The sequence below is a fragment of the Pseudomonas sp. 300 genome (genome assembly GCF_055803035.1).
The window spans coordinates 871,379-922,254 of the sequence record NZ_JAVLRV010000002.1 but is presented as its reverse complement, the minus strand read 5'-3'; the positions used below and the strand labels follow the sequence as shown (position 1 = coordinate 922,254).

The 50,876-nt window shown below is 59.9% G+C and carries 47 protein-coding genes and 1 pseudogene (1 of these 48 cut by a window edge); 21 read left to right on the top strand and 27 right to left on the bottom strand.

Going from position 1 to position 50,876, the window contains the following annotated elements:
• Positions 1–55 precede the first annotated feature (55 nt).
• From argE to Q7W83_RS10510, 4 genes are all read right to left on the bottom strand, one after another.
• Positions 56–1,207 (bottom strand): acetylornithine deacetylase, encoded by a 1,152-nt coding sequence (gene argE / locus Q7W83_RS10525; protein WP_458377308.1) that lies wholly within the window; start codon positions 1,205–1,207, stop codon positions 56–58.
• Positions 1,204–1,881, bottom strand: coding sequence for a DUF1028 domain-containing protein (locus Q7W83_RS10520; protein ID WP_150632986.1), 678 nt, complete (start codon positions 1,879–1,881; stop codon positions 1,204–1,206). Before Q7W83_RS10520 ends, argE begins: the two co-directional genes overlap by 4 nt.
• Positions 1,882–2,041: 160 nt before the next feature.
• Positions 2,042–2,458 carry a RidA family protein gene (locus Q7W83_RS10515; protein WP_150632987.1) on the bottom strand — a complete coding sequence of 139 codons (417 nt, stop codon included), beginning with the start codon at positions 2,456–2,458 and terminating at the stop codon, positions 2,042–2,044.
• 21 nt (positions 2,459–2,479) lie between these two features.
• Positions 2,480–3,835, bottom strand: coding sequence for a flavin-containing monooxygenase (locus Q7W83_RS10510; RefSeq protein WP_412072587.1), 1,356 nt, complete (start codon positions 3,833–3,835; stop codon positions 2,480–2,482).
• 137 nt (positions 3,836–3,972) lie between these two features.
• Between Q7W83_RS10510 and Q7W83_RS10505 the strand changes: the two genes are divergently transcribed.
• Positions 3,973–4,353 carry a RidA family protein gene (locus tag Q7W83_RS10505; protein WP_150632989.1) on the top strand — a complete coding sequence of 127 codons (381 nt, stop codon included), beginning with the start codon at positions 3,973–3,975 and terminating at the stop codon, positions 4,351–4,353.
• A gap of 94 nt (positions 4,354–4,447) precedes the next feature.
• Here Q7W83_RS10505 and Q7W83_RS10500 read toward each other — a convergent pair whose 3' ends face one another.
• Positions 4,448–5,332, bottom strand: coding sequence for a LysR substrate-binding domain-containing protein (locus Q7W83_RS10500; protein ID WP_150639803.1), 885 nt, complete (start codon positions 5,330–5,332; stop codon positions 4,448–4,450).
• A 158-nt stretch (positions 5,333–5,490) separates the two neighbouring features.
• On the opposite strand from Q7W83_RS10500, the gene ydiJ reads away from it, so the two are divergent.
• Both ydiJ and Q7W83_RS10490 read left to right on the top strand, forming a co-directional pair.
• The gene (gene ydiJ / locus Q7W83_RS10495) at positions 5,491–8,514 is read left to right on the top strand and encodes a D-2-hydroxyglutarate dehydrogenase YdiJ (RefSeq protein ID WP_473655982.1); all 3,024 of its coding nucleotides are present in this window, start codon (positions 5,491–5,493) and stop codon (positions 8,512–8,514) included.
• Between the two features lie 332 nt (positions 8,515–8,846).
• Complete coding sequence (locus Q7W83_RS10490) at positions 8,847–9,308, top strand: HvfA family oxazolone/thioamide-modified RiPP metallophore (protein ID WP_150632992.1); 462 nt, start codon at positions 8,847–8,849, stop codon at positions 9,306–9,308.
• A gap of 107 nt (positions 9,309–9,415) precedes the next feature.
• Here Q7W83_RS10490 and arsH read toward each other — a convergent pair whose 3' ends face one another.
• The 13 genes from arsH to Q7W83_RS10425 form a co-directional block, all read right to left on the bottom strand.
• Positions 9,416–10,108: an arsenical resistance protein ArsH gene (gene arsH / locus Q7W83_RS10485; RefSeq protein ID WP_150632993.1), complete on the bottom strand. Its 693-nt coding sequence runs from the start codon at positions 10,106–10,108 to the stop codon at positions 9,416–9,418.
• An 11-nt stretch (positions 10,109–10,119) separates the two neighbouring features.
• Positions 10,120–10,590 carry an arsenate reductase ArsC gene (locus Q7W83_RS10480; protein WP_150632994.1) on the bottom strand — a complete coding sequence of 157 codons (471 nt, stop codon included), beginning with the start codon at positions 10,588–10,590 and terminating at the stop codon, positions 10,120–10,122.
• Positions 10,591–10,785: 195 nt separating this feature from the next.
• A complete protein-coding gene (locus tag Q7W83_RS10475) occupies positions 10,786–11,085 on the bottom strand; it encodes a DUF4189 domain-containing protein (RefSeq protein ID WP_150632995.1) in 300 nt (99 codons plus the stop codon).
• A 169-nt stretch (positions 11,086–11,254) separates the two neighbouring features.
• Positions 11,255–11,674, bottom strand: coding sequence for a hypothetical protein (locus Q7W83_RS10470; RefSeq protein WP_150632996.1), 420 nt, complete (start codon positions 11,672–11,674; stop codon positions 11,255–11,257).
• Positions 11,675–11,900: 226 nt separating this feature from the next.
• Positions 11,901–12,302 carry a GFA family protein gene (locus Q7W83_RS10465; protein WP_150653556.1) on the bottom strand — a complete coding sequence of 134 codons (402 nt, stop codon included), beginning with the start codon at positions 12,300–12,302 and terminating at the stop codon, positions 11,901–11,903.
• A 144-nt stretch (positions 12,303–12,446) separates the two neighbouring features.
• Positions 12,447–13,226, bottom strand: a complete 780-nt coding sequence (locus Q7W83_RS10460; protein WP_412072586.1) for an alpha-amylase family protein — start codon at positions 13,224–13,226, stop codon at positions 12,447–12,449.
• A 77-nt stretch (positions 13,227–13,303) separates the two neighbouring features.
• Complete coding sequence (locus Q7W83_RS10455) at positions 13,304–14,293, bottom strand: alginate O-acetyltransferase AlgX-related protein (protein WP_150632999.1); 990 nt, start codon at positions 14,291–14,293, stop codon at positions 13,304–13,306.
• Positions 14,290–14,943, bottom strand: a complete 654-nt coding sequence (locus tag Q7W83_RS10450; protein WP_150633000.1) for an alginate O-acetyltransferase AlgF — start codon at positions 14,941–14,943, stop codon at positions 14,290–14,292. Before Q7W83_RS10450 ends, Q7W83_RS10455 begins: the two co-directional genes overlap by 4 nt.
• 8 nt (positions 14,944–14,951) lie before the next feature.
• A complete protein-coding gene (locus tag Q7W83_RS10445) occupies positions 14,952–17,495 on the bottom strand; it encodes a bacteriophage N4 adsorption protein A (RefSeq protein WP_150639799.1) in 2,544 nt (847 codons plus the stop codon).
• The gene (locus Q7W83_RS10440; RefSeq protein WP_150639798.1) at positions 17,492–19,606 is read right to left on the bottom strand and encodes a glycosyl transferase family protein; all 2,115 of its coding nucleotides are present in this window, start codon (positions 19,604–19,606) and stop codon (positions 17,492–17,494) included. The genes Q7W83_RS10445 and Q7W83_RS10440 overlap by 4 nt, the downstream gene beginning before the upstream one ends.
• A 12-nt stretch (positions 19,607–19,618) precedes the next feature.
• Positions 19,619–21,832, bottom strand: coding sequence for a hypothetical protein (locus tag Q7W83_RS10435; protein WP_458377313.1), 2,214 nt, complete (start codon positions 21,830–21,832; stop codon positions 19,619–19,621).
• 42 nt (positions 21,833–21,874) lie between these two features.
• Positions 21,875–23,053, bottom strand: a complete 1,179-nt coding sequence (gene wecB, locus Q7W83_RS10430; RefSeq protein WP_473655981.1) for a non-hydrolyzing UDP-N-acetylglucosamine 2-epimerase — start codon at positions 23,051–23,053, stop codon at positions 21,875–21,877.
• A 642-nt stretch (positions 23,054–23,695) separates the two neighbouring features.
• A complete protein-coding gene (locus tag Q7W83_RS10425; protein ID WP_458377315.1) occupies positions 23,696–24,121 on the bottom strand; it encodes a hypothetical protein in 426 nt (141 codons plus the stop codon).
• Between the two features lie 235 nt (positions 24,122–24,356).
• On the opposite strand from Q7W83_RS10425, the gene Q7W83_RS10420 reads away from it, so the two are divergent.
• Both Q7W83_RS10420 and Q7W83_RS10415 read left to right on the top strand, forming a co-directional pair.
• Entirely contained in the window at positions 24,357–25,370 is a 1,014-nt protein-coding gene (locus tag Q7W83_RS10420; RefSeq protein ID WP_191623725.1) for a GlxA family transcriptional regulator, read from the top strand.
• A gap of 527 nt (positions 25,371–25,897) precedes the next feature.
• Positions 25,898–27,295 (top strand): MFS transporter, encoded by a 1,398-nt coding sequence (locus Q7W83_RS10415; protein WP_473655980.1) that lies wholly within the window; start codon positions 25,898–25,900, stop codon positions 27,293–27,295.
• 119 nt (positions 27,296–27,414) lie between these two features.
• Here Q7W83_RS10415 and Q7W83_RS10410 read toward each other — a convergent pair whose 3' ends face one another.
• Positions 27,415–28,332: a LysR substrate-binding domain-containing protein gene (locus Q7W83_RS10410; RefSeq protein WP_473655979.1), complete on the bottom strand. Its 918-nt coding sequence runs from the start codon at positions 28,330–28,332 to the stop codon at positions 27,415–27,417.
• A 377-nt stretch (positions 28,333–28,709) separates the two neighbouring features.
• Here Q7W83_RS10410 and Q7W83_RS10405 point away from each other — a divergent pair, with 377 nt between their 5' ends.
• The 3 genes from Q7W83_RS10405 (at position 28,710) to Q7W83_RS10395 (ending at position 30,755) form a co-directional block, all read left to right on the top strand.
• Positions 28,710–29,162, top strand: a complete 453-nt coding sequence (locus Q7W83_RS10405; RefSeq protein ID WP_473655978.1) for an Ohr family peroxiredoxin — start codon at positions 28,710–28,712, stop codon at positions 29,160–29,162.
• A 277-nt stretch (positions 29,163–29,439) separates the two neighbouring features.
• Entirely contained in the window at positions 29,440–29,898 is a 459-nt protein-coding gene (locus Q7W83_RS10400) for a MarR family winged helix-turn-helix transcriptional regulator (RefSeq protein WP_150633009.1), read from the top strand.
• Positions 29,899–30,059: 161 nt separating this feature from the next.
• Positions 30,060–30,755: a tRNA (adenine(22)-N(1))-methyltransferase gene (locus Q7W83_RS10395; protein ID WP_473655977.1), complete on the top strand. Its 696-nt coding sequence runs from the start codon at positions 30,060–30,062 to the stop codon at positions 30,753–30,755.
• A gap of 119 nt (positions 30,756–30,874) precedes the next feature.
• On the opposite strand, the pseudogene Q7W83_RS10390 reads toward Q7W83_RS10395, so the two are convergent.
• From Q7W83_RS10390 to Q7W83_RS10380, 3 genes and pseudogenes are all read right to left on the bottom strand, one after another.
• A pseudogene (locus tag Q7W83_RS10390) lies at positions 30,875–31,243 on the bottom strand (LysE family translocator); the annotation flags it as partial.
• Positions 31,244–31,272: 29 nt separating this feature from the next.
• A complete protein-coding gene (locus Q7W83_RS10385; protein WP_150633012.1) occupies positions 31,273–31,767 on the bottom strand; it encodes a PaaI family thioesterase in 495 nt (164 codons plus the stop codon).
• A gap of 86 nt (positions 31,768–31,853) precedes the next feature.
• Positions 31,854–32,258, bottom strand: coding sequence for a RidA family protein (locus Q7W83_RS10380; protein WP_150639791.1), 405 nt, complete (start codon positions 32,256–32,258; stop codon positions 31,854–31,856).
• A gap of 132 nt (positions 32,259–32,390) precedes the next feature.
• Between Q7W83_RS10380 and Q7W83_RS10375 the strand changes: the two genes are divergently transcribed.
• From Q7W83_RS10375 to Q7W83_RS10365, 3 genes are all read left to right on the top strand, one after another.
• Positions 32,391–33,317, top strand: coding sequence for a LysR family transcriptional regulator (locus tag Q7W83_RS10375; protein WP_473655976.1), 927 nt, complete (start codon positions 32,391–32,393; stop codon positions 33,315–33,317).
• Between the two features lie 136 nt (positions 33,318–33,453).
• A complete protein-coding gene (locus Q7W83_RS10370) occupies positions 33,454–34,122 on the top strand; it encodes an ATPase (RefSeq protein ID WP_150653552.1) in 669 nt (222 codons plus the stop codon).
• 114 nt (positions 34,123–34,236) lie between these two features.
• Complete coding sequence (locus tag Q7W83_RS10365; protein WP_150653551.1) at positions 34,237–35,025, top strand: DeoR/GlpR family DNA-binding transcription regulator; 789 nt, start codon at positions 34,237–34,239, stop codon at positions 35,023–35,025.
• A gap of 222 nt (positions 35,026–35,247) precedes the next feature.
• On the opposite strand, the gene Q7W83_RS10360 is transcribed toward Q7W83_RS10365, so the two are convergent.
• On the bottom strand, positions 35,248–36,099 hold the full coding sequence (locus Q7W83_RS10360) for a CAP domain-containing protein (RefSeq protein ID WP_150633017.1): 852 nt from the start codon (positions 36,097–36,099) through the stop codon (positions 35,248–35,250).
• 200 nt (positions 36,100–36,299) lie between these two features.
• Between Q7W83_RS10360 and Q7W83_RS10355 the strand changes: the two genes are divergently transcribed.
• From Q7W83_RS10355 to Q7W83_RS10330, 6 genes are all read left to right on the top strand, one after another.
• A complete protein-coding gene (locus tag Q7W83_RS10355) occupies positions 36,300–36,920 on the top strand; it encodes a cell wall hydrolase (RefSeq protein WP_150633018.1) in 621 nt (206 codons plus the stop codon).
• 108 nt (positions 36,921–37,028) lie between these two features.
• Complete coding sequence (locus Q7W83_RS10350; RefSeq protein ID WP_150639789.1) at positions 37,029–37,964, top strand: Ppx/GppA phosphatase family protein; 936 nt, start codon at positions 37,029–37,031, stop codon at positions 37,962–37,964.
• 101 nt (positions 37,965–38,065) lie between these two features.
• Positions 38,066–39,007 carry a GlxA family transcriptional regulator gene (locus Q7W83_RS10345; RefSeq protein WP_150633020.1) on the top strand — a complete coding sequence of 314 codons (942 nt, stop codon included), beginning with the start codon at positions 38,066–38,068 and terminating at the stop codon, positions 39,005–39,007.
• Between the two features lie 128 nt (positions 39,008–39,135).
• A complete protein-coding gene (locus Q7W83_RS10340) occupies positions 39,136–40,104 on the top strand; it encodes a nitrilase-related carbon-nitrogen hydrolase (RefSeq protein WP_150639788.1) in 969 nt (322 codons plus the stop codon).
• A 189-nt stretch (positions 40,105–40,293) separates the two neighbouring features.
• Complete coding sequence (locus tag Q7W83_RS10335; protein WP_224792487.1) at positions 40,294–41,334, top strand: GGDEF domain-containing protein; 1,041 nt, start codon at positions 40,294–40,296, stop codon at positions 41,332–41,334.
• Between the two features lie 114 nt (positions 41,335–41,448).
• On the top strand, positions 41,449–41,778 hold the full coding sequence (locus tag Q7W83_RS10330) for a hypothetical protein (protein WP_150633022.1): 330 nt from the start codon (positions 41,449–41,451) through the stop codon (positions 41,776–41,778).
• Between the two features lie 9 nt (positions 41,779–41,787).
• On the opposite strand, the gene Q7W83_RS10325 is transcribed toward Q7W83_RS10330, so the two are convergent.
• Positions 41,788–42,576: an alpha/beta hydrolase gene (locus Q7W83_RS10325; protein ID WP_150633023.1), complete on the bottom strand. Its 789-nt coding sequence runs from the start codon at positions 42,574–42,576 to the stop codon at positions 41,788–41,790.
• A 318-nt stretch (positions 42,577–42,894) separates the two neighbouring features.
• Here Q7W83_RS10325 and Q7W83_RS10320 point away from each other — a divergent pair, with 318 nt between their 5' ends.
• The gene (locus Q7W83_RS10320) at positions 42,895–43,839 is read left to right on the top strand and encodes an aldo/keto reductase (RefSeq protein ID WP_473655975.1); all 945 of its coding nucleotides are present in this window, start codon (positions 42,895–42,897) and stop codon (positions 43,837–43,839) included.
• Between the two features lie 12 nt (positions 43,840–43,851).
• Here Q7W83_RS10320 and yghX read toward each other — a convergent pair whose 3' ends face one another.
• A complete protein-coding gene (gene yghX / locus Q7W83_RS10315) occupies positions 43,852–44,739 on the bottom strand; it encodes a YghX family hydrolase (RefSeq protein ID WP_473655974.1) in 888 nt (295 codons plus the stop codon).
• A 177-nt stretch (positions 44,740–44,916) separates the two neighbouring features.
• Between yghX and Q7W83_RS10310 the strand changes: the two genes are divergently transcribed.
• From Q7W83_RS10310 to Q7W83_RS10300, 3 genes are all read left to right on the top strand, one after another.
• Positions 44,917–47,463, top strand: coding sequence for an S-type pyocin domain-containing protein (locus Q7W83_RS10310; protein ID WP_458377321.1), 2,547 nt, complete (start codon positions 44,917–44,919; stop codon positions 47,461–47,463).
• Entirely contained in the window at positions 47,453–47,728 is a 276-nt protein-coding gene (locus tag Q7W83_RS10305; protein ID WP_150633027.1) for a bacteriocin immunity protein, read from the top strand. Before Q7W83_RS10310 ends, Q7W83_RS10305 begins: the two co-directional genes overlap by 11 nt.
• Before the next feature lie 90 nt (positions 47,729–47,818).
• Positions 47,819–49,285: a bacteriocin immunity protein gene (locus Q7W83_RS10300; protein ID WP_473655973.1), complete on the top strand. Its 1,467-nt coding sequence runs from the start codon at positions 47,819–47,821 to the stop codon at positions 49,283–49,285.
• Between the two features lie 72 nt (positions 49,286–49,357).
• Here Q7W83_RS10300 and Q7W83_RS10295 read toward each other — a convergent pair whose 3' ends face one another.
• Complete coding sequence (locus Q7W83_RS10295; protein WP_150653546.1) at positions 49,358–49,759, bottom strand: heme-binding protein; 402 nt, start codon at positions 49,757–49,759, stop codon at positions 49,358–49,360.
• Positions 49,756–50,876: the 3' portion of a glycolate oxidase subunit GlcF gene (gene glcF, locus Q7W83_RS10290; protein WP_150633030.1), read on the bottom strand. It continues 124 nt past the right edge of the window; the window shows 1,121 of its 1,245 coding nt (coding positions 125–1,245); the start codon falls outside the window, past its right edge; it ends in the stop codon at positions 49,756–49,758. The genes Q7W83_RS10295 and glcF overlap by 4 nt, the downstream gene beginning before the upstream one ends.

Genomic DNA, 50,876 nt, shown 5'->3' with positions numbered 1-50,876 from the left:
CGGCATCGCTAGCAGGCTAGCTCCCACAGGGTTTTTGGGGTGTTCAAAATCTTTGTTATTCGCTAATTGATAGCAGCATTCGTTGCAGCATGGCATCGCAGGCATTGAGTTGATCGAGGCTGACGAACTCGTCCGGTTTATGGCCCTGATCCATGCTGCCGGGGCCGCAGACGACGGTGGGGATGCCGGCTGCGTCGAACAGACCGCCCTCGGTGCCGAAGGCCACCGTTCCAAAGGCCCTGGAGCCGCAGAATGCAGCGATCAACTCAGCCGCTTCGCTGTGTGCATCGGTCGCTAATCCGGGATATGCCGAGAGTTCACTGAAGCGAATCTCACTCCGGTCACTGACAGCCCGCATTCGCGGCAGCACGTGTTGCTCGGCGTAGGTTTTCAGGTCCCGGGCGACGTCGTTCGGATCATGGGAGGGAAGGGCGCGGATCTCGAAATCGAAACGGCAATCGGCGGGGACGATGTTCAAGGCTTTGCCGCCGCCAATTACGCCGGTTTGCACGGTGGAAAATGGCGGATCAAACCGCGCGTCGTGATGCTCGGGTGCTTTGAGCCTGGTGCCGATCCGCCCCAGCTCACCGATCAGTTCAGCGGCGTACTCAATGGCATTGACCCCAAGCGGCGCATACGCCGAATGGCACGCGTGGCCGTGAATATCACAGCGGATCGCCAGTTTGCCTTTGTGGCCGAGCACCGGTTTCAGCTCGGTCGGTTCGCCGATGATGCATAGCATCGGTTTGACTGGCCGTTGCTCCAGCTCCGCCAGCAACGAACGCACGCCGAGGCAGCCGACTTCTTCGTCATAGGAGAGCGCGATATGCACTGGCAGCCGCAACGAGGTGCTCACCAAGGAAGGCACAAGGGCAAGCACACAGGCAATGTAGCCCTTCATGTCTGCCGTGCCGCGGCCGTACACCTTGCCATCGCGCTCGGTGAGTTCGAACGGCGGCACGGTCCATGGCTGGCCGTCGACGGGCACCACGTCGGTGTGCCCCGACAGCACGATGCCCGGCTTGTCAGTCGGGCCGATCGTGGCAAACAGATTGGCCTTGCTGCGCTGCTGGTTGTAGATCAGTTCGCAAGGCACATCGCAGCTCGCGAGGTAGTCGCGGACAAACTCGATGAGCTGCAGGTTGGATTCGCGACTCGTGGTGTCGAACGCCACCAGCGCCTTCAGCACATCGCGACTGCTGCTCATCGGTCATCTCCGGCGACACCGTAGCCGGGGGATTTATCGGGGGCGAGGGCGCGGTCGATGTAGTCCTGGACTTGCGGGCGGTAGGCGTCCCACAGTTTTTCCAGCTGCCCGATCGGATCGTTGTCCGCCCAGTCGACCCGCAGGTTGATGATCGGCCAGGTCAGTTCGCCGACCACCACCATCGCCGCCGAATGCACCGGCCCGGCTTCGCCACCGGCGGCAATGGCGGCTTTCATCGCCGCGAGCAAGCGGTCGGCCAGTTGGCCTTCACCGTGTTCGAAGGCTTCAACCATGGCTTCGATCACCGCGCTGTCCGCAAGCATGTTGCCGGCGGCCACACATTGTTCGCCGGACACGGCGTTGTGGTTGCCCAGGGTTTGCGCGCCGCTGAAGTGGGCGGTCTGGCCAAGGTGGTCAATCGCAGTGATTTGCCGGTATTGGCTGTAGCCGTTGCGCGTGAGGACTTTGTCCAGTGCATCGAGGGGGGCGAGGCCTTGCTCCATCAGGGCCAGGACGTCCGGGCCGAGGGAGGGCAGGGTAATGTTCTGCGTGGAGACCGCGCCGACGCCCGGCAGCAGCCACGGGCAACGGGCGCCGACGGCGATGCTGGAAGAGCTGATGGCGATGCCGAACTGACCGGTTTCGGGGCAACGGGCGGCGATGGAGAAGGTCATGGATTTTGCTCCTTGGTTTGCCGGGGTGATGTGGTTGTCAGCTGACGCCATCGCGGGCAAGCCCGCTCCCACAGGGGTCTTTGGTGGCCACAAGTTTGTGTACGACGACTAACCTGTGGGAGCCGGCTTGCCGGCGATGGCCGCGATGCGGTCTGTTTCCTTACTCAGGAATCACCGCAATCACATCAATCTCCATCAACCACTGCGGCTGCCCCAGTGCCGACACCACCAGCCCGGTCGAAATCGGAAACACGCCTTTGAGCCACTTGCCGACCTCCTGATACACCGGCTCGCGATACCGCGGATCGATCAGGTAAGTCGTGGTTTTAACGATGTGACTGAGATCGCTGCCAGCCTCTTCCAGTAACTGCTTGACGTTACGCATGGCCTGTTCGGCCTGGGCTCTCGGGTCACCGAGACCCACCAGTCTGCCTTCGAAATCCGTCCCGACCTGGCCACGAACATACACCGTGTTGCCAGCACGGACGGCTTGGCACAGGTCATTGTCCAGGCTCTGATTCGGGTAGGTTTCCTGGGTGTTGAACATACGAATACGGGTATGGGTGGGGGTAGACATATGAAGCTCCTGAACAATGGCTTAAGCGCTGGCAGTTTTTTTAGGGGCGAGCGAAACAGCTTCAGCCTCGCGTTGCGCTGCATCGTGGTAGTCGAGATACGAGCGCTGAATGGCGATGTGATCAGCCACATATTTGGCATCGTGCCAAACGCCCCAGATGAACGAAGACCCGCGACGCGACTGCCATGGCAGGCCGAGGAAATACACCCCCGGTTCGCTCGACACGCCGCGCTGATGCTGCGGTTTGCCCTTGTCGTCGAAGGCGTCAACGTTGAGCCAGCTGTAATCGGTGGCAAAACCGGTGGCCCAGATGATCGAGGTCACGCCGGCCTTGGCCAGGTCGAGTTCGAGAATCGGCTGGGTCACGCATGCCGGATCGGGGAAGGTGATGCGCGCTTCGGGTTCTTCCGGCAACTCCAGGCCATTGCGTTCGATGTAGGCGTCGGCGGCGTTGAGCAACGCCAGATAATTCTCATCGCCACGCGCCAGGTTCTCGGCCAGGTTCGGCTGGAAAGTCGCCACCCCGCCATTGAATGAATGAGTCAGACCAACCAGCGTCATGCCGCGATGGGCGAGGCCTCGAAAGTCCACGGTGCGGCCGCCATGCGCGCCACTCACCGCGATGGTCACGTGTTCGCGACCGGGCTTCATCGCCGCTTGATCCCACTCGCCAAGCACCCCCAGCCACCAGCAGAAATCCCGGTTGCGATAGGCGCGAGGAGGACGGTCGTGGGCGCCGACGGAGAGGTAAACCTGCTTGCCAGAACGTTGCAATTCATCGGCGATCTGCACGCCTGACGAGCCGGCACCGACCACCAAAACAGCGCCTTCGGGCAGTTGCTGCGGGTTGCGGTAATCGGCGGAGTGAATCTGCAGGAACGGCTGATCTTGCGGGGCAATCGGCGGGATGACCGGACGCTGGAACGGCCCGGTGGCGGCGACCACGCGGTTGGCTTCGATCACGCCTTCAGAGGTTTCAATGGTGAATCCCGGACGACCGATGTTGCGTTCAACCTTCAGCACATCCACGCCCGTGCGGATCGGCGCGTTGAATTTCTTCGCATAGGCTTCGAAGTAATCGGCGACACGCTCTTTCGGCGCAAACGCGTCCGGGCTGAGGTCGTCAAAATCAAGACCCGGAAAACGGTCATGCCACGCCGGGCCATTCGCCACCAACGAATCCCAGCGCCCGGTGCGCCAGCGCTCGGCAATACGGTTGCGCTCCAGCACCAGGTGCGGCACGCCCAGTTTGCTCAGGTGTTCACTCATGGCCACGCCAGCCTGACCGGCGCCAACAATCAGCGTATCTGTTTTTATTTTTTCAGTGGTCATCTCAATACCCTCGACGTTGGAGTCAGGTCGCGAACGGCCTGCCATTTCTTGGGCTCAAGACTAGGGATGACCCTGGTATCGGTAAAATATTATTAAGCTGGCATTTGAGTATAAATAACTGAGGCAGAGCCCCGATTCTGTAAACTGGCTGCCCTTTTCACGCCCTCAAACAAGAGAACCCCATGGCTAACCAAGACATCACCTTCACCCCTGATCCCGACGCGGATTCCATCTCCTCCGACGTTGCCGGTTTCAACGGCATCCTGGTCTCCACACAGATCCCGACCCGCGCCGACGGCAGCCTGGAACTGGGCGACATCACCCTGCAGAGCGAGTGCACGTTGCAGGCATTGAAGGTTGCGCTGGAGCGCGCCGGCAGTTCCATGGACCGCGTCATGCACCTGACCATCTACCTCACCGACATGGCCGACCGCGCCGCGTTCAATGAGGTTTACAAGCGTTTCTTCGCCAAGCCGTGGCCGGTACGTGCAGCGGTTGGCGTGGCATCGCTGGCGGTTGACGGCATGCGTGTGGAAGTGACCGCGATGGCGGCCAAGGGCTGAGCACAACCGCAGGAGCGAGGTATGGCCCGGTCCTGCGCACACCGTCGCCTTGCCGGCGATGGCGGCGCCCGGCGGAACACTCAGCCGGCGTCGCTCATATTTGCTCCAGCAGCCAGGTACGGAAGGCGATCAGTGAGGGCAGTCTTTCGTTGCGCGGTGGGTAGGTCAGGTAGTAACTGCGCTGACTGGCGAAGGGCAGGTCCAGGCTGATCAGCTCGGCGCTGGCCAATTCGTCGGTCACCAGGATGCGCGGCACCAGGCCGATGCCGATACCCGCTCTCACGGCCTGGATCAAATGTGAAGTGAGTTCGAAACTGGGCCCCAGGCGCATCATTCGATGGGGCAAGCCGTGGTGGCTGAACCACTCGCCCCAGACGTTGGCATTGTTCGCGACGTTGAGCAGCGTCTGTCCGCCAATGCGTTCCGGGGTCCAGGCGTCATGGGCCGCGGCCGCTTGTGGAGAAATGATCACCATCAGTTCTTCCGTATGCAGTCGATGGCTGATCAGGCCCGGCACGTCGGCAGTGCCGACGACGATCGCGGCATCGATGCCGCTGGTTTCGAAGTCGATGGCTTCGATCCGGGAATTGATGTGCACCAGCATGCCTGGATGGGTTTTGTAGAAATCATGAAGGCGCGGCAGTAACCACTTCGAGCCGAACGTGGGCAGTGTGGCCAGGCGTAAGGTTCCGCTGCCTGATTGATAAGCCAGCGCCTGCAATGTGGCGCTGCGGATGCGTCCGAGCGCGTCACTCATTTCCCGCTGGTAAAGACGACCGACATCGGTCAATTGCACCTGGCGGCCTTCACGGCGAAACAGCGTCAGGCCCAGTTGCTGCTCCAGCGCCTGGACTTGCCGGCTGACGGCGCTTTGAGTCAATGACAGCTCTAGCGCGGCGCGGGTATAGCTTTCATGCCGGGCGGCGGCTTCAAACGCCAGCAGCAACGACATGGAAGGGGTGAGGTGGCGGTAATTCATTCGTAAAAGTCATCAATAGCGGCAGGATTATCCGTTTGTCTGGCGCCAGAACCTGCAGGATCATTGGCTCAGCCGACGACCTGAGGCTGACCTATTAATGCTCAGGCGACAAGTGTTTTGATTTTTCCGTGATTAGACCTACAAGAGACCCTCCAGCGATGATCGCCCAGTTGCTTCCCGCTGCGCCCGCGGCACAGTACCCGGAATTCCTCCAGGCCTTGCGTGCCAATGGCTTGCGCGGTCAGCTCAGTGCCGACTATGCCACCCGCACCGTATTGGCGACGGACAACTCGATTTACCAGCGTCTGCCGCAAGCGGCGGTGTTCCCACTGGATGCGGACGATATCGTACGCATCGCGACGTTGATGGCCGAACCGCGCTTTCGCCAGATCAAGCTGACCCCGCGCGGCGGGGGGACCGGCACCAACGGCCAGTCGTTGACCGATGGCATCGTGGTTGACCTGTCGCGGCACATGAACAAAATCCTCGAAATCAACGTCGCCGAGCGTTGGGTGCGGGTGCAGGCGGGCGTGGTCAAGGACCAGCTCAATGCCGCGCTCAAGCCCCACGGGCTGTTCTTCGCCCCGGAGCTGTCGACGTCCAACCGGGCAACCGTTGGCGGCATGATCAACACGGACGCCAGCGGCCAGGGCAGTTGCACCTACGGCAAGACCCGCGATCATGTGCTGGAACTGCACAGCGTTCTGATCGGTGGTGAACGCCTGCATAGCCATCCGCTTTCCGACTCGCAACTGGAAGCGGCGTGTACTCAGTCCGGCCGCATCGGTGAGGTCTACCGTACCGCGCGGCAGATTCAGGAAACCCAGGCCGACCTGATCGAGTCCGTGTTCCCCAAACTCAACCGGTGCCTGACCGGTTACGACCTGGCGCACCTGCGCGACGAGCAAGGGCGTTTCAACCTCAATAGCGTGCTGTGCGGAGCGGAAGGCTCGCTGGGGTACATCGTCGAGGCCAAGCTCAACGTGCTGCCGATTCCCAAGTATTCGGTGCTGGTGAACGTGCGCTACAGCAGCTTCATGGATGCGCTGCGCGATGCCAACGCGTTGCTGGCGCACACGCCGCTGTCCATCGAAACCGTGGACTCCAAGGTGTTGATGCTGGCGATGAAAGACATCGTCTGGCACAGCGTCGCCGAGTATTTCCCGACGGATGCCGAGCGCCCCACGCTGGGCATCAACCTGGTGGAATTCAGCGGCGAAGACGTGGCGCAAGTGAACGCTCGCGTGGCGTCGTTCGTGACGCATTTACAGGCCGACACGACGATCGAACGGCTGGGCCACACGCTGGCCGAAGGTGCGGAAGCGGTGACCCGTGTCTACACCATGCGTAAACGCTCTGTCGGGCTATTGGGCAACGTCGAAGGCGAAATTCGCCCGCAGCCTTTTGTCGAAGACACCGCCGTGCCGCCGGAGAAACTGGCCGACTACATCACTGAGTTCCGCGCATTGCTCGACGGTCATGGCCTGGCCTATGGCATGTTCGGTCACGTCGATGCCGGTGTGTTGCACGTGCGTCCGGCACTGGACATGAAAGACCCGGCCCAGGCTGCTCTGGTCAAGCCGATTTCCGATGCCGTGGCCGAGCTGACGCGGCGCTATGGCGGGCTGCTGTGGGGCGAGCACGGCAAGGGATTGCGTTCGGAATATGTTCCCGAGTTTTTTGGCGAGCTGTACCCGGCGCTGCAATCGCTCAAGGGGGCGTTTGACCCGCACAATCAGCTCAATCCCGGCAAGATCTGCACCCCGCCGGATGCTGCCCAAGGCCTGCTCAAGGTCAACGAAGTGACGCTGCGCGGTGATCTGGATCGGCAAATCGACGAGCGCGTCTGGCAGAGTTTCGGCAGCGCCGTGCACTGCAACGGTAACGGCGCTTGCTACAACTATGACCCCAACGATGCGATGTGCCCGTCGTGGAAGGCCACGCGCGAACGCCAACATTCGCCGAAGGGCAGGGCATCATTGATTCGCGAATGGTTGCGTCTGCAAGGCGCGGCCAACATTGATGTCTTGCAAGCGGCCCGGGGCAAATTGACGTGGTTGAGCGGATTGCCGACGCGCTTGCGCAATAACCTGGCGCGCTCGCGCGGCGAGACGGATTTCTCCCATGAGGTGTACGACGCGATGGCCGGCTGTCTGGCCTGTAAGTCCTGCGCGGGACAATGCCCGGTCAAGGTCAACGTTCCGGAATTCCGCTCGCGTTTTCTCGAGCTGTATCACGGTCGCTATCAACGCCCGATCCGCGATTATCTGATCGGTTCGCTGGAGTTCACCATTCCCTACATGGCCTACGCACCGGGCCTGTACAACGCGGTGATGGGCTCGAAATGGGTGAGCCGCTTGCTTGAACGGCACGTCGGCATGCTCGACAGTCCACTGATCAACCGCTACGACCTGCAGGCCACGTTGAAGCGCTGCAAAGTTGCTGTCGCCAGTGTGCCAGCCCTGCGCGAATTGACTGCCGCACAACGGGAGCGAAGCGTGGTGTTGGTGCAGGACGCCTTCACCCGATACTTTGAAACACCGTTGCTGGCGAGCTTTATCCAGTTGGCGCATCAGTTGGGCTACCGCGTGTTTCTGGCGCCCTACAGTGCCAACGGCAAGCCTTTGCACGTGCAGGGTTTCCTTGGTGCATTCGCCAAAGCGGCGGTCCGCAACGCCAATCAGCTCAACGCCCTGGCCGACTGTGGCGTGCCGTTGGTTGGACTGGATCCGGCGATGACGCTGGTCTACCGCCAGGAGTATCAGAAAGTGCCGGGGCTCGACGGCTGCCCGAGCGTCCTGCTACCCCAGGAGTGGTTGGTTGACGCGCTGCCTGAGCGGCCTCATGGCGTTGCACAGACGTTTCGTTTGATGGCGCACTGCACCGAGAAGACCAACGTCCCGGCCAGTTCTTCGCAATGGGAAACCGTGTTTGCCCGGCTTGGGCTGAAGCTGGTGACCGAGGCGACTGGCTGTTGCGGCATGTCGGGTACCTACGGCCATGAAGCGCGTAATCAGGAGACCTCGCGGACTGTTTTCGAGCAGTCATGGGCGGGCAAGCTGGAGAAGGCAGGTGAAGCGCTGGCGACTGGGTATTCGTGCCGCAGCCAGGTCAAGCGCCTGGCCAACAGGCAACTGCGTCACCCGCTGGAAGTGGTGTTGGAGCATTCACGCGTTAAGTGAGGGAGGGCGAGTAATCCATTGGAGGGCCAGCGTGCTCCGTGCCATTGCCGAGGCTCGCCAACCTCGGTCGATGTGAGGCGCCCTCACCTGGTTTCAGGGACCTCCAGGCCGCCTGGATAGAAAGAGCGGGTCATGTGTATCGCTGTGTATCCAGACCCGCTCTACAGATGCTGGCGTACAAATGCCCCTTGATCCGGATACATCCGGGATACACGGTTGCAGTCAAATAGCCTGGCCTTGGCGAGAAAGCAAACGCACCTCGCACCACGGCTTATCGCCCTGGTGGCATGACCCTGAGCGGCTCACCGCACACAGTATCTGGAGAAACAACCATGTCCCATATCTCGAACAAATCCCGTATTGGTCTGATCGCTGTTGCGCTGGTTGGCAGCATGAACCTTGCTTCGTCCGCCTTCGCTGCTGACGCGCTGCCCCAAGGCTACCAGCTCGCCGCCGCTGAAAAGACCAGTGAAGGCAAGTGTGGCGAAGGCAAATGTGGCGCCAGCGAAACCGGTGCCAAGGCCACCAAGGCCGGTGAAGGCAAGTGCGGTGAAGGTAAATGCGGCGACGCTTCCTTCGCGCGCACCGACACCGACCACGACGGCCGCGTTTCCCTGAAAGAATTGCTGGCTGTTGCTCCGCAGGGCACTGAAGAGTTCAAGGCGATGGACACCAACAACGATGGTTTCCTCTCCGAGGGCGAGGTCTACAAATTCCGCACCAACCAGTTCACCTCCAACGGCAAGAAAGTACCGACCGAACTGTTCACCAAAATGAGCAAAGCGCAGAACTGATAGCGGGTGCCGTCAACCGCTACGACACCGGTGTGGCGAGATAGGGTTTTCTCTATCTCGCCCGCGCTGGCGTTTATCCGTAGCGATTCATAAAGCGTTGTAGCGCTTCAAATCGACCGCTGATTCACCCGCCGGGTCAGTTCCTCTGCCGACTCCTTGCGTTCCGAGTAACGGTCAACCAGGTCCGGGCGATCGCGCAGCAACAGGGTGAACTTCACCAATTCCTCCATGACGTCCACCACCCGGTCATACAGCGAGGACGGTTTCATGCGGTTGCCTTCGTCGAATTCCAGAAAGGCTTTCGGCACGGAAGACTGGTTGGGGATGGTGAACATCCGCATCCAGCGCCCCAGCACGCGCAATTGATTCACCACGTTAAACGACTGGGAGCCACCACTGACTTGCATGACCGCGAGGGTTTTACCCTGAGTCGGGCGAATGGCACCTATCGCGAGCGGCACCCAGTCTATCTGCGCCTTGAACACGGCAGACATCGAACCGTGACGCTCGGGTGAACACCAGACCTGTCCTTCGGACCATTGCATCAGCTCGAGCAGTTCCTGAACTTTCGGGTGATCGGTCGGTGCATCATCCGGCAGCGGAAGGCCGGATGGATTGAAGATCCGCGTTTCTGCACCGAAGTGTTCGAGCAACCGGGCGGCTTCCTCGACCAGCAGACGACTGAATGAACGCGCTCGGGTCGATCCGTACAACAGGAGGATTCGCGGCTTGGGTCGGGTGTCGTCACCGGTCATGGATGGGATCAGGGAGGCGTCGAGATTGGGCAGTTCGTGGGACATGAGTGCTCCGGTTACAGGGTGCTGATGCGATCGAGTTCACGCTTCAAGGCATCCCGGTCAAGTTCGCCGAAGGGCAGGGCGAGGAAGGCCCGGCAGCGTGTTTCGATGCGTGCCAAGGTCGAGTGGAAGGCAGCGGTGATGACCGCTTCTTCCCCCTTCACCTCGGAGGGATCTTCCAATCCCCAATGGGCCTTCAGCGCCGGCCCGAAGTAAACCGGGCAGGTTTCGCCGGCGGCCTTGTCGCAGACGGTGATGACAATGTCCGGTGGATTGGCTTCGAACGCGTCGTTGCCTTTGCTGCTCAACCCGTCGATCGCGATGCCGGCTTCTTGCAACGTCACAAGACTGCGCGGCAGAACCTGGCCCTTGGGGAAGCTGCCGGCGCTGATCGCCTGAAAACCTTGCGGCGCGAGATGATTGAACATCGCCTCGGACAGGATGCTGCGGCAGCTATTGGCGGTGCACATGAACAGAACGCGCATGGTGATTCCTATTATATATATGGTTATTCGAATATATGGTTGCCCATATGAATAGGTCAAATTCTGTCTGACTGCCAACTCACGACCCGCAGCCGACGTGAAAGGGTCGACGGCTTTCAGAACACAAGCCTGAAGACGCTCAAGTACGCGCCTTTCATGGATGTTTAATGTGCGCGAGCGCCCACGACGGCACGCCTAATTTCTGCACTCGGACAACACCACCTGGCAGGTATCCGGCGTGCCACCGGAGCGGCCGGCATAGCGAATGCAGTTATTCAAGGATTTTTGGCGCGCCATGTTCAAGGTGTCCCCCCAAGCGAGGCCACCTTCGCCGGAAGTGGGCAGCGCTTTGGCATAGCAGCTTGAGCCTGCGTTTGAGGCCGAATAGCGAGCCGTAGCCGCTTTGCCTGAACATCCCGCCATCATCGCCAGATTGATGGCCAGCAGGGAGGGCAGGACCCATGACGAATAGTGGCGTGCTGTTTTTCCGGTCATGGCGTTTTCCTGCAAGAGGCGGCTAGCAGCGTGTGTGTAGTCGTGTACTTATCAGATTAGACGGTTGGCTGAGGGTGAGAAGGGCAGATGGGGCAAGCTGCGCGGCAAACGCTTGCGCGCAGCGCCAATGGTGCATTCGCGGGTTACTTAAGTGCCCCTCACAATTGGCCTAAACCGATACATCAACGTTCCCACGAGCCAACAGCCACTCCTGATAGACCGCAGCGCTGTCAATCGAAAAGTCGCCAGGGTTAGCGTTGATGGTGTTCTCTTCAGGGCTTGCGACCTCGATCAGAGGCTGGAGGTTTTCCAGCACAGGCAAAGCGTCGCTTTTGCTGAAGGACTGCACATTGGGCCGTGCGATGGAGTCGCTTTTCGCGTTGAACGTTGCCAGGTTCTGATCCGATTTATAGCGAGCTTTCAGCTGTTCCAGATCGCGTTCTGCCTCGCGAAAACTTTTATCGATCTGTGCCTGGGTTTGCGCTGTCGCATTGACGACCTGGATCTTGCCGGCGGTCACGTTGCCACTTTCCAAAGACCTTTTGAACGCATCGACGTAATGCAGTGCAGGTAAGTTGCTTCCGATCATGTTGACACTCCTTGGTTGGTGACCGAGTAGCAGAGCAAAAGTCAGGCCATTTGTTGAGTGCCTTGTCCTGCAGGGTGTTGGCGGGTCACAGAGGTGAGTCGGTGGCACGCGCTTGCCGAGAGCGGCAACGCATTGCCCTCGTCATCGACCTGATCGCTTCGGCCAGCAGGATTGCGTGTTCGGTACATCACCCGGCATCTGGCGCAGACAATTGGCATGAGAAGGGTTATCGAGACTGCGGCCAGTGATCCTGAATGTCATGCCATACAGCCTTGGACGCCACCTCGACATGCTTCTGTTTGTCGCAATCAAAGGGCGTGTCCAACGTACCGAGCGCTATGGAGATCCAATCGGAGTATTCGCCCTGGCTATTTGACCAGAAGAGCGATGAACCGCAGCGAGTGCAAAACTGGCGCTCGACAGATGCAGAGGACGGGTAAGAGCGGATGTCAGCGCTACCCTGTACAAGATCAAAGTCGCCACGCAAAACACTGCCGTAGCTCGCAAATGCTGCTCCATGGCTTTTGCGGCATTGACTGCAATGGCAGTGCGAAACGGCTTTGGGGCGTGACCGGAGTTGGTATTGGACTGCGCCGCAAAGGCAACGGCCCTGGAAAGTCTCAGTCATTTTTGATGGCGATCCACTGAAGAGAGGACGGCACTTTAAGCGGTGGGCAGATGCAGTGTCGAGTGAGTGCTTCAGGCTGATAGTTCGCCGATGCGAACGTCAACTTTCGAGCGAAATCACCGGCCTGGATTGTCTCGATCTACGTCATCGGCTCAATTGCTCGACCAATTCAGGCGTGACGTAATGCGGTCCGTCGAACAGGTACAACGGATAGCCGTCATACGCCGCCAATTGCGGTTTGAGTTCGGCGGCGGTGGCGGAGCGGAATCCGCCACCAAAGTTGGGGCGGAAGGCTTCGACGATGATTCGCACACGGTCTTTGCCCAGGCGTTGGCGCAAGGCGTCGGCGTAGGTTCGGGCGACCGGTGCGGTGCGGGCGTAGACGCCGACGCCGTCCTGGAAAAACACGCCAATGTCATTCGGCAGCCACTGCTTGAGCCATTCGGCGGTGGCGGCAGGGCCGATATTGGCGCCGTCATACACGCTGATCCACAGCGGTCGCGGCAGCTTGGCGAGCAGGGCAGGCAACTCTTTGGCGCGGGTCCAGCTCGGATCGACTTCGGCAGGGAAATACCAGCCGGTGACGTGTAGCGGCGTAGGCAGTTTGGCGATGCGTTCGGAGACTTCAGCCAGTTGCTCGATGTTGTCCCGCGAGCGATTCTCGCTGAAGTAACCGGCCAGCCCGAGGATCACATCCTGCGCCCAGGGCGCCTTGGCGATGCGTGCCCAATCGGGCAGTATCGGCACACTCGGTAGCCCGGTACCGGCAATGAAAGCCTGATCGTCGACGACGGTCCATTGCACCAGCAGTTCACGAGCGCCGAGTTTTTCCCATTGACCGGTGATGCCGACCGTCTTGTTGTCCGGCTGCCAGACGATGCCGACAATGCCTGGGCTCAAGGCCTTGTTTGTCATGTAAAGCATGGCGGTTCCTGCACTGAGGGTGATGGCAAACAATAGCGCGGTGACCGTCGCGCGACTCGCGGTGTAGCCAGGAATATTCACGGCAGTGCCTTGTTGATGCGTTGATGCCATTGGCTCAGCGAAGTGACGCCCTTGGCGCTCCAGTTGGCTGTCGCATCGGGGCCAAGGTGAAACTGGCCCTCGTTGAATTGCCAGACGATCACTTGCGGTTTGTGTTGGGCAAAATCCGCCGACTCCAGGTATTGCAGCAGCGTAGCCCATGGGCCGACATCGCCGGGGTTCCAGGTCAGCGCGACGGGGCGGTCCAGCGCATTGGAGAGCTTCTGCGTAAAGCCAAGGTAAGGTTGGACAAAGCTGTTGCCGATGACTTGCACCGGTGCTGGCGCATCATCGATCAGCAAGTCGTTTTCCGCCTGGTGGCGAACGGTATAGATGTCGCGACCAATCGCCTTGCGTTTGACCGCCGGCAAAAAATTGCTCGCCAGGTCGCCGAACGCACGGCGGTCGAACCACTGGCCCAGCGCCGCGCCACCACCGGGTTCGCCTTGCAGCCGGTAGCGTTCGGTAATCAGTTGCGCGGTGGCGTCGGCGGTGTTTTCGGCGCTCCAGGCAGTCCAGTGGTAGTCGGCGCGGTAAAAAGCCGTGTGTTGGCCTTGCTCGGTGTTTTGCAGGATGGGCTTGATGTTCAGCGTGCTCAGCCCTGCGCGAGTCAGGTCACGCTGCAAGTGCTCGTAACGCTGCATCACCGCCGTACTCAGCGGCTGATCGGCCGGCAGACGCTGTGCGTAGAACGGCGCTTTCATCGGCACCACCAACACGACCAGCCCGATGTGCGCGCGTTCGAGTCGCTGCTGGAGTGCTTTGATCAACTCAATGTTGCGGGTCGTGCCGGTGGTGTCGACCTTGTTCAGGCTTTCCCAGGCCGGAAACAACCATCCGCCATTGCCAGTGATCACTGCAGACGCCGCTTGCACGGCGGTGCCTGACAGGCTCGACAGGAGGCCGGCGAGCAGGGCGGGCATCGACCAGCGATGGATAAAACGCGAGGGTTTGCATTGAAGGGTCATGGCGCGCTCTGGTCGACAAGGCCAATCAGCCGTGGCGCCTGGCGGGTGCCAACCAGAAACAGGCTGTAGCGATCGCCCGCCTTGAACGGTGCCAGTTTCATTGGGAGGCTGCGGTGCTGATCGCAGCTGGCAACCAGCGTCGCCTGCACCGGGTTGATGGCGCGCTGGGCCTGCCCATTGAACGGCACCTGACTGAACACCGGGGCGCCGTTGGCCAATTGGACATTGGCCTGTGCGCAACCGTTGCCCAGGTTGTACACGTTCAGTTCGGCGCGCAGGTCTTTGCCGCGCAGCGGCGGGTCGATGACCAGGCGCGGCGCCAATGCCGGGTCGTTGTCGAGAATCAGCGTGACCCACGCACCTTTCGGTGCGCTCAGGTCCTTTATCTCGCGACCATTGACGGTCAGCTGTAGCGGCTGCCGCGAGTCGACCACCTGGAAGGGACTGGCCAGCGTGTTCTGGGCGGAAAGGGCAACACTCGCGCCTTGGCCCACCCGGACCTGCATGGCGGTGTCGTGTGGGTTGACCACCCGGACCCAGGCCGAACCCTCGGGCAATGTTGGCGCGTACAGCTGTGCGATTTCGGGGGCCGCTGGTGCCCACGTCGGGATCAGGCCAAGGCCCAGCCACAAATAGATTCGAGCGTTCATGCACGTCCTCAATAGGAATAAGTCAGGCGAGCGAACACGCCTTCAGCGCGGTCATCGCCCATGACTTTCACGCGGTATTGCAGGGAAAAATCCACGTAGGAGCGGGGCGCGTTGTACGCATCTTCACGGAACCAGTAACGCACGTTATTGCCGACACCAACGCCTCCGGCCTTGCCGGAGGATGACTCGGTGCTGCCATCGGCGTCAGTCCCGCTGTTCATTTTCGAGTCGTAGTCGAACGCGGCCACGACATGGGGGAAACTGACCCAACGCGAACCTGCGCCGCCGATGGCGTAGCTGCGGCCGACCTGCCATTCGCTGTTGAAATAGTCCCGCGAGTCGTTGATGTAATGACCGGCTTCAGCGAACAACTGCGAGGTCCACCAACTGGAGACATCGACCCGCAAATCGGTGCCGATGCTTGAGCCATAACCCAGGCGCACCAGCCAGTCACCGTCGACGTCCGACGATCCCAAGGGGAACGTGCGCTCGACGGCGGCCATCACGTTCAGCGCGGTGAAGGGTTTGATCCGTACGCCCACGGCGCCTTGCAACGCATCGAAACCGGTATCCGAATCACCGTTCTTGCTCCACAGCGTGTCGGTGACGCGCCCGTACAGTTCGACGAATCGTGCATTGCGATAACCCAATGGACGCCAGGACAGTTCGGTGCTGTTTTGCAAACTGTCGATGCTGGTGCTGCCGCTGCTCGGCGCTGAACTCAAGCCACTGCTGGAGCTGTTGCCGCGATAACTGGTGGTGCTGGTCAAACCGATTCTGCGCGAGACATCGCCCACCGTACGGCGGGTGTCGAACAGCTGCTGCGCGGGCATGTCCATTTCACCGGCGTGTTGCGCGTCGATGACGCGCTCGAAGTACCCGACGGCTTGCTCGTCTTCATGGGCGCGCATCGCGGTGTAGGCCGCATCCTGAGTGGCCGTCGGCGTGAGCCGGGTGTCGGCATCGGCCTTGCGGAAGGACGCGTGGGCCGCTTCATCATCGCCGGCCTGGACCGACAAATAGGCGATCTGCAAATCACTCATCGATTCCAGTTCGCCGCTGTCGCGAGCTTGTTGAAGCCGTTCGCGGGCGGTGCGGCGCTGGCCGATGGCGGCGTACAAACTCGCCTCTTCGTAAGCGGGCAGGCTGCCCAGCGCCAACGCCTGGGTAAAGTCTTTGCGCGCTCCGGAGTCGTCTCCGATTTGTTGACGCAGGCGCCCGCGTTGAGACAGCAATCGGGCGTCATCTCCCGTCAGCTTCAGACCTTCGCTGGCCGCCGCGATGGCTTCAGGTACCCGTTTTTGCTCGCTCAGGGCACTGACCAACAAGCGCCGGTAAGCCGGATTTTGCGGTGCGCGGCCAATGGCCTCATTCGCCAGGGCAGCCGCCGTCGCAGCCTCCTTGCGGGCCAACGCTGCATAGGCCTGGGCAGCCAGGTCGGTTCCGCCGTCGCGCTGATTGCCCGGCCAGATATCACAGACGAGGCCGAAGGCGGTTTCCTGACAGTTCAAGGCCGGTGCAGGAAAATGGGCCACGGCTTTCGCACCGTTGTTTTTCTGCCGCAGTGCCAGGCGGGCAGCGGCGCGTCGGCGGGCGACTTCGCCGCTGTCATCGTCGGCCAGTGGCTGCAGATGATCGAGCGCTTGTTGCGGCTCGCCATGGGCCAGTGCGGCGTCGGCGGCGAAGAAACGGATGTCGCGGGTTTCCGTTTCCAGAAGGCCATCGATGGCCAAGGCGCGATTCAGATCAGCCTGGGCCGCTTGGGTTTTACCCTGACGATCCAGGGCGTAGCTGCGCAGAATCCACGGCGCGATCTCCCCGTCGTCCTGAGCCAATGCGCCTGACGCCGCCAGCTCGGCCCCTCGGTAGTCGTTGGCAGCGAGCAGGGCGCTGATCAGCAGTTGCTGATTGGCGGCAATTTCCGGTGCCCAGGCGACGGCCTTTCTGGCCTGATCTATAGCAAACGGCACACGGCCTTGCTCCAGGGCGCGATAACCCTCAACCGCCAACGGCGCCGCCAGTTGTCGACGAATCGCTTCGCGGCGCATCAGTAACGTATCGTCGTCCGCAAACACGGCCAATGCTTGGGTGGTGGCTTGATCCGCCTCTTGCAAATGCTGTTGACGCTGCAAGGACTCGATCAGCAGCAGGCGATAGTCCAGGCGTTTTGGCGCCTGCGCGATGGCTTTGCGTGCCGCCAGTACCGCAGCGCCGAAGTCATCCCGGTCATAGGCCTTGAATGCCTGGGCCGCAGCACCGAAACCCGGGGCCTGGCGCGACGGTGGATAGCGCTTGGGATGATCACGCAATTCCTTGTCGCGCTGAGCCAGTGCAATCAGCGTATTCAGGCGCGTGATGTCGGCGCGCTGGCGCAAGGCTTCGCGGGCCTTGGCGATGGCCAGGTCATAGTCCTTGCGCTCGTAGGCACTATACGCCTCGTTGGCGTTGACATAGGCCGGGCCGGTCAACGGCAGCGGCAGTGTTTCGCCATGCACCAGTGCCGGCAGCAGGCTCAGCCCCGTGGCCATGAAGGTCAGCAAGGGGCGGTTCATGCCGGAAGCTCCGCAGGGTAGTGACTGTGCTGACGGGCGACGGCCTTTTCGATGGTGGCGCGAGGCAACACGCCGCTGTCGACCAGATAGTCGCCGATGCGACCGTGACGCTGCGGGCGGTACTGCAACATGGCGCGGTTGAACTCGCCGCGATCGAGCAGGCCCATTTCGATCAACAGATCACCCAACAGCGGCGCGCGGGCATCCGGCACGGCTTGGCCATCGCGTACGTTCAGTTGACGCAACTGCGCAACGATTTCGCTTTCCCGGGCAATCAGCTGCACCGGTTCGCTACCCAATACCTCGCTGACCTGTTGCAGGCCTGCGGCCGGCAACGGGCTGGCCACGGCAACTTGTGCGCGGCCGTCGGCATTCAAGCCAAGCGGCACCACGCGCCAGCGCAGAGCGAATTCATCGTCCAGTTTCAGGGGCGACGATTGCGCCTTGGCGGCCACATCGAACACCCGTGGCAAGTCGTTTTGAAAGGCGATGGCTTCCGCCAGCGTCTCGTCATCCAGCCAGCCGTTACTGAGCAAAATCCGCCCCAGTGGCATGTGCCGGGTTTTCTGTTCGGTGAGGGCACTTTGCAGATCGGTTTCGTTGATCGCCTGCCAGGACAGCAGCACGCTGCCGAGCTTGCGCGGTGCGGCGGCCACCAGGTCGGTGGACGGGAAGTCGTGCATGGTTTTGTCCCACACCAGCTTGCGGTTGAGCACCTTGCCGACCAGGAACATGCGCCAGGCCCGTGACGCGGCCATGAAGTTGACGAAGTTGCCGACCACCATGCGCGGGATCGACAGCAAGCCATGCTGCCAGCCGTACAGCACAGTGGTGAAATAGCAGCGGTGAGCGATGCGCCAGGCCAGCGCGATACCGTTGGCCAACAGCAGGTATTGGATGACGCCGCTGGTTTCAAACGGCGTCGGGAAACTGACGTCCCACAGGCCGCTCTGGCGCAGGATGATCAGCCCCAGCAGTTGCACCAGAATGACGTAGGCGATGATGCTGACGAACGCCGTCACCAAGCCTTTGCGATCGCGAAACAGCAGGTATCGGTTGGCCAGCGAACCGTTCCAGCCCATTTGCTCCCAGCCTTGCAGGCCAATGCCCAGGGTCCAGCGGGCTTTCTGGCGGAACGCGGTGCGGAAGGTATCGGGAAAGAATTCCCGCACGCACAACGGCATCTCCAGGGTCGATTCGTAAGGCTTGCGAAACCATGATTTACGCAACACCCGGAACTGCACCGGGAAGCGTACGAAGATTGCGTTCATGCCGACCTTGGCCAGGCGTGCGCCAACGTCGTAGTCCTCGGTGAGGCTGTCGGTATTGAACGGCTGGTTCTGGGTTTCCCCGGCCAGCACGCGCAGGGCGCGATGCGAGAAACAGGTGCCGACCCCGGCGGAGGGCACGGTGTCGGTCATGCTTTCACGCACCACCAGATCCTTGCCATGCCACTCGGCGAAATCGTCCATGTAAGTGCCGGCCACCCACTCGTACCAGTTGCGCTCCAGAGACACCACGGGCAACTGGATCATGTCCTTGCGCGGCAGCAAGTAGTTGAAGAGGCGCAATTCCATCGGGTGCAGTACGTCTTCGCTGTCGTGCAATACCACGCCAGCGAAGGTCATGCCGTGGGTTTTTTCGTGCAGGAAAATGGCCTGGATCACCCAGTTCAGGCAGTCGGCCTTGCAGGTCGGCCCGGCATGCGGGACTTCCACGCGATGCAACTGCTTGTAGCGCCGACGCATGCGCTCCACTTCATCGATGGTGCGTTGGTCGTTGATGTAGGTGCCGACGAAGACCACGTAGTTCTGGTAGTCGAGGGTCGACACCATGTTCTCGATCATCGGCGCGATAACGTCGTATTCCAGCCAGGCCGGGACCATGATCGCCAGCGGCTGTTCATCCCGTGCCATCAACTGGTCGGCGGTCAGCGGCCGGTATTTTCGGTCCACGGTGAACTTGCGAAACAGGCGGCGAGACCAGTACCACAGATCAATGAACAGATCGTCCAGGCTGGAGATCAGGATCAGGACCGCGATCACGAGGGTCGAGATCTCCAGGAAACTGTAGTAGTGGGCCAGCCAATAGGGCCAATAAAGCGACGTCATCGAAGGTTACCGTTACTGGCGATTGCGGCGGGCACTACGGCCAGCCAGCAACAGGATGAGGACCAACAGGATGCCGCCCGGTATCAACCACAACAGCGACGGCGTGCGCCAGGCGTCGAGGCCCTTGGGTGCTTCGTTGTCGATCAATTGGCTGCCGCTCGGGTCCTCTGTATCGAAGGTAGTCAGTGCACCGTTGTCACCCAGGATGGCGACGTCGCCGCGGCTCAGCAGAATTGGTTTGGCGAAGCGCGGTGCGTCGGTGCCCAGGGCGCGATAGACCAGACCGTGTTGGCCGCCGGCATCCACCACTTGCAACGAGGCCAGATGGTTGAGGGGCTGCACGTCCAGCAACACTTGATCTTTGTGATTGATGCGCAGACGACCCTGTTCATCGACTTGCACCGATTCCTTGCTGTCCTTGATCGGCAACTCGAAGGCGAGGAAGGTTTTGTCCGCGGTGACCGAAGCCTTGGCATCGGCACTGACCTTCAGCTGTGCGCGCAACGGCGATACGCCCGCGGCAACAGCCACCGAAATCACCTGCGGCAGGCTGCTCGCCGGGTGTTCGAGGTAGGCCTGTGGCACAAGGATTTGCGCGTCCATGGCAAACCGCGCGGCCATGCCGGAGAAGTCATCACCCAGAGCCGTTTTATCCAGCACGATGTGGCTGGTCGGCAGCACCGATACCGGGAAGGCTTGCGGCGTTTCCAGGCAGCGATCACTCACTGGCTGACGCTGGAACGACACGCGCAAGACGTTCGTTGCCCCCACCGCATAACGCGGGATACGCGCTTCGATGCGCTGCATTTCACCGTTGGCCACCAGCTGTTGTGCGCCAATCAGATAATCGTTGAGAAACAGCGAAGCCACTGGCGCGGTGTCCGATGCACCGGGTGCGGCGGACACGTCGATCACTGCCTTCACCGGCAGGCGACCGTCATAGGCCACGCTGCCCAACGGGAACGACGTGCTCCAGTCGGACTTTGCAAGCACGTCGATGGCGCCGGGTTTGCCGCCCAGCCGCGACAACGCCACGCGACCGTCGGCGCTCAACGGCAACTGCGCTTCGCTGACCGTTAATTGGCGGCTGCGTGCCAGGGTGTTCCAGGCCGAGCTGAACAACGCCAGCGCTTTGCCGGTGGCTTGCGGCGCGATCATCAGCACCGGACGTGTGCCGAGCAAGGCCAGGCGCACGTTGTCAGTACCGGTAGCGGCCAGACCTGCGTTGACATGGCGCTCACGCCACTGCATGAAGGCGTTCGTTGCCGTGGCGTCGAGGCCTTGGATCTGGCTCTGTAGCGCGTCGAGTGATTCATTGACGGCCTTGAGCAGTTGCGGGTCGTTGATAGCCAGATCGGCCTGGACGTTCGGCGTCTGGCCAAGCATCAGCAATGCGCCGATTTGCGCCGCGTCCGCCAGAACGTGGGGGCTTTTGCCGTTGAGGCTGGCGAACGCGGGAATGGCCAGCAACTCGGCGGGGATGCGCAGGCCGCCAAGGTCAACGCTGTCTTGAATGGCCGGGAAGGGCAGGATGCGGCTGTGCTTGCCGATCCGCTCCAGCGCTACACCGAGGCGCCACGCCGCGTCGTAGCTTTCGGCAGACAAGGTGCCCGGCGCGACCATGATGCCCGGTTTGCCAGGCAATGCCGTCCAGGCAGCGCCGACGTTCTGCAACAGGTTGGCGTCGTAGCTGTAGGTGAGGCGGGTGTCGGGTTCGATCCGCAACACATTGCCGATGGCGCGTTCGTCTTCACACAGCACACGGGACACGATGGACGACCAGGCAACGCCCAGGCGCAGCGAGCCGCTGTCGCGTGCTTTCTTGTCCACGCCGAGCATGGCGCTGGCGTCACCCTGGGCTTCGCTGAGGCCTTCGGCACGCACCGGATAGCCGTCCAGCGACAGCAGCAACGTGTTGCGGCCGCGTTCGCCATTGAGGTAACTGGCGTTGAAATTGAGGTTGGCGTCTGTCAACGGTACACCCGCCGGCAGCGGCAGATACAGTTCGCGGCGAGCATCGGTGGAGCCGAGGATGATTGGCGCGTCGATTCCCAGATCGCTCAAGCGCACCTCACGCTCCTGGCGAGTGTCGGCGTTGAGTCGGTTGATCGCCTGGGTGAGCGGGCTGTCCGCGGCCAAGGCAAAAGTCGGCATGAGCGCGAGCAGGCTCACGCCACAGGCAAGGGCGCTGAGCGCACCCGTATGGATGGCAACGGAAGACTTCATTCAGGTCGATCTCGAGCAGATAGGGGGAGGAGCAGTTTTGGTTTATTGAGAGGTGAAGGCCGGGAGGTTTTCCCCGGGTTCCTCGCGCACGGCAGCCGCTGTCGGGTGTTGCAGGAACCTGGGCAGCGCGCATGCCACGACGAAGTCATCGACCGCGCGGCCCATCAGGGCGTCGACGATGCGCGTGCTGGCCTTTCCATCGCCATAAGGGTTGGCCGCCTGGGAGCAACGACGCCACAGCAGGTCGTCATCAAACAGCGCGTTGACCCCGGCGATAATCGAGTCCGGTGCAGTGCCAACCAGGCGCACCGTGCCCGCCGCGACCGCTTCCGGACGTTCGGTCACGTCACGCATGACCAGCACCGGCTTGCCCAGGGACGGCGCTTCTTCCTGCACGCCACCGGAGTCGGTGAGGATCACGTGAGCCCGTTGCATCAGGCGCACGAAGGCCAGGTAGTCCAGCGGTTTGATCAGGTGTACGTTGGGCAGATCGCCGAGGCGCTCGGTGACCGGGCCCATGACATTGGGGTTCAAATGCACCGGATAGACAATCTGGATATCCGCGCGCCGGGCGAGATGACTCAGGGCCTTGCAGATATCCAGGAAGCCTTCACCGAAGTTTTCCCGACGATGCCCGGTCACCAGCAGCACCTTGCGGCCGCTCTGCAGAAACGAGAATTGCTGGTCCAGGCTGGCCCGCAAGTCAGCGTCCAGCTCGATGCGCCGTGCGGTCATCTGCAACGCGTCGATCACCGTATTGCCGGTCACGAAGGTGCGGCCCTGCAGGCGTTCGTCGAGCAGGTTCTGGCGCGATTCTTGGGTCGGCGCAAACAGCATGTCGGCGCCCAGGTCGATGCAGCGACGGTTCATCTCTTCCGGCCATGGACTATAGATATCACCGGTGCGCAGCCCGGCTTCCACATGGCCGACCGGGATGCGTCGATGAAACGCCGCCATCGCGGCGACCATGGCCGAGGTGGTGTCGCCATGCACCAGTACCCGGTCCGGGCGGGTCAATTCCAGCACCGGGTCAATCGCTGTGTATAACGCCGCCGTCAGCGAGTTGAGCGACTGCTGTTGCGTCATCACATCAAGGGTGTAATCAGCCTTGAGGTCGAACAGATCCAGCACCTGTTTCAGCATGCTTTGATGCTGGCCAGTGACGCATATCTGCGAATCAATGTTCGGTTCCGCGGCGAGGGCTTTGACTAACGGCGCCATCTTGATGGCTTCTGGACGGGTTCCGAAGATCGAAAGGATTTTAATCTTATGGCGAGCGATGATGCCTTCCTCGCGCAGTTTTAGTGCGCAACACAACAGCGGCTAAGGTTTGTTGAAACTTGAGTAACACGCTAGCGGTTTTGAACTTGATTAAGGTCGGCTCATCGGCACGTGAGGTGAGCTGATGTTCACTTCAGGTGAGGAAGTGTGTTGCCTGGAACCCGGAACCGTCCGGATTATTAGCATCGAAGAACAGTATTTAAAAGTGTTATGTGTATTTTTTTTATTTGGTTGAAAAGTTTGAAACTTTTTATTCTTGGTCGGGTCTTTTATGGTTTTTTGAAATTTCAGCAAGATGGATGCTGGTCGTTTTGTTAGAGTTAACATTATGAATTATATAGATTTTTTCTTATATAACTCATTCGTCGGCGCGCGTGAATTATTCTCGCGGTAGAAGTGTCGGGGGGTGGTGCCTGTAAGGCGGCGGCTGGTTGGAGTATAGCGGGTAACAGTCACTTAAGTGGCGCCTGTATATTGTCGCGACTCGATAATGTTTTTGGCGCGTAGTCACACTTACTTGTAAAGGTCCTGCTGCGAATTAGCAGGGTAAGTGTTCGGGGCGACCCAATTAAACCTGGCTGATCACTTCGCTTTCCAGTGCCCACCGCCTGACTCGCAATCGATCTTCACCTGGTTCAAGTGTTCGGCGTCGTAGTAATACGTGGTCACTTGGGCATTGTCGGGAATGTTAAGCGACTTGGCGTTCTTGTCCTTACTGGTGGAATGAGGATTGGCCAGCGACTCCTGAGTCAAGGTTGCGATGCAAGTGGCCTGATAATGATCGTCGCACTGTTCGACCTTTTTCTTGGTGCTGGTCGTCATCTCCTTGCTTTCATTGCTGCATGACCAATCGATGGAATTTACCGGCATGCCTTCGTACTCATAGCAGCTATGGGATTCGATCACGGGCACGGAAGGACTTTGGGAGCGGGTCAGCACGTCGCAGCCTTCAGCGAAAACCAGGGTTGGGCCGAGGCTGGCGATCAGAAGCAGAACGCTACTGTTCATCTGGGTTCCCTCTGCAATGGCGCCTTTCCGGATCATGGGTCAGCGCTGATAACCTTTCGAAAACATGATGACGCACAGGGTTCAATTCGTTTTTGATCTGCGACAGGGAAGCCGCAAGCGAGGTGCGGATCATGGCGCTGTCTGCAGAGGAACCAGATGGAGGAGCGTGGACCGTTTTGCGATATCCTGAGGGACCAGACGCCCTGTCCGTTAACGCAACCGAGTGCCACACACCTTGATCGAACGACGCCAATTCAGCGGAGGCATGAAGGGGAAGAATCTTCGCTATCTGAACGACAACCCCAACGAGCCTGTTCAAATGACACGGACAGGCTTTTTGCTGCTCGAACATTTCTCGCTGCCTGCTTTTACCCAGGCACTGGATACGATCGTTACCGCGAATCTGCTACGACCCAAACTGTTTTCGTCCCGCACGTTCGGCTTGGACGATGGGGAAGTCGTCAGCGATCTGGGGCTGGTCATCCGGCCGGATGCGCGTATCGATTGTTCCGTGGTTCATGACCTCGATCTGTTAGTCATCTGCGGTGGCTACAGGACTGAACTGAAGGTGACGGATGAGCTGATCAGCTTGCTCAGAGCCGCCTCGGATCATGGCGTGAGCCTGGCCGGTTTGTGGAATGGTGCCTGGTTCCTCGGGAGTGCGGGCTTGCTCGACGGCTATCGTTGCGCGATTCACCCCGAACATCGCCCCGCACTCGCGGAAGTGGCGAAAGCGACGCATGTCACCAGTGAGCCTTTTGTCATTGATCGAGACCGGCTCACGGCGTCCAGTCCTTCGGGCGCGTTCCACATGGCGCTGGACTGGATCAAGAGCTTGCACGACAAGGCGCTAGTCGAAGGGATCGAGGACATCCTCGCGTTCGAAGAGTCGCGCTACCGGCGGATCAAACCGACGGAAAATGTCTGTGTGAGCGCACCCTTGCGCGAGGTGGTGAAGCTGATGGACGCCAACCTCGAAGAGCCTCTGGAGCTGGAGCAGTTGGCGGTCTACGCGGGTCGTTCTCGCCGCCAACTCGAACGCCTGTTCAAGGAGCAGCTTGGCACCACGCCTCAGCGCTATTACATGGAATTGCGGATTACCGAAGCGCGCCGGCTGCTGCAGCACACGGAGCTGTCCCAGGTGGATGTGCTGGTGGCGTGTGGTTTTGTGTCACCGAGTCATTTCAGCAAGTGCTACAGCTCGTATTTCGGGTACAGACCGTCCAAGGAAAAGCGCCTGGTCAAATGAGTCCCGGCAACTGTAGGCGCGAGCTCGCGATGGCCGATAACGCACCTACAGAAGGCTAAACCGTAACGACATGCGTTGTCGTACGACTATCTTATTTTCAAATGCCCACCGCTACATCCGACAGGCTCGCCTCTTCAAGGGCGGCGAAGCCGTTGCCGTTTGGCGCAGTTCACATTTCAGGCGTGTTGTTTTATGAGACGAACGGCAATTTTCCAGATTGACAGCCGGGTAGGGGACTCGATATAAAAGGCGCAGTTGTACGATGACATACGATGTTACGCCTCTAAAAACAAAAATCGGGTCCCATCATGAACTCCATCCGCATTCTCGCTTCTCCGCATGCCGCTTCTTGTGGCCCTGACTGTACCTGCGCTCCGTCATCCCCGTTGTCGGTAGCCGCATCGCCAACCTCCCGATTGCCCTTGCTACTCGTCTGACGCGAGCCACAGAACCGTGTGCTGTGCGTAAGAATTGATCTCGCTTGAAACCGAGAGATCATCACCACAATCCAATAATAAAGTGATGCCATGAATCTGAACGAGCCCATCAATGCGCAACGTGTCGGCCAGGCCGTCGGCAAATATCGCTGGACGATCTGTGCGTTGTTGTTCTTCGCCACGACCGTCAATTACCTCGACCGCCAGGTGCTCAGTCTGTTGGCGCCGGATTTGTCGACGCAATTTGGCTGGAGTAACAGCGACTACGCCAACATCGCTTCCGTATTCCAGTTTGTGTATGCGATTTCCATGCTGTTTGCCGGCCGTTTCGTCGACAAGATCGGCACCAAAAAGGCCTACATCATCGCGATCAGTATCTGGTCGACCGGCGCTGTGATGCATGCGTTTTCAGTGCCGATGGGCGAGGGCATCGCGGCGGTGAGCAGCGCGTTCGGTCTGGCCGTCATCCCGGTCTCGATCGCAGGCTTCATGCTGTCCCGCGCCGTGCTGGCGATAGGCGAGGCGGGTAACTTCCCGATTGCGATCAAGGCCACTGCCGAATACTTCCCGAAGAAGGAACGCTCCTTCGCCACCGGTATCTTCAACTCCGGCGCCAACGTGGGCGCGATCCTGGCGCCGATCTGCGTACCGCTGATTGCCAGCCTGTGGGGTTGGGAAGCGGCGTTCATCGTGATCGGCATGCTGGGCTTCGTCTGGGTGGCCGTGTGGATTGCGCTTTACGAAAAACCTGAAAATCAAAAACGCCTCTCGGCAGAGGAACTGGCCTTCATCCGCAGCGATGCGCAAGTGATCGCCACCCCGGCACCGGGCGTTGCCGAGAAAAAAGTATCGTGGTTCAAATTGCTGACCTACCGCCAGACCTGGGCGTTCGCCTTCGGTAAATTCATGACCGACGGCGTGTGGTGGTTCTTCCTGTTCTGGCTGCCGACCTACCTGTCGGCGCAGTACGGCATGAAGGGCGCGGCCATCGTGTTGCCGTTGGCCGTGTTGTACAGCATGACCATGGTCGGCAGCATCGGCGGCGGCTGGTTCCCGAGCTATTTCATGGCACGTGGCGATGCGCCGTATGACGGTCGGATGAAAGCCATGCTGGTCATCGCGTTCTTCCCGCTGCTGGTGCTACTGGCGCAGCCATTGGGTTACATCAGTTTCTGGGTGCCGGTGATATTGATCGGTATCGGAGCGTCGGCGCATCAGGCGTGGTCGTGCAACATCTTCACCACGGTGTCTGACATGTTCCCGCAAAAATCCATCGCATCGGTGGTCGGCATTGGCGGTTTGGCCGGCGGCATGGGCGGGGTCGTGATGACGAAGATTGGCGGTTGGGTGTTCGACTACTACAAATCGATCAACGATATTCACACCGGCTACATGATCATGTTCGCCATCTGTGCGGTGGCCTACCTGGTGGCGTGGAGCGTGATGAAACTGTTGGTACCGCGCCACAAGGAAATCACCGATCTGTAATCGGCAGGCCTGGAGTTGAACCGGCGGGCGGCGGCGAGCGAAGCCGTCACCGGTTCGGTTTCACCGGCCACCGAACTTCGGTTTTAGCGGGCGGAACCGGTTGAATGCCCAGTCGAACCTTACCCCTTGGCCCGGTGACGCAAGCGCGAGTACGAGATCAGCATGCTGGTCAGTTCTTGGGTGACCGGAGTGAAGGGGGAAACTCGACGACTGATCAAGCACACCTCGCACGACTCCAATGGCTCGCGGATCGCAATGCTGGTCAGCGACGCCGAAAACAGCTTCATGCCGGCAAGCACGCCGGGCTCCATGGTCAGGTAATCCGTCTCGGCGATAATGTGCAGGATTTCCAGCAGCGATTCGGTCGTGATCACGATCTTCGGAGGCGGCAAGCCCTGGTCTCTGAACAGATCGGTCAGCTGGTTCTCCGCGCTACCCGCCATCCCCGCCGGCCGGACGCTGATCCACTGGCAATCGGCGAGGTCGCGCACTGAGCGAGCATCCGCCAGGGGATGGCCCTTGCGCGCGATGACGCTGGCTTGCGAGCGGTAAAGCCGCTCAATCTGCAAGTCGATATCGCAGACATCAGTGCTCAGTGGACACATCACAAAGTCGAGCCGGCCCGCGCGGATCATTTCAATCAGCCTCTTCGTCTGCCCACTGGCGACGTGTAGCCGCACGTTTGGAAATCGGCGGGTAAAACTGTTGAAAACCGGCATCAGGCACGCAGCCAAAGGTTCCGCCGTGATCCCCAATGCGATCTGACCTTCTGGCGCCCCCTGGCTTTGTCGGACGTCTTGAACAGCGCGATCACAATCCAGAATGATCGAGCGTGCCCGGGTCAGGAAAACCTTGCCGGCCAGGGTCAGACTGATGCCTTGATTGGAGCGCACCAACAGGGTGGTCCCCAGTTCTCTTTCCAGGCTTTGAATCGACTCGGTCAACGTGCTTTGGGCCACGTCCAGTGCTCGTGCCGCCGAACGAAAACTGCCCATGTCGACCACTGAACAGAACGCTCGGAGCTGGGTCAGCTTCACGAAGCGGTGATCCAGTTGTTGCCGTTGTGGCCATGGCAAGCATGAGGGATAGAGATTGTGAGGCTGCTGGCGGCGTTCATGGCGGATTCTCCAAACGGCAAGAGTTGCGGCGGATTTTTATCGCTGTCGATTAAGTCGTATGCGATGCAAATATATTCAAGTAAAGACCCAGCGATGTCAAAGCGTGTGCTGCGACTTGGCGACGAGTGGTGACGTGCTTGATCCCAGAGAGGGGCAGCGGGGGGCCGGAAAAACCGAAGGTGATCGGTTTTTCCGGCATTCTCGGTGATTTGATCGTGCTTATAAAATGAGTTGCGTCAGATAGTTACGTGTCTTTAGTGCTATTTGACTTTAATAAAAAACTCAAGGAATCACCGATGAGCAAAATCGAAAAAGTATTGGCTACCGGCAAAACGCACACCACGCTGAGCAGTTCCGGCAACACGTCGCGCGGGCACAACGGCAACCTCGACATCGAACTCTCAACGACGGGAAGCGCCAAACCGGCCCATGTATTCGCCGCCACCCAGCCGCACCCGACGGCCGAGCAGTTGTTTGCCGGCGCATGGTCGGCCTGCTACATCGCAGCGCTTGGCCTGGCGGCCAAAGCGTTGAAGGTGACTATTCCAGCCGACGTGTCCGTCGACATCGAGATCGATCTGGGGCAAACCGGGAATGCTTACTTCCTGCAGGCCGGGTTCAACGTAAACCTGCCAGGCCTGCCTCATGAGGTCGCGTGCGAAATCGCGCATGCGGCGGATCAAATCTGCCCCTACTCGAAGGCCACGCGCGGCAACATTGACGTTTACTTGAATGTTCAGACGTCGTGAGTCCATGTAAAAAACCTGCCGATCCAGGTTTGTAGTGCGGATCGTGTTCAAGTCGCGGAGGTAAGTGACTAGCTCATAGGCATGAAGGCCTGATTCTTGATGTTCAAGGATCAGGCTCGCCGCTGCCGGCGCACGGCTCATCAGGGCGCATCTCTGGTGAGCCGGTCGCCTGCTGCCCGTGGAAATCGATCATCACATTAACGAGCACTTCCGATACCATCGCATGCGATGTATAGTTTGGCCTTGCGATCCATTGTCTTTGGCCCGGAGCATGCTCATGAAACCCACTGAAAAGACATCCGCCCTCGACCTGAAGCTTTCAGACTTCCTGTGTTTTGCGGTCTATTCCTCTAACCTCGCCTTCGGCAAGGCTTACAAGCCCATGCTCGAGCGGCTCGGACTCACCTATACGCAATACATCACCCTCGTGGTGCTGTGGGAGGAAGACAACCAGACCGTTGGCAGCCTCGGCGAAAAACTGTTCCTCGAGTCCAACACCCTCACGCCGATCCTGAAGAAGTTGGAAGCCATGGGTTATGTGCTGCGCCAGCGCGACCCGGAAGACGAACGCCAAGTGCGGATCAGTCTCACAAAAGAGGGGCGAAAACTGCGTGAAGGTCTCTCGGAAGACGGCTTCCCGCAAACCGGTCTCGATGCCGACGAGTTTGTGCAACTGCAGCAGGCCATCGTGAAGTTACGGGGCAATCTCATTCGTACGACAAAAGACAGGGACTAAGGCGATTCAACTGTTCGAGCCTGTCTTGCCGAAGGCACGACGACAGGCAAGCCAGTCACACAACCCGCGCCGGCCCTTTACCCTGCCTCCCTCACCACGCATCATGGCGGCCCGCACTGATGCCACAGGGGCCGGACCTTCGTGGTGAAAAGGAACTGCAGTTGAACGAACAGACATTGTCCATGCGCCTGGAGCGCGTGGCCGCGCATATGCCAGCCGGTGCGCGCCTGGCCGATATTGGCTCGGATCACGCCTACTTGCCGGTGGCATTGATGCGCCGTGGCGCCATCGCGTCGGCGGTGGCGGGCGAGGTGGCATTGACGCCGTTCCACTCGGCCGAACGCACCGTGCGCGAAAACGGGCTGGGCCAGCGGATCACCGTGCGCCTGGCCGATGGCCTGGCGGCGATCGAGCCGGGCGACGGGATCACCGCGATCAGCATCTGCGGCATGGGTGGCGAGACGATCCGCGACATCCTCGACAGCGGCAAGGCGCACCTGAGTGGCCACGAGCGCCTGATCCTGCAGCCCAACGGCGGCGAGCAGCCACTGCGCCAATGGCTGATGGAAAATGGCTACCGCATCCTCTGCGAGGAAGTGCTGCACGAAAACCGTTTCTACTACGAAATCATCGTCGCCGAGCGCGTCGGGCCGGTGACGTACACGGCCGAGGAACTGTACTTCGGCCCGCTACAGATGCAGGCACGCAGCCCGGCGTTCCTGGTCAAGTGGCAGCGCATCCTGCGCCACAAACAGCAGACCCTGACCCAGTTCGCCCGCGCGCGGCAGGCTGTACCTGAGGAAAAGGTGCAAGACATCGCCCGGCAGGCGCGGTGGATCACCGAGTTGCTCGCTTGAGCAGGTTCCGGGGTTTGAACGAAAAGTCGCCGAGCGGCTATTTCTCGAGGCCCCCTCGCAATTCGGGCTATCTCTAGAGCGCCTGCAGCCCTATGGATAAGCAACAGCAGACAAATCCATCACCGCTTAGCAAACGCCAACCGCGCCGCGAACAGGACAAAGATCATGCCCGTCGAGCGGTCCATCCAGGTGATGACTTTTTCCCGTCGCAGAACCGCGGCGAGTGGCTGTGTCACGCGAATCAACGTTAACGACCAGATCAAACCGATCACCACGTGAATGCTGACCAGGCCAAATGTCCAGGCAATCAATGAGTGGCCCTGGGGAATGAACTGCGGGAGAAAAGAGACGTAAAAAACCCCGATTTTCGGGTTGAGCACATTCCCCGTCATGCCCTTCAGAAACCAGTTGGCCGTTGGTTTAGCGTCCGTTTCGAAGGGCGACAGTGAGCGGCGCGGGCGCAGCAGCATGTTCAGTCCCGGCCACGCCGGTTGGCCTCAAGGCCGGGTAGGGCGACCTATCGATTGTGCGCGACGGCGGCCAATTGATCGGTGTCGACGCGAACAAAAATGGAGTCGCCCACCGCCGTGAGCACGTCCCCGGCGTAGATCTCGCAGATAACCCGGGTTTTGCGCCCGACATCACCTTCGACTTTCGCCCGCAAGGTCAGTGGAACGCCCATTGGCGTCGGTTTGATGAACTTGATGCCGAGGTTGCCCGTGACGCAATTGATGCGTGGAAGGCTGGCGGGTTCGCGGTTTTCCATCCGGTAGTGATACGCCATCACGGTCCAGTTGGAATGGCAATCAACCAGCATCGCGATCAAGCCGCCGTACACCAGGTCCGGCCAGCCGCAATACCTGGCGTCGGGCACGTGCTCGGCGATGACGTGCACGCCGTCTTCATGCCAGAAACTCTTGACGTGCAGCCCGTGCGGGTTGCGGCTGCCGCAGCCATAACAAACGCCTTCCGGCGCCGCGGTGTCTTGCAGGGAAGTAGCGGACGTGGACATGCCTGGGTCATCCTCGAAAATGTGAGCGGAACATTCCGATTCTAACGCCGAACGGAAAACGCATTCATCCCTGCGCAGATTTCATTTCATCCCTCGGCGGTGTCTGGAAGTCTGGCGATCACCTTGATCTCGAACTGGAAACCGTACAGCCACGTTACGCCGACCCCGGTCAGCGTGGGGTGCGGCGCGTTACCCCAGAATTCCGGCACGATCTTCCAGATGGTTTCGAAAGTCGATTCGGGGTCGACGATGAACACGGTGACATCAATCACGTCGTCGAACGTGCAGTCGGCCGCTGCGAGGATTGCGTTCAGATTGGAGAAGGCCAGTCGCACCTGTTTCTCCAAATCAGGTTCGGGCGATCCATCCTCAGTGCTGCCGACTTGCCCCGAGACGAACAAAAAGCCGTTGGAGCGAATAGCCGGCGAGTACCGATTGCGCTCATAAAGCGCCTGGCGTTGGGGTGGGAAAACAACATCGCGCTGCGTCATGAAATGCCTCCATCAAGGGCTCTGTATCGTCGATGTAGAGACTGTAGGGACTTGCATCGGGACGATAAACGAGCAACCTTGGCCAGCACTGTTTGTGAAACCCAAACAATCCGATTGATACCTGGGGCCGCAATGGACCGTTTTGATGCAATGCAGGCATTTGCGCGCGTGGTGGAGGCGGGCAGCTTTACCAAGGCGGCCGACACCTTGCACATGAGCAAGACCACCGTGACCCAACTGGTGCAGCAACTGGAGGCACGGTTGCGCGTCAAGTTGCTCAACCGCACCACGCGCAAGGTCAACGTCACAGCCGATGGCGCGGTCTACTACGAGCGGGTGTTACGGCTGCTGGCCGATATGGACGATGCCGAAACCAGCCTGTCCGGTGCGGCGACGTTACCCAGAGGCCGACTTCGTGTGGATGTGCCGAGCCCGCTGGCGAGGATGATTCTGGTGCCAGCATTGCCTGGGTTTTATGCGCGCTACCCGGACATCCAGATCGACATGGGCGTCAGCGATCGCATCGTTGACATGATCGATGAGAACGTCGATTGCGTGGTGCGCGGCGGCGAACTGATGGACCAGTCGTTGATGGCCCGGCGTGTCGCGGACCTGCCACTTGGCGTGTTTGCAGCACCGAGCTATCTGGCGCGCGTCGGCCTGCCGCTGCATCCGCGAGAGCTGGAGGGTTCGGCGCATCGCGTCGTCGGTTTCTTGTGGGCGCGCACCGGCAAACCCGTGCCCTACGCGTTGTACAACGAGCGTGAACGGTTGCAGATCAAAGGACGCTACGTGCTGGCCGTCGATGATGGCAACGCGTTTCTTGCGGCGGGCCTCGCCGGGCTCGGTGTGCTTTGGCTGCCCAGATACATGTCCCGGGACTATGAGGCGAGCGGCGAATTGGTGCCGCTGTTCGAGGGCTGGCGGCTCGATACGATGCCGTTGTATGTGGCCTTTCCGCCGAACCGGCACATCAGCCTGAAGCTGCGCGTGTTTATTGATTGGGTGGTCGAGTTGATGGCGCAACATGCACCGGTTGCGGATCGGCCGGGGGTGTGAGGGCAAAGCGCAACGGTCCCTTTTGCCGCAACCATTCGTTTGATCAATAACCATCATCAAGAATCGCAAGTTCTGTTTTTTCGCCAAGGGAGGAGGATAGCCACATACCGAATTCGCCTCCGAAGGAACCTGCGCGATGAGAATGTCTACCCTGCTGACCCTTGTCGCTGTCCTGACCGGCAGCGTTGCCGCCACCGTGCCGGCGTACGCGGCCGAACAGTCCTGCCACTTCCTGCCGGTCGCCGACAGCGCCGCGAGCTTGCAGCACGCGCAATCGGTGGGCGTGCTCTACAGCGAAAACACCGTCAGCACCCTCGAATACCTTGAGCAGTACCACTCGGTTGCGCTGAACGGCGCGAAGAACCCTGAACTGGACTCGCGCATCAGCAGCGCCTTCGTCAACAGTTCCGATCCGAAACGGGCGATCAACGGGTTGATGGGGTCGTTGCACAAAGAGTTTGCCTCGGTGACGGTTTACGACAACCTCGATGCGCTGGTGCAGGCGCACCCGGATGTGGTGGTGATGCTCGACACCTACAGCCGTCTGGTGTCCAAGCGCAACAATCAGGTTGAAGCGCGGTTCATGGCCAGTTTTTATGACTCGAACCTGCAATACATCGGCAAGGCCGAGGGCTCACGCACACAACAAATGCCTTCGGTCTGGGTGCACGGCAAAGCCGCACCGGAGATCGCCGCGCAGATCAACCAGCAAATCGCGTTGCAAGAGAACGCTCTGAAGCAGTTCGACACGTCGCTGAAAGCGCTGGTGGCCACGGGCCGTGTGGCTCAGGTCGCGATCAACTGACGCTTCACCGCAATCCCAGGAGCCCTGGCTTGTCGGCGATGGGGCTCTTGCATCGATTGTGTTTGCGTGAAGGTTTGGCTAATCTCGCACAAACCCGCAAAATCAGGCGTAAACATGCACGATCAACACTCGGCCGCCGAACTCCCTCATCTGCGCCGGCAGAAAATCCTGCTGATCCTCGAACGTGACGGCAAGGTCATGGCGTCGGAGTTGAGTCAGCATTTCGCCGTCTCGGAAGACACTATCCGCCGTGACCTGTCGGAGTTGGCCACGGCCGGCTTGGTACAGCGCGTGCACGGCGGTGCGCTGCCTCGGCCCAAGGATACGGGCAAGGATTACTTCACGCGGGTCAGCGAAACCGATGAGGTGAAAACCCACCTCGCGCAACTCGCGGCCAGTCGGGTGGAGAATGGCCAGATCGTGATGTTCGATTCCGGCACCACTACGCTGCAGATCGCGCGCTCGTTGCCTTCGGACATTGCCATCACCGCCATCACGACCTCGCCGATGACTGCGATCATCCTGGCCGAGTACACAGGCATCAAGGTGATTCTGGCGGGCGGGCAACTCAACCTCGCCACGATGTCGGTCAGCGGTCACGAGACCGTGCGCTTGCTCCAGGGCATTAAGGCTGATGTGCTGTTCACCGGGGTCTGTGCAATTCATCCGCAAGTTGGCATCAGCTCGTTGCACTTCGATGAGGTGCCGGTGAAACAGGCGCTGCTCGACAGCGCTTCGCAGGTGATCGCCGTCACCACGGCGGACAAACTGGGTGCGGTCGAGCCGTTTGTGGTCGCGCCGTGCAGCCGCATCCATACGCTGATCACCGAGCGTCACGTGGCGACGGGCGATGTCGGGGATTATCGGAAACTGGGGATCGAGGTGGTTCAGGCGAGTGCCTGAACCGGCCTCGACCAGTGTCGAACACTGATCGCCGACCTCGATAAAAATGCTTGTGGAGATGTTGGGTACGTTGCCCTTCGGCATCGGCTCAAGCCAAGGGCCACTGGCGTCCAATCACTCTTGATGACCGGCTGATCGACAGAGTCTATGACGGGTTGACCGATCGCGCAGAAGAACCGGACCCCATCAAGAGCGTCCGGTTTTTCTGCGCGATCCGGGCGTTTACGGCGTACCAAACATCGCCGTCCAGTAAATCCCCGAATCGCTCTTCGGGTCCACCGCATACGCCGCGCCCAACTCTTGGAACTGCGGGTTCATCAGGTTGGCGCAGTGGCCGGGGCTGGCGACCCAGCCATCGACGACCTTGCGCACGCTGTCTTGCCCGGCGGCGATGTTCTCGCCGATCAACTGGGCGCTGTAACCCGCCAGTTCTGCGCGGTCACCCGGGGTACGACCGTCGCGGTCCTTGTGGTCGAAGTAATTGTTGTTGGCCATCGACCGGGAATGCTCTTCGGCCGCTGTCGCCAGGGTGACGTTCCAGGTCAGCGGCGCGGCGGCGGCAAAGGATTGCGTGCCGCACTGACGTGGACGGCTGCGGGCGGTGTTGAGCTCGGCCAGCAACTTCTGGCCCTCCGCCTGCCAGTCGCCCAGGCGTGCGCTCAACAATGGACGGGCCAGCACGATGCGCCATTCACGGTCCTGGCGGCTCACGCCGATGTCGACGAATTGCGGGTCCAGCACGATCTGGCAAAAACTCTCCTGGATCGCTTTCATCGCCGAAGCTGCATCACGCGGTCCGGACAGGCTGATTGCCTGCACATTCTTCATCGGGTAATTCGCCGCGACCATGGCCTGTTGCAGGTTGCCGATGCTGGTGGCCGACAGCGCCAGCCGTGGATCACCCGCCAGCGGCGGCAGCTCCGACGATACTTCACCCGCGCAACGTTGCACCTGGCTGCGGTAGTCGTTGATCGAGTCGATCAGTTGTTTCTCGTCGGCCGCCAGCGCCTTCGCGGCGAACAACAAGCCCAATGACAACGTAGCAAGACGCAAAACGGATGACAGGACACGCATGGAAATCTCCCTTGTTCGGACTGCGCCCATGATGCGCGATTTCACCCCCGTGAGCGCAATGCCTTTTCGCGCCGAAATACCGGTTGTTGGCCGTCTGTCGAAACGAAAACGGGCAACTACAATCAAGCCATGTCGCCCGAAAGACGTGCTGCGCGTCGACATTTTGTTGCTTGAATCCAGTCCACTCAGAAGGGTCGATCATGCGATTAATTTGGATAGCAACCTGCTTTGCAATCACGCTACTCGGCGGCCAGGCATCGGCGACTGAACAGGAACAGAAAAAGGAAGTGGCCGAAAACAAGGCCGAAGTGCTGGAGCAGAAAGCGGCGGAGAAGGGCGCCGATCTACCGGTACCCAAGTCCGAAGCCATCACCACTTCGGAAGTGCAGGCGGTCGACCCGGCAGGCGCGTCGCCGCTGGACGATGCAATCACCTGCCTGGCGCGCTCCATCTATTGGGAAGCCAAGGGCAAATCCTCCGCCGACATGGAAGCGGTGGCGAGTGTGGTGATGAATCGCCTGGGCCACGAAGGTTTTCCAGACACGGTGTGCGCAGTGGTCAAGCAAGGCTCCGAAGCCAAGAACTGCCAGTTTTCCTGGTGGTGTGACGGGCGTTCCGATGAGGTCCAGGAAGAAACCCAATACGCGATCGCCAAGGAAATCGCGCGCAAGGCCCTCAACAAGCAACTCAACGACCGCACCAACGGCGCGATGTATTTTCACGACCGCAACGTAAAACCCGACTGGGCCAGGAAATACATCAAGACCACCGAGACCCGCATGTTTCTCTTTTACAAGCCCAAGGGGGGAGAGGCCCATTAGTGGGTGTCATCTGGATGTCATCGAACCCATGCCAAGATCCTTGCAAACCGTCTTGAGTGTTCAGCAGAGCGGTGTCGGCTGATAGATGAATGTGCAAGGAATACTGCTATGAAAGGAGATGCCTCCCTGTTTGCGGCCATTGACCTGGGCTCCAATGCGTTTCGCTTGATGATCGGCCAGTCCGTCAAGCGCAACCAGCAACTGGTGATCCAGGAAGTGAAGACCCTGCGTGAACCCGTGCGGTTGGCGGAGGGGTTTCAGGGTGGCGCGCTGGACGAGATGGCGCTGGATCGCGGCTGGCAGGCACTCGCGCGATTCGGCAAAAAGTTGCGCGGCTTTGAGCCCGGTCGCGTGCGAGCGGTGGCAACCAGCGCTGTGCGTGAAGCCGACAATGCTCAACTGTTCCTCGCCAGCGCAGAACGGCATCTGGGGTTTAGCATCGATGTGATCTCCGGGCATGAAGAAGCCCGGTTGGTATACGCCGGCGTGGCTCACACGGTTCCCGGCACGCAGCGCAAACGACTGGTGATCGACATCGGTGGCGGCTCCACGGAACTGATTCTGGGGCAGGGCGCGCAACCGCTGTTGACCGAAAGCATCGCCATCGGCAGCGGCACCTTTGGTGCGCGTTATTTTCAAGGCGGCCGCATCACCGCCCCGGCGTTACTGGAAGCCGAGCGTGTCGCCACCCTGCAATTCGAACGCGTGGCGCGCCGTTATCGCACATTGGGCTGGCAGCAGGTCATCGGCTCATCAGGCACCGCACGGATGCTGGCCAAAGTGCTCAAGGCCAACGACTTGAACGACGAAGGCCAGAGCGGCATCACCTACAGCGGCTTGTTGCGCCTGTCACTGCGCCTGCTGGAAGTGGGGCACGTCAATCAGCTCAGGTTGGCGGGTTTGCAAAGCCATCGTCTGAGTATCCTGCCCGGTGGACTGGTGCTGATGCTGGCGGCGTTCAAGGTCTTTGGCGTTTCGCACATGACGCCGTCCGAGCCCGGTTTGCGGTTTGGGGTGCTGCATGGGTTGATGTCGCGGCACTGAGTGCCTTGCGTTAGGGATAGACCTGATTAGCGCGTACAGTGCAAATTAGATGGCCTGAAAAACTATCAAGCCTCCTTTGCAGCCATCAGGATATCGTCGTCATGCACCAGGTCGGCCTCATCGTTTATCCCGAGTTCCAGGTGTTGGGCCTGGCCATGTGTGCGGCGTTCGAAATGGCCAATGGCGCCGTCGACGAACCGGTGTACAGCCTTGCCTTGTTGTCGGAGCACGGCGGGACGGTGCGAACCTCCGCCGGATTCGGTGTGGAAACCACCGCGTTCGATCAGCGCTCGTTCGACACGCTGCTGGTGATGGGTGACAACCTGATCCGTCCGGTTTCATCGGGCATGGTGGCGTTTCTGCGCAGCGCCAGTCAGACCTCCCGCCGTGTCGGCTCGATCTGCACCGGTGCCATCGCGCTGGCCGAAGCCGGACTGCTTGATGGTCGGCGCGCGACTACACACTGGTGCCATGCGCCGGCGTTGCAGCGGGCCTACCCGAAGGTGAAGGTGGAGGAGGATCGGATCTTCATCAACGACGGCAACGTCTGGACCGCTGCAGGCATGAGTGCCTGTGTCGATCTCGCATTGGCCCTGGTGGAAAGTGACCTCGGTGCGCAAGTGGCGCGTCGTGTGGCCCGGCAATTGGTGGTGTACCACCGGCGCGCAGGCGGGCAGTCGCAGTTTTCGGTGATGCTCGAACTCGAACCCAAGACTGACCGCATCCAGTCAGCGTTGACCTACGCCAAGCAGAACCTGAAGTCCGAGCTGTCGGTGGACGCGCTGGCTAGCGCGGCAAACCTCAGCCCGCGGCAGTTCAGTCGCGTATTCCATGCCGAAACCGGTCAATCACCCGCCAAGGCCATCGAAAATCTGCGGGTGGAGGCCGCACGTCTGATGATGGAAACCGGCCGGCACGCCATCGACGTGGTGGCGACAGAGACCGGCTTTGGTGATCGGGAACGGATGCGCCGGGCGTTTATCCGGGCGTTTGGCCAACCACCGCAAGTCATCCAGCGCGCTAGTCGAGGCGGACTTGCGTGAACCCCGATCGCGAACCTCCTGCAAGGTATCTGCATGGCTTAAAAGGTGGTGTATTCGGCATTTGAGACAAAATATTATTGGCGTAATCTCGGTCTCGTTGAAGCCCAATCCCCACTGAGATCACCGCCATGACCATCGTCAAAGCCGCTGCCGTCCAGATCGCACCTGTTCTCTACAGCCGTGAAGGCACTGTAGAAAAGGTCGTCGACAAAATCCGTGAACTCGGCGAGAAAGGCGTGCAGTTCGCCGTTTTCCCGGAAACCATCGTGCCGTATTACCCGTACTTTTCCTTTGTTCAGTCGCCGTTCGAAATGGGTTCCGAGCACTATAAGTTGCTCGATCAAGCCGTCGTCGTGCCTTCCGCGACCACCGATGCCATCGGCAAAGCCGCCAGAGAAGCCAATATGGTGGTGTCCATCGGCGTCAACGAGCGCGATGGCAGTACCCTCTACAACACACAATTGCTGTTCGATGCGGATGGCACCCTGATTCAGGCCCGTCGCAAGATTTCGCCGACCTATCACGAACGCATGATCTGGGGCATGGGTGATGGTTCGGGCCTGCGTGCCACCGACAGCGCCGTCGGCCGCATTGGTCAACTGGCTTGCTGGGAGCATTACAACCCGTTGGCACGTTACGCCTTGATCGAAGACGGCGAACAGATTCACGCCTCGATGTACCCCGGTTCGTTCGCCGGTGCGCTGTTCACCCGCCAAATGGAAGTCAGCATCCGTATGCACGCGCTGGAGTCGGCGTGTTTCGTGGTCAACTCGACCGCCTGGTTGTACCCGGACCAGCAGGCGCAAATCATGGCTGACACCGGCTGCGCCATCGGTCCGATCTCCGGCGGTTGCTACACCGCGATCATCAATCCGCAAGGTGAAGTCGTCGGCGCACTGACCGAAGGTGAAGGCGAAGTCATTGCCGACATCGACTTGTTCCAGATCGACATCCGCAAGCGTCAGATGGACGGCCGCGGTCACTACAGCCGTCCGGAAATCCTCAGCCTGAACATCGACCGTACGCCTCATCGCCATGTGCATGAGCGCAACTCGCAGCCGACGCCGGCCGTCACTGTGCAAGCGCAAGAGGTGTGATCATGAACGTCATGGCCATCGGCAGAGGTTAAGGTTCGCACGACGTCGCGGTCGCCAATGCCTGCGATAAAACTGACCTGCCTCAGCCCGAATGGCGCGGTAATGCACAGGGGGATGGCCGTTTGTCCGGCGTATGGTTATGCTCGCAACGTTTTGCATTTGCCAATCATTAACAACCACAGTGATGACATGAGCCAATCAGAGACGCGTGCGACTGCCCTGGCGCTGTATCCGGAAGATTCCCGCGAGGCCGCGGCGCTGCTCAAACAAGCCATTCCGCTGATGGTTCGTCACAACATCCCGCCCAATCCCGTGCATTACGCGCTCTGGTACACCTACAGCAAAGGCCAGGACCTGGAGCTCAATCGTCACCTGGACCGGGTGGTAAAGGACTTCGATTGCTTCCCGCCGGAGTCCGCCACCCGGCTTTTTCGCGACTACATCATTCGCGACGAGCTGGAAGAGGCCCGCGCCGGGCAACAACAGGCGATCAATCTGGTGGACGACATGCAACGCGACGTTTCGCGCAGCGTCGAGGGCAATCTGAATTTCCAGAGCAGTCTGGGACGTTGCCTGGAAATGCTCGAGTCGCCCGTCAACGAGCGCTTGCCGGGCATTTTGAGTGAGCTGCAACAGAGCACTCAACTGATGCAGAGTCAGCAGGAGCAGTTCCTCTCCCAACTGCACACGGCCCAGAGCGAGATCAAAAGCCTGCGCAGCAAGCTTGAGCGTGCACAACTGGCGGCCACACTCGATGGCCTGACCGAACTGCTCAACCGCACCGCGTTTACCCGTTTGCTCGAGCAGGCGCTGAGCAATGAGTCCCAGGGCGTCGCGCTGGTCATGCTGGATATCGACCACTTCAAGCAATTCAATGATCAGTACGGTCACCCGTTGGGCGACCGAGTGCTGCAGCATGTCGGGCAGGTGCTGCGCAGTTCGCTGCCACCTCACGCCACGGCGGCGCGCTACGGCGGTGAGGAGTTTTGCGTGGTTCTGCAACACTGCGCCGATCTGGCGAGTGCCGCTGTTTTTGCTGAGCAACTGCGGGTGAAAATCCAGTCGTTGCGGATCAAGGCGCGGGTTGATGGCAAGGTGCTCGATACGATCACGGCATCCTTTGGCGTGGCCTTCGCGCAACCCGGCGAGAACTTTGACAGTCTCCTGACCCGCGCCGACGACGCGCTCTACCAGGCCAAGCGCACCGGGCGTAACCGCGTGCATCGCTAAGCGCTGAAATGCGCCGCCGCTGAGAAGGTTTGCAATAAGGCATTTTGCTGGCCCCGAAGTCTGAAAGTTACAGACAGAATCACTTTAATTTCAGGTGGTTAGGGCTGGCTTTAAATGCGCAATGTATGGATTACGCTGATTTCGTTTGGCCTGGCGGGCATCGCCGTCTCCGCCCAGGCCAAAGAGCTTCAAAGCAATGACCGGTATATGTGCAGCTGGGGCGCGGGCACGGCAGCAAGAGCCCAGGAACTCAAACTGGCGGGCGTTTCGCTGTACGCCGCCCGCCAGAAATTACAGACCTACAAGTTCAGCAAGCCATGGATGCGCATGACGGCGATGGGTATTACCGAGCAAACCTACGACAGCCCGTCGCGGATCAAACCCGCGGCACTGCGCCAAAGTTTCTACGAAGATTGCGTGCGCTTTAAGTTGGCGCGCAAATGATCGAGTGATCTACAGCCCGTCTTCCATCAGTTTCAGATATTGGGGGCTGTCTGAGATCGAGTTGTGCCCCACGCCCGGAATAACCTTGAGGGTCGCCACACCTTTGGCGAAATGCCCGTAGAGTTTTTCCGTGCTGGAGGGCGGGATGATTTCATCCTGCTCAGCCGCCAGCAGCAGCGTCGGTATCGAGATGTGCCCGGCGTATTTCCACGATTCGAACGTGTCCTGCAGCAGCCACTTCACCGGGAATATCGGGTACTGGCGGACGGCGAGGTCTTCAAGGCTGTTGTAGGGGGTGATCAGGATCAGCCGTGCGGCCGGCCGCTGACTGGCGAGACGCACGGCGACGCCCGAACCCAGGCTGCGGCCGACTATGGCAATGTGAGGATGGCTGTCGTAGACCTTGTCGAACAAGGTCAGGGCGTCGCGGGCAATCGCCTCCTCGGAAGGTGAGCCGGTGCTGCCGCCGAAACCCCGGTAGTGCAGTAAGTACAGGGCATGGTCGGGGAACGCCTGGGAAAACTCGGGCAGGTTGCGCGAAACGTCTTCGGCATTGCCACCAAAATAAATCAACGCATTCGGCCCCTCGCGCAGTCTCACACTGACCTGCACCTGTGCGTCTGCCACCGAGAGTGTGAGCCGCGTTTCGGGTGCACCGAGCGCGGAGGGTTGCGGGAAGTAGATCAGGGCGCGCTGAAACACGAACAGCACCACACACAGCGTCAGGTACAACGCGACCGCGATGACGACGAGATAGACGAGGATACGCGACATTCGCTTAACGTTAGTGGGTGGCATTGACTGCTCTGGGCCTGACGACCGTGATGGTTTGATCGCTGTCAGAGTGTAGTTGAACGACAGCAGCGCGGGCCGGCGGTGTGGTTTTTGAGGGTGTGCGTCTCCGTTGCCGCTGTTACCGCAGAAGCAGATATTCATCCAACGGATTGCGGCTGTGCCCACCAGCGCCTGACGACCCTGTTGTATTTCAGGCAGGGCCGAATTGTCGCCGGCAGCTATTCTTTTGTAGCTGGCAAAGGTCTGATGGCGCTGGTGATCGTGCCGTTTGCCGGACAACTAGCGCAAAGGCCAACAGCCCAGAGGTCGAAGGACACAACCATGAGCCACACTGATGGATACACGCGTCGACGAATACTCACGCTGGCTGCCGGTGCTTCGGCGGTGCTCACTTTCGATCCGGCCTTTGCAACCACCACGCCGTCGAAGGAAACAGGAGGCAAGAACATGCTCACCCGCGCCATTCCTTCCAGCAACGAGCCATTGCCCATTGTCGGCGTGGGCACCTATCGCGGCTTTGATGTCGCGCCTGCCGATCCGGCCTATAAAAACCTGCCCGCCGTCTTCAGCGCGTTGTTCGAAAAGGGCGGGACGGTGATCGACAGCTCTCCCATGTATGGCCGCGCCGAGCAGACCACCGGCGAACTGCTGTCGATCCACAAACCGCGGTCGCCAGCGTTTCTGGCCACCAAGGTGTGGACCCGTGGCCGCGAAGAAGGCATCGCGCAGATGGAGCACTCCTTCAAACTGCTGCAGACCGACCGGATCGATCTGATGCAGATTCATAATCTGCTGGACTGGAAAACCCATTTGCCGACCCTGCGCAAATGGAAGGAAGAAGGGCGCATTCGCTACATCGGTATCACCCATTACACTGCGTCGGCGTATGACGAAGTGGAAGCGGTGCTGAAAGCCGAGCCACTGGATTTCTTGCAGATCAACTATGCGCTGGATGATCGCGGCGTCGAGAAACGCATCCTGCCGCTGTGTCGTGAGCGCGGGGTGGCGGTGATCTGCAACCGGCCGTTCGGCGGCGGTGATTTGCTGGCCCGCTTGAAGGGCAAGCCGCTGCCGGGGTGGGCCTCGCAAGTCGGTGTCACCAGTTGGGCGCAACTGGCGCTCAAGTACTTGCTGGCGCATTCGGCGGTAACCTGCGTCATCCCCGGCACCGGCAACCCGCGTTACATGACGGAAAATGCCGGTGCGGGTTTCGGTCCGATGCTGACTGGCGCGCAGCGTGAGCAGTTGATTGATGTGGTGGGGTAGGCGCTTGGCTCTCTAAACCAGGTATCGCCGGAACCAACCCAGTGTCCGGTCCCAGGCCAGTGTCGCCGCTGCGTCATCGTATCGAGGCGTGGAGTCGTTGTGAAAACCGTGGTTCGCGCCGGGGTAGATGTAGGCTTCATAGGTCTTGCCTGCGGCCTTCAACGCCTGTTCATAGGCGGGCCAGCCTTCGTTGATGCGCGTGTCCAGTTCGCCGTAGTGAAGCATCACCGGTGCCTTGATTCGGGAGACATCCCTGGCTTCTGGCTGGCGGCCGTAAAACGACACCGCAGCGCCCAGTTCCGGATACGCCACTGCGGCGGCATTCACCACACCTCCGCCGTAGCAGAAGCCGGTGATCCCGATTTTGCCGCTGGCGGCATCGTGCTTCATCAGCCATTCGATCGCGGCGAAAAAGTCATTCATGAGCTTCTCCGGGTCAACGGTCGCCTGCAGCTCCCGGCCTTTGTCATCGTTGCCGGGATAGCCGCCGACCGAGGTCAGGCCATCAGGGGCGAGGGCGATAAAGCCGGCCTTGGCCAACCGCCGCGCCACATCCTCGATGTATGGGTTGAGCCCCCGGTTTTCATGCACGACAACCACCGCGGCCACCTTGCCCGTGGCTTTGGCCGGGCGCACCAGGTAACCGCGAACCGGCCCGTTGCCTTTGGGGGACGGGTAGGTGATGTATTCGGCGATGATGTCCGGGTCGGTGAACTCAACCTGCTCGGCGAGTGCGTAATTCGGGCTCAGGGAGGCCAACAGTGCGCTGGCCGTCAAACCACCCAGAGTGAACATCGCCGCACGGTCCAGAAACTCGCGCCGGTTGATCTTGCCGTGGGCGTAGTAGTCATAGAGTTCGAGCAGTTCCGGAGCAAAGTCTTTCGCAGTGAGACGGGGCATCGGAGTGTTACCTCTTCGACGTTGATGAATCCCTGTCAGTTAAGCGCATGAACGGTTTTTTTGTCGGCGCGTGAATCAGGTGTTCAAATCGGCGAATAAATCCCCCGCGATACATATGTACCGCACTCCGCCATTCCCCGATCGACAAGCTGTGCCCTACAGACAAGGAGAGACTGTATGGCACAACGATTCAACGATGGCACGTCAGGAGACGTCGTCATCAGGTCCGGTCCGCCTGCTTCTGGCGGCGGTGGGGGCGGTGGCGGAAGTTTTGGAGGTAATCGTGTAGGCGCCTCCGGCGCAATCAGCGGCCCCAGCAAAAAAACGAAACAGGCCAGAAAGCGGGCCAAGGAAGAACATAAGCGGATTCAGGCAGAGCAGGCACTGGCCGCCGCTGAGTACGCTCGGGAGCAGGCACGCATCTATGCGCGCAACCAATTACTCACTCAACTCACCCAGCGTCAAAACGTAACCAGAGATCAAATTGACGACAGTTTTGCCGCCCGGGCTAAACAACTCACGTCATCGCTTGATCAAGAGATCTCAGCGGCGAAACGGCCTCCCAACCACGGTTCGTCCGAGCGCTTTCAGCTGTATTTCATCACCAAAGAAAAAAACGAAATCGACGGGCTGATCAGCAAAAAAACTGCAGAGCTCGGCGTCAAGAACACTACGGCTCTTTCATTTGATGGGCACGATCCGCTTGCGCGCACCGCAAGCGATTATCTGGCGCGGTTGAATCAATTCGGCGAGGCGTTGCATAAAGGTCATCAAACTTGGGAAGACGCCTACAAAGCGGCTCATGAAGCCCGACTGCTGTCGGCGCAACTCGATGCGCTCAAGGATAAATCCAATGCGTTGGCCGCTTATCATGCCGAGCAGACCATTGTCTGGCGTAAGCGGGAGGCGCTTTGGGAACGCCATCGGCAGTACGCCGAGCAGCGCGACGCGCGCATTCGGTTCAAACAACAGGTTGATGAGGATGTTCGCCTCGAACGGGTCAGGCAGGCCAACACCTTTCAATTACCTGCCACATCGTCAGTGCTTTCTGCCGGGGTATTGCCCAGCCACGGCGGGGAATGGATTGATACTGACAAACTGGTAACCGCCGTTTTTCGTGCAGTCCCCGCATTGGGCTCCGTGGCCGCGACGCTCACGGTAGGGCAAGCCGCAATCTTCATGGTGGGGATCGCTTATCCCAGCGAATTGGGCAACGGCGAGTTGACCCCTGAACAACGACATCGCTTGTATGAGGCCATCGCAGTCCCGGCTCACGCGCTGGAACTGCATGACAGCCATGAAGTGCAGGCCGCTGCCGATGCCGGTGGTTCGGTGGAGGTTGAGTACCGGCTCAAACCCGTGGTCACGCCGCAAGGTACTGCGATAGTCGTTGCCGGTACGGGTGGCGATATCGACTCTCGCGTCCCGGTCGTGAATGCAACGCTCGACCCGCAAACAGGCGTCTATACCGCTGAGATCCCGGGGTCGCCCACCAGGCACGTGCAGTTCACACCAGAAGCCACGACTCAAGGGGCCCTTGCCAGTCAGACTTTGACTGTCACCGAACCGCAGATTCAGGACATCCCGACAGGCGTTGACTGGCGCATCCAGGATTGCATCGTCTGCGCGCCTGGCCTGCCGCCGACCTACCTGTCGTTCAACGTTCCACCCATGGGCACAGGTGTTGTCTCCGGAACGGGTCAAGCGGCGACGGCTGATTGGTGGACAGGCGCGAGCCAAACAGCCGGCGCAGCGATCCCGAGCCAGATCGGCGATCAATTCCGAGGCCGGGAATTCAAGTCGTTCGAGGCTTTCGACGAAGCGCTGTGGCGAACGCTCGGCGAACACACAACGCTCACCAGTCAACTCGATGAGGTGAACAAAAAACGTGTTGCACAAGGCTTCGCCCCCTACGCGCCGAAAAGCACATGGGTGGGTGAAAACCGCGAGTTCGAATTGCGGTTTCAGGAGCGGCCGGAGTTCTGGTCCGATCCGTTCAATCTCGACCAAATCAGCATCAAAACGCCGCAAAGTGCCGAGGGGTGGTTGGGCATCGTACCGGCGGTTGTGCCTTGGCCGATTCCGCCGGCTGGCACCTGGACCCCGCTGGTACCGCCGGGCATTGAACATCTCGGCTCCACCACATTGCCCATCGCACCCACCACCCCTGTGGTTTATCCCGGCACTCCGGCCATCCCGGTCCTACCGCAAAACGAGACGTTTCCTGCGGTTGACGAAGGGGAGATGGGTGCGAGTATTCCTGGGTTCCCGGGGGATATGGAGCTACCTTCACCGGATGTGCTGTTCCGGGACCGACGTGATGATCCAGGCACTGCTACAGGTTGGGGGTCCGACGTATCGGAGGTTTGGCTTGGAGACGATGCGAGGGGAGACGGGGCACCGGTACCGTGGCAAATCGCGGAACAGTTACGGTGGAAGGAGTTTGCTAATTTTCATCGGTTTCGAGAGGCGTTTTGGATAGCTGTTGCAGCAGATGCGGAGTTGAGCAAGCAATTTACGCGAAGCAACTTGGACAGAATGCGAGATGGCTCAGCACCTTTTCCTCGGGTTGTAGATCAAGTAGGGGGGCGTAAAACGTTTGAATTACATCATGTGATTGAAATTTCACAAGGTGGAGAAGTCTACGGGTTGGATAACATATTGGTGATGACACCAAGACGTCATATTCAGATACATAAAAGGAATCGTGATTATGATTTTTAAAGACAGGTTTGAGGAATACACCGAGGCAGAATTCCTATCTTTTTTGGGTGAGTTTTTTCATCAAACAAGCGGCCTTAAAGGACGGGCGCTAGAAATGTATCGAGATAAACTCCTCGAGCATTTCGAATCCATTACTGAACATCCAGACCGTTCCGACGTCATTTTCTACCCAAAGGAAGGCCAGGAAGACAGTCCCGAAGGCATCCTGAAAGAAGTCAAAGAGTGGCGTGCAGCCAATAACAAACCAGGATTCAAGCCGGAATAACCGATACCACCAGCATTAAACGGGCACCTGCTCACAAGGCGTGAGCAGGTGTGCTGTTTTCGTCGTGCGCAAAACAAGGAAGAACCCAAGATGGAACTTAAAGCAGCACTCAAGGATTACACCGCGTCGGAATTCCAGGCGCTGGTCAACAAAATCTGGGCCGTTGATCTACCGAAACCGGACCACGACAAACTGATCAACCATTTCGACCGGATCGCTGGCCATCCCCGAGGGGCCGATCTGCTGTTCTACTCGACGGACGAGCACATCTCCAACAGCCCGCAAGCCGTTGTACACCACGTCAGGACATGGCATCACCAACAAGGAATTCCAGCGTTCAAAGGCGAGGACATTCCTGCCGCGAAGCCCCCTGTTGCGCCGCTGACCCCTTTGGCCAGGAGCCTGGCAGAGGTCGAAAAAATCGCGGCGGATGTGGCTGTCTCAGGGCATGTTCTCGAAGAGGCTTTCAGCCATTTCGAGCAGCAGATCGAGAGCTTTCAACGTCAACAGGACACCCTTTGGGACATCCCCAAACAGGAGTCTGGCATCCGCACCCTGGAACATGCCCAGCGTGAAGCACTGATAGCCGCCAGAAAGTTTGAGTTCTGGAAAATGAGAGTGGAGTTTGTACAAAGTGGCGCTCAGCGCAACCTGACGTATGCGCGTTCCGAGCAAGCGCAATGGCAGGGCGTCATTCAAAAGATCAACGCCATTCGGGATCGCTATGTGACTCGGTTGGCCAGCATGACCCAGCGGCATCGCACTCTGCATGATGAAGCGGAAGCACTGCTGATCAAGGCGCATCAACGCCTGATTCATTCGCGTAGTTCTACACAAACGATGCATACGATCAGCGCGTCCCTCGCTTTTGCCGATAAACGTCCCGATCTTTTACTGAATGGCGGTTCGCCCGTATTGTTGGTGTCCCAGCAGGTGGCTCTGCTTAAAGCGATACGCTCGGTTGTTGCGGATTTTTCCTGGCAGAACACCTCAGGCGAACCGAACACTGGAAGCCAGCAGGCGGCCTTATTGAATTTCGCTTTTACCAGTCGGGCAGACACTCAGGTTTTCGGTTTGAGTGCGCCGCTGGCCGAGCTTCTACCCATTGAAGGTCAGGATTGGCAATACCTGGCCGCGAGCCGGGGCGAGGTCGATCTGCCTTTTCGCATGGGCACCGCGACAGTCCCCGTCACACCCGGAAAAATGTTCCATGGGTTGCGCGAGTTAGAAACGTTGTCACAGGTTTACCTCACGGCGTGCAACGGATGCCCTTCGATCTCTGGCGTCAGGGTCAGAGCGGTAACGCAGGATCAGCACCTCAACCGTTTCAGTTTTACCCCTGAGGGTGGGGCAACGGTCACAGTTCACTGGTCGACCACGGATTCCCTTGAGTCAGCCCAATCGCTGCGCATAGGGTTTGTCCACTCCGCGCCAGTGCCAACAATTGAAGCCTTGGCAGACCGGGCGCATGACCGGTTTGACGATTACATCCTGGTATTTCCCGTCGAGTCAGGGCTTGACCCGCTTTACATCGTTTTCAACCGACCGCCCAATTGATAGAGCGATTCGCATCGCTCATGGCCGGCAAGTCGTGCTCCTGCAGGTCTGGGGGGAAACATCTATCGCCGGTCAGTGCAGGCATTGCGCCCCGGCCCTCGCCACTTGCGCATCATGCTCGGCCTTGACCCCGGACACCCCGACCGCGCCGACAACCTGATCATCAACGATGATTGGCACGCCGCCTTCCAGGGACGTCAGCAACGGTGCCGACAAAAACGCATAGCGCCCACCATTGACCATCTCTTCATAGCCTTTGGACTCGCGCCGGCCCAGCGCCGAGGTACGCGCTTTTTCGGTGGCGATGTAAGCGCTGATGGGCGCGCAGCCGTCGAGGCGTTCGAGGGCGAGGGGGTGGCCGCCGTCGTCGACGACCACGATGGTCACGGCCCACTGGTTGTTCTGGGCTTCGGTGCGTGCGGCAGCGAGGATCTGGCTGACTTCGGCCTGGCTCAGGATGGCTTTGCTTTTCATGGGGAATCTCCGGTGATCGGTGAGGGCGGCAGGGCCGCGTCGAGCAGTTCGATCCAGTGCCGCACCGGGGTTCGACCCGCGCCGTCGAGATGCGACTGACAGCCGATATTGGCGGTGACGATCACTTCAGGATGGCCACTTTCCAGCGCGTTCAGTTTGTTGTCGCGCAGTTGCCGGGACAGTTCGGGTTGGGTGATCGAATAAGTGCCCGCCGACCCGCAGCACAAATGGCTGTCGGGCACGGTCGTGAGATTGAACCCGAGGCGAATCAGCATCGCTTCGACGGCGCCGCCGAGCTTTTGCGCGTGCTGCAAGGTGCACGGGCAATGGAACGCCAAACGCTGATCGCCGTGGACGCCGAGTGTTTCCAGCGGTTCGTCGCGCAACACTTCCACCAGGTCCCTGGCCAACGCGCTGACCCTTTTTGCCTTCTCGGCGTAGGCCGGATCGCGTTCGAGCAAGTGGCCATAGTCTTTGATAAAAGCGCCGCAACCACTGGCCGTTTGCACAATGGCTTCGGCGCCGTTTTCGATACTCGGCCACCACGTATCGATATTGCGGCGAGCGCGGTCGAGGCCGGTGGCCTGGGCGTCGAGGTGATAATCCACGGCACCGCAGCATCCGGCTTCCCTGGACGGGGTGACGCTGATGCCCAGTCGATCCAGCACCCGCGCAGCCGCTGCATTGGTGTTGGGCGACAGGCTCGGCTGTACGCAGCCTTCGAGCATCAGCACCTGGCGAGCATGGCGCGTGGTAGGGCGAGGCCTGGAGGGAAAAACATGGCGAGGCAACTTTGCCTGCAAGGTGTTGGGGAGCAGCGCCCGAAAAACCTGACCGCTGCTGACCAGCGCTTTGAACAGTCCCGGATTGGGCACGATGCTGCGCAATCCTTCACGCAACAGGCGTTGGTCGATGGAACGCGGCACCGCCGCATCGACCACTGCCCGGCCGATGTCGAGCAAGTTGTGATAATCGACCCCGGAAGGGCAGGTGGTTTCGCAATTGCGGCAAGACAGGCAGCGGTCCAGATGCTGCTGGGTTTTCTGCGTGACCTCGTTGCCTTCCAGCACCTGTTTGATCAGGTAGATGCGGCCCCGTGGCCCATCGAGTTCATCGC

Excerpts from the sequence above, each read along its gene's own strand:
- argE (WP_458377308.1), bottom strand. The coding sequence starts at position 1,207 with ATGAGCAGCAGTCGCGATGTGCTGAAGGCGCTGGTGGCGTTCGACACC.
- Q7W83_RS10520 (WP_150632986.1), bottom strand. The coding sequence starts at position 1,881 with ATGACCTTCTCCATCGCCGCCCGTTGCCCCGAAACCGGTCAGTTCGGC.
- Q7W83_RS10515 (WP_150632987.1), bottom strand. The coding sequence starts at position 2,458 with ATGTCTACCCCCACCCATACCCGTATTCGTATGTTCAACACCCAGGAA.
- Q7W83_RS10510 (WP_412072587.1), bottom strand. The coding sequence starts at position 3,835 with ATGGCAGGCCGTTCGCGACCTGACTCCAACGTCGAGGGTATTGAGATG.
- Q7W83_RS10505 (WP_150632989.1), top strand. The coding sequence starts at position 3,973 with ATGGCTAACCAAGACATCACCTTCACCCCTGATCCCGACGCGGATTCC.
- Q7W83_RS10500 (WP_150639803.1), bottom strand. The coding sequence starts at position 5,332 with ATGAATTACCGCCACCTCACCCCTTCCATGTCGTTGCTGCTGGCGTTT.
- ydiJ (WP_473655982.1), top strand. The coding sequence starts at position 5,491 with ATGATCGCCCAGTTGCTTCCCGCTGCGCCCGCGGCACAGTACCCGGAA.
- Q7W83_RS10490 (WP_150632992.1), top strand. The coding sequence starts at position 8,847 with ATGTCCCATATCTCGAACAAATCCCGTATTGGTCTGATCGCTGTTGCG.
- arsH (WP_150632993.1), bottom strand. The coding sequence starts at position 10,108 with ATGTCCCACGAACTGCCCAATCTCGACGCCTCCCTGATCCCATCCATG.
- Q7W83_RS10480 (WP_150632994.1), bottom strand. The coding sequence starts at position 10,590 with ATGCGCGTTCTGTTCATGTGCACCGCCAATAGCTGCCGCAGCATCCTG.
- Q7W83_RS10475 (WP_150632995.1), bottom strand. The coding sequence starts at position 11,085 with ATGACCGGAAAAACAGCACGCCACTATTCGTCATGGGTCCTGCCCTCC.
- Q7W83_RS10470 (WP_150632996.1), bottom strand. The coding sequence starts at position 11,674 with ATGATCGGAAGCAACTTACCTGCACTGCATTACGTCGATGCGTTCAAA.
- Q7W83_RS10465 (WP_150653556.1), bottom strand. The coding sequence starts at position 12,302 with ATGACTGAGACTTTCCAGGGCCGTTGCCTTTGCGGCGCAGTCCAATAC.
- Q7W83_RS10460 (WP_412072586.1), bottom strand. The coding sequence starts at position 13,226 with ATGCTTTACATGACAAACAAGGCCTTGAGCCCAGGCATTGTCGGCATC.
- Q7W83_RS10455 (WP_150632999.1), bottom strand. The coding sequence starts at position 14,293 with ATGACCCTTCAATGCAAACCCTCGCGTTTTATCCATCGCTGGTCGATG.
- Q7W83_RS10450 (WP_150633000.1), bottom strand. The coding sequence starts at position 14,943 with ATGAACGCTCGAATCTATTTGTGGCTGGGCCTTGGCCTGATCCCGACG.
- Q7W83_RS10445 (WP_150639799.1), bottom strand. The coding sequence starts at position 17,495 with ATGAACCGCCCCTTGCTGACCTTCATGGCCACGGGGCTGAGCCTGCTG.
- Q7W83_RS10440 (WP_150639798.1), bottom strand. The coding sequence starts at position 19,606 with ATGACGTCGCTTTATTGGCCCTATTGGCTGGCCCACTACTACAGTTTC.
- Q7W83_RS10435 (WP_458377313.1), bottom strand. The coding sequence starts at position 21,832 with ATGAAGTCTTCCGTTGCCATCCATACGGGTGCGCTCAGCGCCCTTGCC.
- wecB (WP_473655981.1), bottom strand. The coding sequence starts at position 23,053 with ATGGCGCCGTTAGTCAAAGCCCTCGCCGCGGAACCGAACATTGATTCG.
- Q7W83_RS10425 (WP_458377315.1), bottom strand. The coding sequence starts at position 24,121 with ATGAACAGTAGCGTTCTGCTTCTGATCGCCAGCCTCGGCCCAACCCTG.
- Q7W83_RS10415 (WP_473655980.1), top strand. The coding sequence starts at position 25,898 with ATGAATCTGAACGAGCCCATCAATGCGCAACGTGTCGGCCAGGCCGTC.
- Q7W83_RS10405 (WP_473655978.1), top strand. The coding sequence starts at position 28,710 with ATGAGCAAAATCGAAAAAGTATTGGCTACCGGCAAAACGCACACCACG.
- Q7W83_RS10400 (WP_150633009.1), top strand. The coding sequence starts at position 29,440 with ATGAAACCCACTGAAAAGACATCCGCCCTCGACCTGAAGCTTTCAGAC.
- Q7W83_RS10385 (WP_150633012.1), bottom strand. The coding sequence starts at position 31,767 with ATGTCCACGTCCGCTACTTCCCTGCAAGACACCGCGGCGCCGGAAGGC.
- Q7W83_RS10380 (WP_150639791.1), bottom strand. The coding sequence starts at position 32,258 with ATGACGCAGCGCGATGTTGTTTTCCCACCCCAACGCCAGGCGCTTTAT.
- Q7W83_RS10375 (WP_473655976.1), top strand. The coding sequence starts at position 32,391 with ATGGACCGTTTTGATGCAATGCAGGCATTTGCGCGCGTGGTGGAGGCG.
- Q7W83_RS10370 (WP_150653552.1), top strand. The coding sequence starts at position 33,454 with ATGAGAATGTCTACCCTGCTGACCCTTGTCGCTGTCCTGACCGGCAGC.
- Q7W83_RS10365 (WP_150653551.1), top strand. The coding sequence starts at position 34,237 with ATGCACGATCAACACTCGGCCGCCGAACTCCCTCATCTGCGCCGGCAG.
- Q7W83_RS10360 (WP_150633017.1), bottom strand. The coding sequence starts at position 36,099 with ATGCGTGTCCTGTCATCCGTTTTGCGTCTTGCTACGTTGTCATTGGGC.
- Q7W83_RS10355 (WP_150633018.1), top strand. The coding sequence starts at position 36,300 with ATGCGATTAATTTGGATAGCAACCTGCTTTGCAATCACGCTACTCGGC.
- Q7W83_RS10350 (WP_150639789.1), top strand. The coding sequence starts at position 37,029 with ATGAAAGGAGATGCCTCCCTGTTTGCGGCCATTGACCTGGGCTCCAAT.
- Q7W83_RS10345 (WP_150633020.1), top strand. The coding sequence starts at position 38,066 with ATGCACCAGGTCGGCCTCATCGTTTATCCCGAGTTCCAGGTGTTGGGC.
- Q7W83_RS10340 (WP_150639788.1), top strand. The coding sequence starts at position 39,136 with ATGACCATCGTCAAAGCCGCTGCCGTCCAGATCGCACCTGTTCTCTAC.
- Q7W83_RS10335 (WP_224792487.1), top strand. The coding sequence starts at position 40,294 with ATGAGCCAATCAGAGACGCGTGCGACTGCCCTGGCGCTGTATCCGGAA.
- Q7W83_RS10330 (WP_150633022.1), top strand. The coding sequence starts at position 41,449 with ATGCGCAATGTATGGATTACGCTGATTTCGTTTGGCCTGGCGGGCATC.
- Q7W83_RS10325 (WP_150633023.1), bottom strand. The coding sequence starts at position 42,576 with ATGCCACCCACTAACGTTAAGCGAATGTCGCGTATCCTCGTCTATCTC.
- Q7W83_RS10320 (WP_473655975.1), top strand. The coding sequence starts at position 42,895 with ATGAGCCACACTGATGGATACACGCGTCGACGAATACTCACGCTGGCT.
- yghX (WP_473655974.1), bottom strand. The coding sequence starts at position 44,739 with ATGCCCCGTCTCACTGCGAAAGACTTTGCTCCGGAACTGCTCGAACTC.
- Q7W83_RS10310 (WP_458377321.1), top strand. The coding sequence starts at position 44,917 with ATGGCACAACGATTCAACGATGGCACGTCAGGAGACGTCGTCATCAGG.
- Q7W83_RS10305 (WP_150633027.1), top strand. The coding sequence starts at position 47,453 with ATGATTTTTAAAGACAGGTTTGAGGAATACACCGAGGCAGAATTCCTA.
- Q7W83_RS10300 (WP_473655973.1), top strand. The coding sequence starts at position 47,819 with ATGGAACTTAAAGCAGCACTCAAGGATTACACCGCGTCGGAATTCCAG.
- Q7W83_RS10295 (WP_150653546.1), bottom strand. The coding sequence starts at position 49,759 with ATGAAAAGCAAAGCCATCCTGAGCCAGGCCGAAGTCAGCCAGATCCTC.